The sequence below is a fragment of the Promicromonospora umidemergens genome (assembly GCF_024171995.1).
GTDB classification, from domain to species: Bacteria; Actinomycetota; Actinomycetes; order Actinomycetales; family Cellulomonadaceae; genus Promicromonospora; species Promicromonospora umidemergens.
Window position 1 is genome coordinate 1 of sequence record NZ_JAMTCT010000011.1, and the last position, 57208, is coordinate 57208.

The 57208-nt window shown below is 71.6% G+C and carries 51 protein-coding genes (1 of these 51 cut by a window edge); 29 read left to right on the forward strand and 22 right to left on the reverse strand.

Features of this window, described 5'->3' with window-relative positions:
• On the reverse strand, positions 1-544 hold a 544-nt coding region (locus APR04_RS17010), incomplete at its 3' end, for an MBL fold metallo-hydrolase (RefSeq protein ID WP_253872232.1).
• Positions 545-798: 254 nt separating this feature from the next.
• Here APR04_RS17010 and APR04_RS17015 point away from each other — a divergent pair.
• From APR04_RS17015 to APR04_RS17040, 6 genes are all read left to right on the forward strand, one after another.
• The gene (locus APR04_RS17015; RefSeq protein ID WP_253872233.1) at positions 799-1962 is read left to right on the forward strand and encodes a hypothetical protein; all 1164 of its coding nucleotides are present in this window, start codon (positions 799-801) and stop codon (positions 1960-1962) included.
• Positions 1963-2121: 159 nt separating this feature from the next.
• Entirely contained in the window at positions 2122-3654 is a 1533-nt protein-coding gene (locus APR04_RS17020; RefSeq protein ID WP_253872234.1) for a sensor histidine kinase, read from the forward strand.
• The gene (locus APR04_RS17025; protein ID WP_253872235.1) at positions 3651-4358 is read left to right on the forward strand and encodes a response regulator; all 708 of its coding nucleotides are present in this window, start codon (positions 3651-3653) and stop codon (positions 4356-4358) included. The genes APR04_RS17020 and APR04_RS17025 overlap by 4 nt, the downstream gene beginning before the upstream one ends.
• Positions 4359-4456: 98 nt before the next feature.
• Positions 4457-6157, forward strand: a complete 1701-nt coding sequence (locus APR04_RS17030; protein ID WP_253872237.1) for a carbon starvation CstA family protein — start codon at positions 4457-4459, stop codon at positions 6155-6157.
• A gap of 3 nt (positions 6158-6160) precedes the next feature.
• Positions 6161-6442, forward strand: a complete 282-nt coding sequence (locus APR04_RS17035) for a cory-CC-star protein (RefSeq protein ID WP_253872239.1) — start codon at positions 6161-6163, stop codon at positions 6440-6442.
• Positions 6436-7437: an ArsA family ATPase gene (locus tag APR04_RS17040; protein WP_253872501.1), complete on the forward strand. Its 1002-nt coding sequence runs from the start codon at positions 6436-6438 to the stop codon at positions 7435-7437. The genes APR04_RS17035 and APR04_RS17040 overlap by 7 nt, the downstream gene beginning before the upstream one ends.
• 5 nt (positions 7438-7442) lie before the next feature.
• Here the strand turns inward: APR04_RS17040 and APR04_RS17045 are convergent, their stop codons facing one another.
• Complete coding sequence (locus APR04_RS17045; protein ID WP_253872241.1) at positions 7443-8438, reverse strand: helix-turn-helix transcriptional regulator; 996 nt, start codon at positions 8436-8438, stop codon at positions 7443-7445.
• 90 nt (positions 8439-8528) lie between these two features.
• Here APR04_RS17045 and APR04_RS17050 point away from each other — a divergent pair, with 90 nt between their 5' ends.
• On the forward strand, positions 8529-9767 hold the full coding sequence (locus APR04_RS17050) for an FAD-dependent oxidoreductase (RefSeq protein WP_253872243.1): 1239 nt from the start codon (positions 8529-8531) through the stop codon (positions 9765-9767).
• A gap of 117 nt (positions 9768-9884) precedes the next feature.
• On the opposite strand, the gene APR04_RS17055 is transcribed toward APR04_RS17050, so the two are convergent.
• Positions 9885-10577: a hypothetical protein gene (locus APR04_RS17055; protein WP_253872245.1), complete on the reverse strand. Its 693-nt coding sequence runs from the start codon at positions 10575-10577 to the stop codon at positions 9885-9887.
• A 385-nt stretch (positions 10578-10962) separates the two neighbouring features.
• Here APR04_RS17055 and APR04_RS17060 point away from each other — a divergent pair, with 385 nt between their 5' ends.
• The 10 genes from APR04_RS17060 (at position 10963) to APR04_RS17105 (ending at position 22779) form a co-directional block, all read left to right on the forward strand.
• Entirely contained in the window at positions 10963-11862 is a 900-nt protein-coding gene (locus APR04_RS17060) for an ABC transporter ATP-binding protein (protein WP_253872246.1), read from the forward strand.
• A gap of 17 nt (positions 11863-11879) precedes the next feature.
• Positions 11880-13127: an ABC transporter permease gene (locus APR04_RS17065; RefSeq protein ID WP_253872248.1), complete on the forward strand. Its 1248-nt coding sequence runs from the start codon at positions 11880-11882 to the stop codon at positions 13125-13127.
• On the forward strand, positions 13124-14890 hold the full coding sequence (locus APR04_RS17070; RefSeq protein ID WP_253872250.1) for an outer membrane protein assembly factor BamB family protein: 1767 nt from the start codon (positions 13124-13126) through the stop codon (positions 14888-14890). Before APR04_RS17065 ends, APR04_RS17070 begins: the two co-directional genes overlap by 4 nt.
• A 32-nt stretch (positions 14891-14922) precedes the next feature.
• A complete protein-coding gene (locus APR04_RS17075; protein WP_253872252.1) occupies positions 14923-16653 on the forward strand; it encodes an outer membrane protein assembly factor BamB family protein in 1731 nt (576 codons plus the stop codon).
• Between the two features lie 32 nt (positions 16654-16685).
• Positions 16686-18350 carry an outer membrane protein assembly factor BamB family protein gene (locus APR04_RS17080; protein WP_253872254.1) on the forward strand — a complete coding sequence of 555 codons (1665 nt, stop codon included), beginning with the start codon at positions 16686-16688 and terminating at the stop codon, positions 18348-18350.
• Between the two features lie 76 nt (positions 18351-18426).
• Positions 18427-19212 carry a deoxyribonuclease IV gene (locus tag APR04_RS17085; RefSeq protein WP_253872256.1) on the forward strand — a complete coding sequence of 262 codons (786 nt, stop codon included), beginning with the start codon at positions 18427-18429 and terminating at the stop codon, positions 19210-19212.
• Between the two features lie 69 nt (positions 19213-19281).
• Positions 19282-19788, forward strand: a complete 507-nt coding sequence (locus APR04_RS17090; protein ID WP_253872258.1) for a hypothetical protein — start codon at positions 19282-19284, stop codon at positions 19786-19788.
• Between the two features lie 322 nt (positions 19789-20110).
• The gene (locus APR04_RS17095) at positions 20111-20620 is read left to right on the forward strand and encodes a DUF6879 family protein (protein ID WP_253872260.1); all 510 of its coding nucleotides are present in this window, start codon (positions 20111-20113) and stop codon (positions 20618-20620) included.
• Positions 20621-20643: 23 nt separating this feature from the next.
• A complete protein-coding gene (locus tag APR04_RS17100; RefSeq protein ID WP_301312654.1) occupies positions 20644-21450 on the forward strand; it encodes a helix-turn-helix domain-containing protein in 807 nt (268 codons plus the stop codon).
• A 63-nt stretch (positions 21451-21513) separates the two neighbouring features.
• Positions 21514-22779, forward strand: a complete 1266-nt coding sequence (locus APR04_RS17105; protein WP_253872264.1) for an HAD family hydrolase — start codon at positions 21514-21516, stop codon at positions 22777-22779.
• Here the strand turns inward: APR04_RS17105 and APR04_RS17110 are convergent.
• On the reverse strand, positions 22742-23332 hold the full coding sequence (locus tag APR04_RS17110; protein WP_253872266.1) for a TetR/AcrR family transcriptional regulator: 591 nt from the start codon (positions 23330-23332) through the stop codon (positions 22742-22744). The genes APR04_RS17105 and APR04_RS17110 overlap by 38 nt on opposite strands.
• Positions 23333-23481: 149 nt before the next feature.
• Here APR04_RS17110 and APR04_RS17115 point away from each other — a divergent pair, with 149 nt between their 5' ends.
• Complete coding sequence (locus APR04_RS17115; protein WP_253872268.1) at positions 23482-24042, forward strand: hypothetical protein; 561 nt, start codon at positions 23482-23484, stop codon at positions 24040-24042.
• Position 24043: 1 nt separating this feature from the next.
• The gene (locus APR04_RS17120) at positions 24044-25516 is read left to right on the forward strand and encodes a dihydrolipoyl dehydrogenase family protein (protein WP_253872270.1); all 1473 of its coding nucleotides are present in this window, start codon (positions 24044-24046) and stop codon (positions 25514-25516) included.
• Between the two features lie 75 nt (positions 25517-25591).
• Here APR04_RS17120 and APR04_RS17125 read toward each other — a convergent pair whose 3' ends face one another.
• The gene (locus APR04_RS17125) at positions 25592-26497 is read right to left on the reverse strand and encodes a DNA/RNA non-specific endonuclease (RefSeq protein ID WP_301312646.1); all 906 of its coding nucleotides are present in this window, start codon (positions 26495-26497) and stop codon (positions 25592-25594) included.
• Positions 26498-26520: 23 nt separating this feature from the next.
• Here APR04_RS17125 and APR04_RS17130 point away from each other — a divergent pair, with 23 nt between their 5' ends.
• Together APR04_RS17130 and APR04_RS17135 are read left to right on the forward strand one after the other, a co-directional pair.
• Entirely contained in the window at positions 26521-29247 is a 2727-nt protein-coding gene (locus APR04_RS17130; protein WP_253872274.1) for a phosphoenolpyruvate carboxylase, read from the forward strand.
• Positions 29248-29402: 155 nt separating this feature from the next.
• On the forward strand, positions 29403-30170 hold the full coding sequence (locus tag APR04_RS17135; RefSeq protein WP_253872276.1) for a sirohydrochlorin chelatase: 768 nt from the start codon (positions 29403-29405) through the stop codon (positions 30168-30170).
• A 59-nt stretch (positions 30171-30229) separates the two neighbouring features.
• Here APR04_RS17135 and APR04_RS17140 read toward each other — a convergent pair whose 3' ends face one another.
• The gene (locus tag APR04_RS17140) at positions 30230-31162 is read right to left on the reverse strand and encodes a 5'-3' exonuclease (protein ID WP_253872277.1); all 933 of its coding nucleotides are present in this window, start codon (positions 31160-31162) and stop codon (positions 30230-30232) included.
• A gap of 134 nt (positions 31163-31296) precedes the next feature.
• Between APR04_RS17140 and APR04_RS17145 the strand changes: the two genes are divergently transcribed.
• The gene (locus APR04_RS17145) at positions 31297-31695 is read left to right on the forward strand and encodes a hypothetical protein (protein ID WP_253872278.1); all 399 of its coding nucleotides are present in this window, start codon (positions 31297-31299) and stop codon (positions 31693-31695) included.
• 54 nt (positions 31696-31749) lie between these two features.
• On the opposite strand, the gene APR04_RS17150 is transcribed toward APR04_RS17145, so the two are convergent.
• The 7 genes from APR04_RS17150 to APR04_RS17185 all read right to left on the reverse strand — a co-directional run bounded on the left by APR04_RS17150 (position 31750) and on the right by APR04_RS17185 (position 39941).
• Positions 31750-32160 (reverse strand): fluoride efflux transporter FluC, encoded by a 411-nt coding sequence (locus APR04_RS17150; RefSeq protein WP_253872279.1) that lies wholly within the window; start codon positions 32158-32160, stop codon positions 31750-31752.
• The gene (locus APR04_RS17155; protein WP_253872280.1) at positions 32160-32687 is read right to left on the reverse strand and encodes a fluoride efflux transporter FluC; all 528 of its coding nucleotides are present in this window, start codon (positions 32685-32687) and stop codon (positions 32160-32162) included. The genes APR04_RS17150 and APR04_RS17155 overlap by 1 nt, the downstream gene beginning before the upstream one ends.
• Positions 32684-33145, reverse strand: a complete 462-nt coding sequence (locus APR04_RS17160) for a universal stress protein (protein ID WP_253872281.1) — start codon at positions 33143-33145, stop codon at positions 32684-32686. The genes APR04_RS17155 and APR04_RS17160 overlap by 4 nt, the downstream gene beginning before the upstream one ends.
• Positions 33146-33169: 24 nt before the next feature.
• On the reverse strand, positions 33170-34195 hold the full coding sequence (locus APR04_RS17165; RefSeq protein ID WP_253872283.1) for a sigma-70 family RNA polymerase sigma factor: 1026 nt from the start codon (positions 34193-34195) through the stop codon (positions 33170-33172).
• A gap of 116 nt (positions 34196-34311) precedes the next feature.
• The gene (locus APR04_RS17170) at positions 34312-36510 is read right to left on the reverse strand and encodes a SpoIIE family protein phosphatase (RefSeq protein WP_253872284.1); all 2199 of its coding nucleotides are present in this window, start codon (positions 36508-36510) and stop codon (positions 34312-34314) included.
• 90 nt (positions 36511-36600) lie between these two features.
• Complete coding sequence (locus APR04_RS30615) at positions 36601-39630, reverse strand: helix-turn-helix transcriptional regulator (protein ID WP_308292363.1); 3030 nt, start codon at positions 39628-39630, stop codon at positions 36601-36603.
• Positions 39631-39695: 65 nt separating this feature from the next.
• The gene (locus APR04_RS17185) at positions 39696-39941 is read right to left on the reverse strand and encodes a hypothetical protein (RefSeq protein ID WP_253872286.1); all 246 of its coding nucleotides are present in this window, start codon (positions 39939-39941) and stop codon (positions 39696-39698) included.
• Positions 39942-40237: 296 nt separating this feature from the next.
• Here APR04_RS17185 and APR04_RS17190 point away from each other — a divergent pair, with 296 nt between their 5' ends.
• The 3 genes from APR04_RS17190 (at position 40238) to APR04_RS17200 (ending at position 43542) form a co-directional block, all read left to right on the forward strand.
• Positions 40238-40942, forward strand: a complete 705-nt coding sequence (locus APR04_RS17190) for a hypothetical protein (RefSeq protein WP_253872288.1) — start codon at positions 40238-40240, stop codon at positions 40940-40942.
• Between the two features lie 208 nt (positions 40943-41150).
• Positions 41151-41354 (forward strand): hypothetical protein, encoded by a 204-nt coding sequence (locus APR04_RS17195; protein ID WP_253872289.1) that lies wholly within the window; start codon positions 41151-41153, stop codon positions 41352-41354.
• A 124-nt stretch (positions 41355-41478) separates the two neighbouring features.
• Positions 41479-43542 carry a penicillin-binding transpeptidase domain-containing protein gene (locus APR04_RS17200; protein WP_253872291.1) on the forward strand — a complete coding sequence of 688 codons (2064 nt, stop codon included), beginning with the start codon at positions 41479-41481 and terminating at the stop codon, positions 43540-43542.
• Between the two features lie 73 nt (positions 43543-43615).
• On the opposite strand, the gene APR04_RS17205 is transcribed toward APR04_RS17200, so the two are convergent.
• The 7 genes from APR04_RS17205 to APR04_RS17235 form a co-directional block, all read right to left on the reverse strand.
• Entirely contained in the window at positions 43616-44083 is a 468-nt protein-coding gene (locus APR04_RS17205) for a hypothetical protein (RefSeq protein ID WP_253872293.1), read from the reverse strand.
• Positions 44084-44300: 217 nt separating this feature from the next.
• Entirely contained in the window at positions 44301-44705 is a 405-nt protein-coding gene (locus APR04_RS17210) for an SHOCT domain-containing protein (protein ID WP_253872295.1), read from the reverse strand.
• Positions 44706-44902: 197 nt separating this feature from the next.
• Positions 44903-45589: a response regulator gene (locus tag APR04_RS17215; protein ID WP_253872297.1), complete on the reverse strand. Its 687-nt coding sequence runs from the start codon at positions 45587-45589 to the stop codon at positions 44903-44905.
• On the reverse strand, positions 45586-46980 hold the full coding sequence (locus APR04_RS17220; protein WP_253872299.1) for a sensor histidine kinase: 1395 nt from the start codon (positions 46978-46980) through the stop codon (positions 45586-45588). The genes APR04_RS17215 and APR04_RS17220 overlap by 4 nt, the downstream gene beginning before the upstream one ends.
• 166 nt (positions 46981-47146) lie before the next feature.
• On the reverse strand, positions 47147-48382 hold the full coding sequence (locus APR04_RS17225) for an amidohydrolase (protein WP_253872301.1): 1236 nt from the start codon (positions 48380-48382) through the stop codon (positions 47147-47149).
• A 52-nt stretch (positions 48383-48434) separates the two neighbouring features.
• Entirely contained in the window at positions 48435-48731 is a 297-nt protein-coding gene (locus APR04_RS17230) for a DUF4287 domain-containing protein (protein WP_253872303.1), read from the reverse strand.
• Positions 48732-48844: 113 nt separating this feature from the next.
• On the reverse strand, positions 48845-49276 hold the full coding sequence (locus APR04_RS17235) for an HIT family protein (RefSeq protein WP_253872305.1): 432 nt from the start codon (positions 49274-49276) through the stop codon (positions 48845-48847).
• A gap of 100 nt (positions 49277-49376) precedes the next feature.
• On the opposite strand from APR04_RS17235, the gene APR04_RS17240 reads away from it, so the two are divergent.
• The 3 genes from APR04_RS17240 to APR04_RS17250 all read left to right on the forward strand — a co-directional run bounded on the left by APR04_RS17240 (position 49377) and on the right by APR04_RS17250 (position 52688).
• Positions 49377-49694, forward strand: a complete 318-nt coding sequence (locus APR04_RS17240) for a helix-turn-helix domain-containing protein (RefSeq protein WP_253872306.1) — start codon at positions 49377-49379, stop codon at positions 49692-49694.
• 83 nt (positions 49695-49777) lie between these two features.
• Positions 49778-51850 carry an NAD(+) synthase gene (locus APR04_RS17245; protein ID WP_253872307.1) on the forward strand — a complete coding sequence of 691 codons (2073 nt, stop codon included), beginning with the start codon at positions 49778-49780 and terminating at the stop codon, positions 51848-51850.
• A gap of 91 nt (positions 51851-51941) precedes the next feature.
• Entirely contained in the window at positions 51942-52688 is a 747-nt protein-coding gene (locus APR04_RS17250; protein WP_253872308.1) for a copper resistance CopC family protein, read from the forward strand.
• A gap of 10 nt (positions 52689-52698) precedes the next feature.
• Here APR04_RS17250 and APR04_RS17255 read toward each other — a convergent pair whose 3' ends face one another.
• Positions 52699-54096 (reverse strand): MFS transporter, encoded by a 1398-nt coding sequence (locus APR04_RS17255; RefSeq protein WP_253872309.1) that lies wholly within the window; start codon positions 54094-54096, stop codon positions 52699-52701.
• Positions 54097-54371: 275 nt separating this feature from the next.
• Between APR04_RS17255 and APR04_RS17260 the strand changes: the two genes are divergently transcribed.
• Positions 54372-54653 (forward strand): HU family DNA-binding protein, encoded by a 282-nt coding sequence (locus APR04_RS17260; protein WP_253872310.1) that lies wholly within the window; start codon positions 54372-54374, stop codon positions 54651-54653.
• Between the two features lie 68 nt (positions 54654-54721).
• On the opposite strand, the gene APR04_RS17265 is transcribed toward APR04_RS17260, so the two are convergent.
• Positions 54722-57208, reverse strand: the 3' portion of a protein-coding gene (locus APR04_RS17265) for a lysylphosphatidylglycerol synthase transmembrane domain-containing protein (RefSeq protein ID WP_253872311.1). Its footprint extends 102 nt past the window's final position; 2487 of the gene's 2589 nt are visible here — the last part of the coding sequence; the start codon falls outside the window, past its right edge; its stop codon occupies positions 54722-54724.

Here is a 57208-nt window from a genome sequence, read left to right on the forward strand (position 1 = left end):
CGGACGCCCAGTGCGCCACGCAGGAGCCCGGGAAGTGACCGCCGGGCTGGCTCAGCGTGACACCCGGCAGGATCTCGCGGTCGCCCCGCCACAGCTCGACGGCGTCGTCGGACCGGGCCAGCCAGTGCGCGTCGGCCTCGCTGACCAGGATCGGTACCCCGCCGAGCCGGCGGCTCCACTCGACCTGCACGCCGTACATGTGCGGGTGGCTCGCCACGATGTACGCGAGACCGCCCAGGCCCTGGACCGCAGCCACGGCGGCGTCGTCGACGTAGCCCGGGACGTCGAACATCAGGTTCCCCCGCGCCGTCCGGACGACCTTCGCGACGGGACCGATGCCGACGTCGGGCACCGTGGTGAGCCCGAACAGGTCGGGTTCCAGCTCCCTGACGGCGATGCTCTGCCCCTCGGCCGCGAGCTCTTCCAGCGTCGTCCAGCGCTGCCCGTCGGCGGGCACCCACTGGCGTTCGTCGGCGCAGACGGCGCACACGTCGGGCCGGGACTCATGCTCCACGCCGCACGTGCGGCAGATCCAGAACGTCATTCGACTGCTCCCCTTCGTCGACCTCGTGCTCGGTCACGATGCGCCTCGGCGTGCGCCGTGTCCAGCACATTCGTCCGACCGCGAAGGCCCTGGGCGGTCCCCCGACCGCCAGTCCGTCCGCGCGCCGCACGGCGCGCCGCCGGGTGAATCGTTTCGGATCGCCGCCTGGTCTGGCGCTGGAGCCACGTGGTCCATACGCTCGTGGCCACGTGTCTCTACATCGTTGTAGGGCTGGTTCTCAAGGAGGAGTGACCATGGCACCAACGTCACCACGTCGCCCGCGGCTTCTCGCCGCCGGGGCAGCGGCACTGTCGGTAGTCGTCTCCCTGCTCGCCGCGCCGGGGGTCGCGGCAGCGCCGACCAGCGCGCCGCCCACGACGGCGTCGCCCAACGCCACGACGTCGGACGTCGCACGGGCGGCTGCCTGCGGCGACGGCGCTGACGCTCTCGTCACCGGCAGCCAGTCGTCAGGGTTCACCGCCACCTACCACGGGCAGACCGTCTACCAGGGCGAGTACTACATCACCGCGATCTGGGAGGCGATCGGCGCGCTCGACCCGGGTCGCACCAGCCAGGAGAAGGTGTCGGTCATGGCCAGCGCCTGGATCGGCAACAACACGATCGACCTGCCGAGCCACACGGCGTTCGAGGTCTGCGGAACCCTCGACACCGGATACGTCGCCGGACGGGGCGCGATCCAGGCGATCGGGGTCCAGGACGTCTCCATCCCCACCCTGAACCTGACGGGCGCCCCGTACTTCGGCCTGCGCTTCGCCGACGTCGACGACCTGCACCTCGGCCAGATCGACCTGCGGATGACCGGCGGTATCGGCATCCGTTTCGAGCGTGACCTGCCAGGCAGCTCGAACGTCCGCATCGACTCCGTCTACGCCTCCGGCATGCCGGGCCACGCGATCGAGACCTGGCACATCGACGGCCTGCGGATCGGCACCGTCACCGCGCGGAACGTCGGTGAGTCAGGGCTGCTGATCCAGGGGACGAGCAACGCCACCATCGGGACGGTCGACGGCGAGAACGTCGGTACGGGTACCGGCTACGCCACCTTCCGCATGGCCAACGACAACGGGCCGAACGTCACCGTGGACCGCGTGCGGTCACGCGGCGGCGGCCGAGGCGTGTTCTGCGTGTCCAACTCGCGGGGCGCCCGGATCAACAGCGTCGACCTCGCGAACACCGGCAACAACTCGATCCTCATCGAGAACTGCTCGGACATCACCGTCGCTGGCGGGACCGTCAACGGGGGCGGCGAGGTGCGGCTCGCGGCGCGCTCGGAGTTCCCCAACAACCGGAACATCCACATCGCGCTTCGTGTGGACAACACCTCCGTGCGGGAGTCGCCGTGCGGGGAGAACACCACGTGGAACCTGAGCGGGAACGGTTCCCGCAACATCTGCTGACCCGGCCTCGCAGGCGCGCGTAGGCGACCAGAACGGGGTTGTGCTCCGGATCAGGCTCAGCCGGATCACAACCCCGTTGTCGCCTTCCTGGACGCTCAGGTTCGCCGGCTCCCCCTTCAGGCGGAAGCGGTCGCGTCCCGGAGTTCCTACCCTGGGGGCATGGTCCATGCCCCACCCCGGTCCGAGACACGGCCGCCCGACGGCGATCGACCCGCCGTCGCGGGTCCTGACGTACTCCGACCTGCCGGGCGCCTGGCGGGCCTCCTCGACTGGTTCGGCGTCGACGCCGACTGGGAGCGGGTCCCCGCGGGCCCCGACGCCTACCGCAAGGACCTGCTGCTGGGTGCCGGGTTCGCCGTGCTCGCGGCCATCTCCGTGGAGCTCGGCCGCAGCATGGGGATCTTCGAGGGTGCGCGCGAGCCGCTGTGGCTGATCATCCTGCTCGCGGTGGTGAGCACGGCCCCCTTGGCGTGGCGCCGTCGCTACCCCCTGGTGTCGCTCGCGCTCGTGTACGGGTTGTGGCTCGGGCTCGGCCTGACGATCAGCGCGATCACGGTGCTCATGCCGATGCAGGTCATGTATTTCGTCGCGCTGTTCACGGCCGTGGCCTGGGCGCGGGACCGGCGGGCGATGCTCGTGGTGGTCAGCGTCTGCGTGCTGATGATGTTCACCTGGCTCATCTGGATGTTCGCGGTGCAGCAGGGCATGGAGATGCTCCTCGAGGAGTTCCCGACGCGCGCGGACTGGCCCGGCCTGATCGAGCCGTATCTCGCGAACGCCGTCTACCAGCTCATCACCAACATCGCGTTCTTCGGCGGCGCGGTGGTGGCGGGCCAGATGCAGTGGAACGCGGCGCGACGCCGGCGGCAGCTCTCCGACCAGGCGGACACCATCGAGAGACAGGCCGCAGCCCTCACGGACCAGGCCATCGTGGCCGAGCGGGTGCGGATCGCGCGCGAGCTGCACGACGTCGTCGCCCACCACGTGTCCGTGATCGGCATCCAGGCCGCCGCCGCCCGCCGCGTGCTCGACCGCGACCCGGCCCGGACGGCTGAAGCGCTCGTCACGATCGAGCGTGAGTCGCGCGAGGGGGTCGCGCAGATGCGCAACCTGGTGGGGACGCTCCGCTCCGTGCCCGACGGCGGCGCGCGCGACGATCCGCCGGGCCCGGACGGCGGCGGCTCGCGGGCGCCGGAGCCGGGCCTGGCCGATCTTCCGGCACTGACCGCCGCGGACCACGACGGCCTCGACACGACGTTCCGCCAGGTCGAGGAGCCGCCGGGTACCGCAGCCGACGTCACGGATCCCATGGGGCTCAGCCTCTACCGCACCGCCCAGGAGGCGATGGCGAACGTGCGCAAGCACTCGACGGCCCGGTCCGCGACGGTCACGCTGCGCGTGGTGCGGGCTCCCGAGGCCATAGCGGGTCAGCAGTTCGAGCACGGTTTCGCCGAGGTGGAGGTGCTCGACGACGGGCGGCCGCGCCGCGGGACGTCCGGCTCCGGGCTCGGGCTGCTCGGGATCCGCGAGCGTGCGGCGACCCATCAGGGCGTCGTCGAGATCGGCACCCGGGCGACCGGAGGATTCCGGGTCCGGGTGCGGCTGCCGCTGCCCGCGCCCGATTCCGAGGGCCGCAGCGCCCCCGGCCCCGCCGCCCACACCGCAACCACAGCATCGGGGAGTGACGCGTGATCCGGGTCCTGCTCGTCGACGACCAGGCGCTCGTGCGCTCCGGCTTCTCGCTCATCCTCTCGGTGGAGGACGACTTCGAGGTGGTCGGTGAGGCTCCCGACGGCGCCGCGGCGATCGAGCTGACCCGTGAGGTGCGCCCGGACATCGTGCTCATGGACGTGCAGATGCCAGTCATGGACGGGATCGAGGCCACGCGCCGGATCGTCGCGGAGGACCTCGCGAAGGTGCTGGTGCTGACGACGTTCGACCACGACGAGTACGTGTTCGACGGGCTCGCGGCCGGCGCGTCGGGGTTCCTGCTGAAGAACTCGGACGCGGAGCACCTCGTCGAGGCCGTACGGACCGTGGCAGCCGGGCACGCGCTGCTCGCGCCGCAGATCACCCGCCGTGTGATCGAGCAGATGGTGGCGGGGGAGCGACCGCTGCCGGGTGATACGGGCGCTCTTCGGCAGGCTGGGGGAGCTGCCGCGGGAGCCCGGCCCCGGCCGACGGTCGAGGTGCCGGACGGCCTTGCACTCCTCACCCCGCGGGAGCGTGAGGTGCTGGAGCTGGTGGGCACCGGGCTGTCGAACGCTGAGATCGCCAAGACCCTGTACCTCGGCGAGGCGACGGTCAAGACCCACGTCTCGAACCTGCTGTCCAAGCTGCACGTGCGGGACCGGGTCCAGGCGGTGGTTCTCGCCCACCGCGTCGGGCTGGTGTGATGGCGGGACAGGCCGACCGGTCAACCCTCTGTATAGGTAACCATCGAAACTAGTATGGTGTGCCGGTCCCCCGTCGACGATGACCCTGGAGGCCCCCCGTGAACTCCCTCGTCCTGGCCGTCATCGGTATTGCACTGATGCTCGCCGGATATCTGCTGTACTCCAAGTTTCTCGGTAAGAAGGTTTTCCGACTCGACCCCGCCTTCAAGACCCCTGCGCACGAGCTGAACGACGGTGTGGACTACGTCCCCACCAACAAGTTCGTGCTCTGGGGCCACCACTTCACCTCCGTCGCAGGCGCAGCCCCCATCGTGGGCCCCGCCGTGGCCGTGATCTGGGGCTGGCTGCCCGCGGTCCTGTGGGTAACCATCGGCACCGTCTTCTTCGCAGGCATGCACGACATGGGCGCCCTCTGGGCCTCCCAGCGCCACAAGGGCCAGTCGATGGGCATGCTGTCGGGCAAGTACATCGGCACGCGCGGCCGCGCCCTGTTCCTCGTCGTGATCTTCCTGCTGCTGCTCATGGTCGTTGCCGCGTTCGCCGTGGTCATCAAGAACCTGCTGATCAGCACGCCGTCGTCGGTCATCCCGGTGTGGGGCGCGATCCTCGTGGCCCTCGTGATCGGCCAGATGATCTACCGCTGGAAGATCAGCCTCCTGCTCACCACCATCATCGGAGTCGTGGCGCTGTACGCGCTGATCATCGTCGGCGACGCCAACGCGATAGTCCTGCCCGACCCGATCCTCGGCATGTCGCCGGCGACCTTCTGGATCGTGGCGCTGTTCGTCTACGCGGGCATCGCGTCCCTGCTGCCGGTGTGGGTGCTGCTGCAGCCACGCGACTACATCAACGGCGTCCAGCTCTTCATCGGCCTGGGCATCCTGTTCGGCTCGGTGCTGCTGTCGGCCCCGGCGATCGTCGCCCCGGCGATCAACCAGAACGTCCCGGAGGGCACGCCGCCGCTCGTCCCGCTGCTGTTCGTGACGATCGCCTGCGGCGCCATCTCGGGCTTCCACGGCATGGTGTCCTCCGGCACGTCGTCGAAGCAGCTCGACAAGGAGACCGACTCGCGGTTCGTCGGCTACTTCGGTGCCGTGGGCGAAGGGCTGCTGGCTCTCGGCGCGATCATCGCCGCGACGGCCGGCTACCGGACGCTCGCCGACTGGGAAGCCGTCTACACCGCGTTCAACGAGGGGGGCGTGGCGGCATTCGTCGAGGGCGGCGGCAACATCCTCAATGCCGGCCTCGGCATCCCCCTTGGCCTGTCGGCCACGATCCTTGCCACCATGGCCGTCCTGTTCGCGGCGACCACCATGGATACCGGGGTACGCCTGCTGCGCTTCGTGGTCCAGGAGGCGGGCGAGCTCGCGAAGGTCAAGATCGGCGGCCTGCTCGGCACGGTGATCGCGCTCGTCGTGTCCGTCGGCCTGGTGTTCAGCCTCGGGGCCGACGGCGAGGGCGGCATGCTGATCTGGCCGCTGTTCGGTACCACGAACCAGCTGCTGGCATCCCTGACCCTGTCGGTGATCGCCGTCATCCTGCTGCGGAAGAAGATCAACCCGTTGCCGGTCGTGATCCCGCTCGCCGTGGTCATGGTCATGTCGATCTACGCGCTGGTGCTCCAGATGGGCACGTTCTACGCCGAGCAGAGCTGGATGCTGCTGGTGCTCGACATCATCATCCTCATCGCCTCCCTCTGGGTGGCGCTGGAGGCGTTCATCGCCATGGGCAAGGCCCGCGGCGGTGTCGACGACGAGGACGACGCCGACAACAAGCCCGTCGCGAGCGTCGAGGGCTGACCTGTGCTCAGCCGCCGGTTCGGCACCGCCCGCCGGCGGCTGAGCGCTGTCTCCGAGGGGCTGCGCGAGTTCTACGTGGCGCCCTACCGCCGCACGTTCGCGCGGGCCCAGCGCGACGAGGATGATCTCTTCATGCTGCTCGTCCTGAGCGAGGCCCTCGGGGTGCCCAACCCGGCGTCGTACTACACGGTGGAGCTCCTGCCGCTCGTCTACGAGCGCGTGCACGAGTGGCACACCCGCATGGGCATGGACCGATCACCGCTGGCGGACGTCTCGTGCTGCTGACCGACGTCGTACGCGGTCGGCGCGTCCTGTTCCTTGGCGGGAAGGGTGGCGTCGGCAAGACCACGACGGCGTCCGCGCTCGCGCTCGCGCAGGCGCAGGCGGGGCGCCGGGTCCTGGTCGTCTCGACCGACCCCGCGCACAACCTCGGGCACCTGTGGCAGCGGGACGTGGGGGACGCCGTCGTGCCGCTGTGGCGGGCCGAGGTGCGATCCGACCCTTCGGACGGCACTGGGACGAGCGGCCGTGCGGGGCTCCTCGACGGGGTCGAGATCGATCCACGGCGTACGACCGACGCGCACCTCGCCCAGGTCGGGTCCACGCTGCGCCGCCTGATGCCGGACCACCTGGCCAAGGAGGTCGACCGGCATCTCGACCTCGCCAGGGACGCTCCGGGGACGCACGAGGCAGCGGTGCTCGAGCGGATCGCCGACGCCGTGGAGACGGGCCTGGCCGACTACGACCTCGTCGTGTTCGACACCGCGCCGTCGGGACACACCGCCCGGCTCATGGCGCTGCCCGAGACGATGTCCGCCTGGACCGAGGGTCTCTTGCGGCGGCGGGACCGGGCCGACAAGTTCTCCGGCGCCCTGTCCGGGCTCGGCGTGCGTGACCCGAAGGCGGAGCGGGACAGCGAGATCCGGCGCACTCTGCTGCGCCGCAGGGAGCGCTTCGAACGTCTGCGGTCGGTGCTCACCGACCCGGAGACGACGTCGTTCCTGCTGGTGCTGGCCGCGGAGCGGCTGCCGGTGCTGGAGACCGTCGAGCTGGCCGGGACCCTGCGGAAGCTCGGTGTGCCGGTGGGTGGTCTGGTCGTGAACAAGCGCTCGCCCGACGGCGCGGGCGGGCTGCTCGCGGCCCGGCGCGCGCACGAGGACGAATGGCTCGCCGTGCTGGACGCCGAGCTGGGTGACCTGCCGCGCGTCGAGTGCGAGCTGCTGCCGGGCGAGGTCACGGGCGCTGCGGGGCTGGAGCAGTTCGGCGCGGCGCTACGGTAGGAATGTCAGCGATCGTTGACACCTCTCCACCGCTGCGCGAGACGCCGGCCGGCGTCGACGAGCTCGGGCGGCTCCAGCTCGGAGAGGTCTGCGTCGAACGTGGCGAGGATCCCGGCGACGCCCGCCCAGGACCACGCGCCGATGGTGAGCCGGGAGTGGTGGTCGTCGAGGTGCTCGACGACCGACCCGCCGGGCGCCCACCGGGCGACGGTCTCGGCCGGGAGCTTGATCCGAGCCGTCCCCACGCACTCCCACGCTGCGACGGTGTCGCCTCGGTCGTGCGTGGTCATGACGAAGTGGGCGACGTCGCCGCCCGGCACCTCTCGCGGCGCGAACCGGGTTCCGGTGGCGGTGTGGACATGGAGGCGGTCGACGCGGTGCACCCGCCACGTGTCGTCGGCCAGGTCGTAGCCCACGAGGTACCACCGCCCGGCCCAGACGACCAGATGGTGCGGTTCGAGGCGCCGTGGCGGGGCGAAGTCGGCAGCACGGGGATCCGGACGGGTGCCGTCGGCCCGTAACGCGTCGAAGACGAGCACGTGCTGCTGCCGGACCGCGCTGCCGACGGCCTTCAGCGCACCCGGTGCGATAGGTGGCCCCGGGAACTCCCAGTAGTTCCGCAGCGTGGTCAGGCGGAGCTTCTCCATGGTGGACCGCAGCGCCGGGGGAACCACCTGCTTCAGGGTGTCTGCCGCTCGTGCCGCGTCCTCGCCCAGACCGAGGACGCTGGTAGAGGCGGTCTGCAGGGCGACGGCGACGGCCAGGGCCTGTTCGTCGTCGAACAGCAGCGGCGGCAGCGGATGGCCGGTGCCGAGCTGGTACCCGCCGGCCGGGCCACGAACGGTCGCCACCGGGTAGCCGAGCCGCCGCAGGGTCTCGACGTCCCGCCGGACCGTGCGCTCGCTGACGTCGAGGCGAGATGCGAGCTCGCCGAGCGACCAGCGCCGACGTGCGGCGAACAGGGACAGCAGCTGCAGAGTCCGTCGCGAGGTGTCGGCCACCACCGCAGCATGCAGGTACTGGACACTCCGAGTCCACTACTGGTGGCACGGTCCCGGTGTTCAGTCCTACCAAGGAAGGGTCGTACCGGAATGCGCACCATCATCGTCGGCGGCGGGATCGGTGGCCTGGCGCTCGCTGCCGGGCTGCGCCGGCAGGGGTTCGACGCGGCGGTCTTCGAGCAGGACGTCGACGCGGCGGTGACCGGGGGCTACCACATCACCCTCGACGGCCCCGCGCAGTCAGCGCTGCGGGAGCTGGTCGAGCCGGAGATCTTCGAGCGGGTCCTGGCGTCGGCGTCGGCGCTGCGACTCAGAGAACCGGACGCGTTCTGGGACCGTCGGGGCAGGCTTCTGGGCCACGGGCCAGACCTGAGCGACGATCCCGCCGTGGACATCGACCGGATCACCCTGCGGCTCTTGCTGGCCGAAGCGGCCGGTGACAGCCTCCACCTGGGCCGGACGGTCACCGGGATCGGACGGTCCGGGGACGGCAGACCGGAGGCGACGCTCGCCGACGGGTCCTCCACGACCGGTGACCTGCTGGTGGGCGCGGACGGGGCGCACTCGCTCGTCGCCCGGCACCTGGCCGGCGGCCCCACCAGCCGGCCGGCGGGCATCATCGGCTTCTCCGGCAAGACCTCCGCCCAGGACCTCAGCCCGGGCGAACAGGTGCGGCTCGGCCCGCGATCAGGCATGGCGATCGGTCCGCGGGGGGCGGCGCTCTACGTCGGGTTCCTCGACCCGGTAGGGAACGCGGTCCTGGACGCGCCGGGCCTGCGAGCCGCGGTCACGACCGGTCCCAGCTACATCTGGGGCGCCATGTTCCCCGAGTCCCCGCAGACCAGCCTGCTGCGCGGCACGACGGGAGCCGCGCTGCGCGACGCGCTGCTGACTCGTCTCCGGCAGCACGGCTGGAGCGAACGCCCGCTCGAGGTGATCGCCCGGTCCGACGTGAACAGCGTGGCCGCGTTCAGGTTCAACGCCGCCTCGACCCGCGCTCGCGACCTGGCCCCATGGCCGGCCGGGCCGGTCACCGCGCTCGGAGATGCCGTGCATGCGACGCCGCCGACCGCCGGGATGGGCGCCGGCGCCGCCATCCGCGACGCGGCGAGCCTGGTGAACCACCTCTGCGACGTCCGTGCCGCCACGACCACGCTCTCGGTCGCGGTGAGCCGATTCGAGGCAGACATGCGTCTTCGTGGCGGCGTCATGCTGACGTTGGCGATGAAGACTGTCCGGTTGATCCTGGCTACCGATACCCGATTCGGTGCAGCCGTTACGGGAGCTGGATTACCGGCACTGGCCGCTGTTCGCCGGATAAGGCGCTGAATCGCCGATATGTTCCTTTATCGGTAGCCTCGAGAAATCACAGAGAAGCGCACACCTTATGTATGAGCCTCGCTTCTTTGTGGTCGGCGGCGCGGGATCCTCGCTCGATAGACCGAACTATTCGGTCGGTCCCGTGGACGGCTCTGCCCCCGGTTCTGTCACGGGCTCCTCCGACGGCTCTGTGGTCGGCTCCACGGTCGGCTCGGCCGGCGGGGGCTCGGTCGGCTCCTCTGCCGGCGGGCCGACGGGCTCCTCCGACGGCGGGTCGGTCGGCTCCGGCGTCGGCTCCGGCGTAGGGGTCGGAGTGGGCTCCGGCGTGGGCGTGGGCGTGGGGGTAGGGGTCGGCTCGGGCGACTGCGCCGGCGGTGTGGTCGGTCCCTGTGTCGGCGGCGGCGTCGGCTTCACCGTTGGCCGGTCCGAGGGTGCCTCGGGGATGCTGGGCCAGGTCCCGTTGCCGACATCGACGGCCGGCGGGGGCCTCATCGTGAAGGGGCTGCCCGGCTGGTCCGTGTACGAGTCGGCCATGTGCTTGGGCGTGTACGTCGCCGCGGGCGGTGGCGTGTACGTGAACAGGCTCCCCTGCGGCGCACGGTTCGAGCGCACGTCGACCGTGCTGTTCTTGCCCGGGCGGGACGTGGGATCGCGCTTCACCATCATGGGCGGCAGACCCTGCAGCGCATCGGGCGCGACGGGTGCGGCCGTCGTCTCACGATCCTGGTCCTGCCCGGGCTGCACTGCTACGGCACCCACGATCCCCGCCGTCAGCACCATGGCTGCGGCTGTTCCTGTGACGATCAAACGGTTGCGCACGCTTAGCTCCCCCTGCGGGTCAGATACTGCCTTGTGCCCCTCTGCTGTGACGTTTCGGCGCTGGTGCGCCGAACCGCGAGACATCCTCCGGAGCGCGGTGCTCAATCTCCGGGGATGGACTGTCGAACCGTTCAACGCCGCTGTCGTTCTCACGGCGTTCCGGACGGGACAATACGTGGCAGATTGCCGACGGCAACCGGGGCCTGTAATAAGGCGCACGTAACCGTGGTCGGCAGAAAGTCGCGAGATCGGCAACTCGAAATACCGATCTCCTGGCAATCTGCCGACTACCTGGGCGAATATGCGCAGAGGCCATCCATGAGGGGGAGGGGGAGTCCACCTTCCGGCGGATCCCCTGCCGGCGTCGGGCTCATAGCGTGCTCGCATGAGCGATCTGGAGGTGCGGGACCTGACCCGCGTGTTCTCGACGGGCGGCACGTCCCGGCGAGCGGTGGACGGCGTGAGCTTCACGGCTTCGTCGGGCCTGCTCACGGGGTTCGTGGGCGGTAACGGCGCCGGCAAGACGACGACCATGCGCATGATCATGGGCGTGCTGGCGATCACGAACGGCGAGGTGCGGTTCGGCGGTGTGCCGGTCACCCGGCACGATCGCCGCGAGTTCGGGTACATGCCGGAGGAGCGCGGCCTCTACCCGAAGCAGCCGGTGCTGGAGCAGCTGGTCTATCTGGCACGGCTGCGCGGGATCGCGGCCCCGGTCGCACGGCGCGAGGTGCTGGAGCATCTCGACCGGCTCGGCCTCGCGGACCGGTCGAAGGACCACGTGGAGAAGCTGTCGCTGGGAAACCAGCAGCGCGTGCAGATCGTCGCGGCGATCATGGGACAGCCGAAAGCGCTCGTCCTCGACGAGCCGTTCAGCGGCCTGGACCCCGCGGCCGTCGACACCATGGTGGACCTGCTGCGCGAGCACACCCGGCGCGGGGTACCCGTGCTGTTCAGCTCGCACCAGCTCGACCTCGTGGAGCGGCTGTGCGAGCGGCTCGTGATCCTGGGCGGCGGCAAGGTCCTCGCGAACGGCACCCCCGACGACCTGCGGTCCCAGGGCGTGACGCGGCACCGGCTGGTGCTCTCGGGCGACGCCGGTTTCGTGCGCGGCGTGCCGGGCGTGCTGGCCGTCGACGTGGACGGCCCGTCAGCACTGGTCGAGGTGCACGACGACGCAGCGGCCGGCCGCCTCCTGTCCGCCGCCCTCGAGCGCGGCGCGGTCAAGGAGTTCTCCCCCGTACGGCCGACACTGGCCCAGATCTACCGCGAGGTGACGGCATGAGCCGGAATGGGAACCGCATGAGCCGGAACGAAGCGGCAGGCGCGGGCAGGAGAGGAGATGGGGCGAGCAACGCATGGATGATCGTGGCGACCCGCGAGATCGTGGTCCGGGCGCTCAACAAGGGATTCCTGATCGGTCTCGCGGTGACCGTCGCCATGATCGGCGGGCTGATCGGCTTCACGGCCTACCTGGACGGCCGCACCCAGTCGTTCGACGTAGCGGTCGTCGCGAGCGACGAGTCGGCGTCGACCGCGCTGGAGTCCGCAGCCGCCGAGGCGGCGTCGGACGACCAGAAGATCGAGCTGAGCGTGGTGCGCGTGGACTCAGCTGCCGCGGCTGAGACGGCCCTCGACGAGGAGACCGCCGACGCGTGGCTCAGCTCCGCCGCCGCGGCCGGCGCCGACGGCTGGACCCTGTCCGGCTGGCGGGAGCCCGACGGAGAGCTCACCCAGCTGATCGAGACCACGGTGCGCGACCAGGTGCTCGCCGGCCACGCGGTCGACGCCGGAACCACGATGGATGCCCTCACGGCGGGCAGCGAGGTCGAGACCGAGCGCCTCGACGGCAACCCGGTCGACCCGCAGATCGTCTTCGTGGCCGGGTTCGTGCTCGCGTTCCTGTTCTTCATGGGGACCGTCGGGTCGGGCGCGATGATCGCCGGAAGCGTGATCGAGGAGAAGCAGTCCCGGCTGGTCGAGATCATCGCGACGGCCGTGCCGCTCCGGCAGCTGCTGGCCGGCAAGATCATCGGCAGCTCCGTGATCGCGCTGGGACAGAACCTCCTGCTCGCCGCCGTCGGACTCGTCGGGGCCTCGTTCACCGACCTGTCGGCGATCCTGCCCGCTATGACGACCACCATGCTCTGGTTCGTCGTCTTCTTCACCGTCGGGTTCGTCGCTGTCGCGGCCCTGTACGCGGTGGCCGGCTCGCTCGCGTCGCGCACCGAGGACCTCCAGTACACGACCAGCCCCCTGATGATGCTGCTCATGGGGGTGTACGTGGTGACGTTCTCGGCGGACGGCATGCTGGAGCGCGTCCTGTCCTACATCCCGCCGGCGTCCATCGTGTCGATGCCGGTGCGCGTGCTCAACGGCGACGCGCTCTGGTGGGAACCGCTCGTGTCGCTCCTCGTCCTCGTCGTGACGACGCTCGGGGCGTTGCTCCTGGCCGAACGGGCCTATCGCGGGGCGCTCATGCAGACCGGCGGCCGGGTGACGTGGAAGACGGCACTGGCCGCGGAACGGGGCACTACCCTCGGGGCGTGACCGAACGCACCCCGCACGACGACGCCGCGCCCGGGAGCCGTGAGCCGTCGAAGGTGCACACCTTCGACCTGATCGACGAGGTTCCCGGCGTGTCCGACGGCGCCGACGCCGCCGACCCGGACGCCGCCGACCCGGATCTGAAGCAGCCGGACGCCGGGAAGGACCAGCCCGACGAGCCGGCTCCCCGTGAGCCCGGCCGGGTGGCGATCGCGCTCGCGGGCGCCCGCACCGCCGTCGGGCGGACGGCGCGGCGCGGCGGGGCAGCCGTCCGACGTCGGCTGCCCACCACCCGCCGCGGCAAGATCCTGCTGGTGGGTGGGACGGCGTCGGCGCTCGTGCTCGCGCTGTCGGCCGGGGTGCTGGTGAACGCTCAGCTGCGTGAGCGGGCACTCCTCGCCACTCCGGGCGGTGTGCGGAGCCTGGAGGTGAAGCCCACCGAGCAGTGGTCGGTCGACCTCGAGAACCCGATCGCCGCGACCCTGGTCGAGATGCCGGGGGTGCTGGCCATCGCCGGTGACGCGAAGGTCCGCGGCGTGGACCCGGCGTCGGGAGACGTGCGGTGGACCGTCGACGTCGGAGCGGACCCGCACTGCGGTCCGTCGACGCTCGGGAACGGCGGTCCGGTGGCGCCGGCCGACCCGCTGGTCTGTGTCGCCGCATCAGGTGACGGCGATGGCAACCAGGTCGTGACGGTCATCGACCGGGACGGCGCGGCGCGGACGCGTGAGCTCGACCCGGGCGCCGTGGTGCTGCCGACGGACGACGGCGGCCTCATCCACCTCGAGCCCACAGGCGGTGACCAGGAGCAGCGGCCCGTGGTGGTCGACAAGCTGGGTGCGCCGCACCTTCCGAAGGACTTCGTCGGACCGGACCTGACGGTTCGCGCGGAGGACGCGGCGACGGGCAGGGCACGCTGGAGCGACACCGTGGCCTTCGGCGCCCCGCGCCCCGACAGCTGTGTGACCTACGACGACAACGCCGCCCCGGTGCTGGACGTCGTCGGCGCCCTGGGCTGGGACCTGAACGGAAGTGTCCTGGAGGTCGGCGGCTGTGGCGTCTCGGCGGCGTTCCTGCTCGACGGCACCCGGCTCGACGACCCGGACGACACGGCCGACCCGCCGGCCGGCGGCGTGGACACCGCGTCGTTCGCGCCCCTGCCGGACGGCGGCTGGATCGGTCCCGATGCGGCGGCCGCCGACGTCACGATGCCCAACGACGTGGTGCACCTGCCGCACGGGGCGACCTTCCCGCTCTCCGGTCAGGTCCTGCTGCCCTGGGCCACCGACGGTCGTGACCCCGGCCTGCTCCTGGAGCGCGTCGGCATCCACGTCGAGGCCAGGTCTACCGCCGAGGGCGAAGCGGGGGCGCGGCTCTGGTCGGCGCCCGACCTCCGCGCGAAGCTCCTGCTGGCCAGGGTGTCGGGCACCGCCGTCGTCGTGGACGAGCGAGGCGCGGTGCGCGCCGTCGACCTCGGTACGGGCGCGGACCGCTGGACGCTCGACCCCGAGGTGCTCTCGTTCGGCGACCTGGTCTGGGCCGCGGAGTCGACGATCTTCGGGGCCTTCACGGATGGTGACACCCTGCTGCTCCCGGTGACCGCCGACCCGAGCGGCAGCGCCGCCGGTCTGCGCCTGCTCGCCGTGGATCTCGACGACGGCTCGGTGCGCTGGGAGATCGCCCAGGACACCCCGTACACCCAGCTGATCAGCGTCGACGGGTATCTCGCGCAGATCACGCAGCAGGGCGTGGTTGGCCTGGGCTGAGCTGCGCGATGCCCGGCGCTACGCTCTGCCGCATGGGGCGCGACCCGGACGAGGGTGATGCGTTCGTCTTCGACCTGGTCGACGACGACGCGGCTGCCGGTGCTGTGTCGGCGGACCCGGCCGGATCGCGCGCCGTGGCCGACGGCGTGGCCGGCGTGGTCGGCGTCAGCCTGGCAGACAGCTCGGAAGGTACCGGGCCTGCGGGAGCCGACCCGGCGGCGTCGGGCAGTGCCGGGCGGAGGCGTCGCGCGACCGCGCAGGTCGCGGCGGTCCTGGCGGTGGTGCTCGGGACCGGGCTCGCGGTCGAGGGCCTGCGGGACCACGCGCGGATCGAGCGGATGCGCGACATCCCAGGTGGCGTCGCCGATGTGTCGTCGCCCCTGGAGGAGACGTGGGCGTGGCGAGGGGCCGTCGGCCCCGGTGGTGGCACGACTGACGTCGCGGTGCTGGGCGACGTGCTGGCGTTCGAGTCCGACGGCGAGCTGGTCGCGCTGGACCCGGCCACGGGCGAGGAGGCCTGGACGGTCGAGCTGCGCGAGGACGCGGAGTGCGGGCCGACGGCCTCACCCATCCAGGGCGCTCTGGTGACCTCGTCGCTCGTGTGCCTGCAAGGCACGGGCGCCGAACGCGAGGTGGTCGTGGTGGGGCCGCGCGGAGCCTCCTCGGCCCCGCGAGCCCTCGATGCCACGGACACGCGCCGGCACGGGCCGCCTCGCGTCGGGCCGGAGGGGACGGTGCTGCGCGCGGAGCGGGTGGGGCCGCTGTCCGCGATCGACGTGGCGGGCGCCCGGTGCACCGACGGCGGCGAATGCACCGGTACGGTCGCGTCCGGCCGTGATCTCGTGCTCCGTGCCGAGGACGCGGCGACCGGCACGGAACGCTGGAAGGTGACGGTCCCGTTCCGGCCCGCGGACGCCACACAGTGCGCCCGTACGTTCGGCGGGTCCTGGAGCAGCTCGGAGAACCGCCTCGTGTTCAGCGGCATGCTCGCACCGGACGCCTTCGGCGGTTGGGCCGTGCCCGATCGCATCGACCTGAACGGCTGCGGCATCCAGGCGGGCGTCACCCCGGGCGGGGCGGTGCTCGGCGCGGAGCTCGAGCCGGGCACGGGCGGCGTGACCAGCCTTGGCGCGGGCCGGTACGCCGTGACGCGCTTCGACGGCGTGGTCCGCGCCACCCTGCATGCCGCCGACGGCGACGTGGTCGGCGAGGTCACCGGATACCCGCTCGCATCGCGGGCCACCGACGAGGCCCAGCCGGCGATGCTGCTCGGGGTGGACGAGCCCGGGCGGCGCCTGCGGGCCTACGGGCCGGACGGCACACCGCGGTGGGACATCACGCTGCAGTCGGGCGGCCAGGAGTTCCTTGCCCAGGTAGGTGACACCGCGGTGGTGACGACCGGGGCGGGCAGCGTGCGCGGCCTGGACCTCGCCACGGGCGCGGAGAAGTGGCTCTGGGACGGGCCGGACCCGGCCTCCGGAGGTGATGGCGGGTACTTCGGCGGCGTCTACGTGGCTCAGGCCTTCACCGACGGCGAGTCCGTGCTGCTGCTGGTCGAGAGCGACGCCGGCGGTGCGCTGGGCCTGGTGGCGCTCGACGCGGCCTCCGGTGCCGTGGTCTGGGACCGGCCCGGCGGCGGGGAGGCCGACGCGCTCGACCCGGCGGACGCCGACCCGGCCGGCCAGGGGGTCAGCGGCTCCCTGGTCGCGGTGGACGGTCACCTGCTGGAAATTACCCCCGGCGGCATCCGTGGCCTTGGGTGAAACGGGGAGCCTCCCGGCATACCCTCGACTGCATGGCACGTGATCCGGACCAGGGTGGCGCGTTCGTCTTCGACCTGGTCGACGACGACACGGCTGATCTCGAGGGACCGCTCGCCCGGTTCGGCACGGCCGCAGGGAGCGATCCGGACGGTGCCGAGACCGATACCGGCGGGCCGGCGACGTCGGCCGAGCTGGGCAGGAGGGCGCGGGCGTTCGCACCGGTCGCCGCGGTCCTGGCGATCGTGCTGGGCACTGGGTTCGCCGTCGACGGCCTGCGGGACGACCGGCGGATGGAGCGGATGCGTGACGCGCCTGGGGGCGTCGTCGACGTGTCGTCGCCGCTCGAGGAGACGTGGGCGTGGGACGGTACCGTCGGTTCCCCCCAGGCCACGGCCCAGGGACGAGGGAACGACGTGGCCCTGCTGGGTGACCTGCTCGCGTTCCAGTCCGGTCGTGAGCTGATCGCGCTGGACCCCGCGACGGGCGACGAGGCCTGGGTGATCCCGCTGGGCTCATTTCCGGACTGCGGGCCGACGGGCGCAGCCGGCTGGGACGAGGTCACGACACCGACCCTGGTGTGCTTGGCGGGGCCGCCCGAGGCCCGGGAGGCCATGGTGATCGGGCCGGACGGGGTCCTCGCGGGCGGCCGGCCTCTCGACGCCGCGGACGAACGCCGGTACGGGCACGCCCGCCCCGGCCCGGACGGCCTGGTGCTCCGCGCGAAGCGGGTGGGACCAGAACCGGCGGAGGGCAGCGGTGATGTCGAGTGCACGGAGTCGTGGGAGTGCACGGGTACCGTCGAGTCGGGTCGCGACCTCGAGGTCCGTGCCGAGGACGCCGTCACCGGCGAGGAGCGCTGGACCGCGACCGTCCCGTTCCGGCCGACGCCGGCCGACCAGTGCAACAGCTGGGCCGGCATGCCGTGGGACAGCACCGACAGCACGACGGACCTGGACGAGATGATCGACGCCGACTCGTTCGGCGCGCAGTTCACCGGTGGGCTCGTGCAGCTGCACGGCTGCGGCGTCACGGCCGGCCTGACGTCGGGCGGAGAGGTGCTCGGCCTGGAGATCGAGCCGGGGGCCGGCGGCGTGCTCAGCCTCCGCGCCGGTGGATACGTCGAGTACGAGTACGACGACGACGGCGTCCGCACCACGCTCTACGCGGCCGACGGCGGGGTGGTCGACGAGGTCGACGGCTATGTGAGCGAACCTGGCGCCGTGGACGGCCCCGAATCCACCCTCCTCCTCGCTTTCGGCGGCGAAGAATCGCGGCTGCGGGCCTACAGGACGGACGGCACGACGCTGTGGGACGCCCCGGTGCTGGACGGCGCCCAGGTCGTCATCGCTCAGGTGGCCGGGTCGGCGATCGTCGCCTCCTGGTCCGGGGCGGTGTACGGGCTGGATCTGGCGAACGGCGAGGAGCGGTGGACGTGGAACGCCACGGACCCGAACGACGAGGGGCCTGGCGACCTGTTCGTGACCCGGGGGTTCACCGACGGCCGGTCGGTGCTGCTGGTGACCCATGACGGAGCCGGCGCCACTGGGCTGGTGGCGCTCGACGCGCTCTCGGGTGAGCTGCTCTGGGAGCGGCCGGGATCGACCGATCCTGGCGACGCAGCGTTCATGAACGGGATGGTCGCCGTGGACGGCAACCTGCTGGAGATCACGTCCCACGGTGTGCGCGGGCTCGGCTGACGCGCGAGCTCCCACCGGTACCGCTGGCCGGGGTGCCGTCGCCGCCGTGTCGGTGTGCCGTTCTATGGTGGGGTCCATGGTGAAGATCGGCGCGCACGTGGACCTGACCGACGCGATCGGCGCGGCAAGGACGCTCGGCGCGGACACGGTGCAGGTGTTCCTCAGCGACCCGCAGGCGTGGAAGGTCCCTGACCTCCCGTACGAGGGTGGTGCGGAGGCCCTCCGCGCCGACGCCGCGGCAGCCGGCCTGGATCTGTACGTGCACGCCCCCTACGTGATCAACGTGGCGTCGACCAACAACCGGATCCGTATCCCGAGCCGCAAGCTGTTGCAGCAGATCATGGACGGCGCAGGGGCGATCGGTGCCAAGGGCGTCGTGGTGCACGGCGGGCACGTGACCGCGCAGGACGAGCCGGCCAAGGGCTTCGACAACTGGCGCAAGGCGATCGACTCCCTGGAGACCGACGTCCCGGTGCTCATCGAGAACACGGCGGGCGGGGACTACTCCATCGCGCGCCGCCTGGAGCGGATCGAGGCGCTGTGGGCGGCCGTGACCACGGCGAACGGCGGGGACAACGTCGGGTTCACCCTGGACACCTGCCACGCCTGGGCCGGCGGGATCGACCTCTCGACGGCGGTCGACCAGATCCGGGCCATCACGGGCCGCATCGACCTGGTGCACGCCAACGACTCCCGCGACGTCGCAGGGTCGGGGGCCGACCGGCACATCCACTTCGGCGAGGGCCTGATCCCGGAGGAGCTGCTGGTGGGGGTGATCGCGGCGGCGGGCGCGCCCGTCATCTGCGAGACCAAGGGCGACATGGCACCGGACATCGCCTGGCTGCGTGAGCGCCTGGCCTGACCTCGTTCGTACACCACCAACCACGGCCGGCGGGAGCGGTCCCGGCCGGGCGGGGGTTCAATGGCGGCCATGATGCGTAGGAAGTCGTCCACCGCCGTCGTCGCGGTCGTCCTGCTCGCCGCTCTCACGTCGTGCTCCCCGGGATCTGCGGACGGATCTCCTGCCGAGGACCGGCCCAGCGGGTCCGGCTCGGAATCACCGGCCTCCGCCTCCTCGCCGACTCCCACCGAGACGGCCACGCCGTCACCCTCGCCGACCGGGCCGTGCGCCGACGGGACGTGTGAGCTCGAGGTCGCCGTCGGAGACGTCGTGACAGTGCCGGAGACATACGGCCTCGGGCCGATCGAGGTGACAGCCATCACCAGCGAAGGGGTAGGGCTGGCCGCGCCGCTGACGGGGTCGGGCTATAGCGTCTCCGGCTGTTCCGGTGGCGGCGGCGTGTCGTCGGCCGGCGGTGGTGGCGTCGGGCTGACCTGCAGTGAGGGACCCGCCGCGACCATCAACGACGCCATGAGCCTCGAGGTCGTCGAGATCCGTGGCCCCGCCGCCGTCCTCCGTATCGAACCCGTCGGGTGACGATCGGCCCGGCCTGGGGCGCCTCCACGGAGACCTTTCCTGTTCTGGAAAGTCAGGGATCTTGACGTTGCGATCTCCGGGTCGGAAGCATTGAATGCGACACAGGATGAGGGGGAAGCTGTGAGCGCACCGCTGCGGAAGCTGTCAGGAGACCCGAGCTGCAAGAACGGTCAGTGCCCAACCTTGTGGGGCACTGACGACGACAAGGAGTATGTGGTGCAGGGTTACGTGATCACGGACCGCAAGCGCCTGGCCCAGTTGGATCTTCCTGAGGGCGAGACGGCTGTCGTGGTCCCGGCTGCCGTCCTTGAGGAGTATTTCCGTGCTCGTGGGTGAGGAGTTCGGTCATCTCTTCGAGTCCTTCGAGCGGACCGCGTTCAGGCTGGAGACGTTGGCCGTGTACGACGTGGAGGACGAGCGTGAGGAGATCGCGCGGTTCCTCGCGGGTCAGGACATGGGGCCCGAGTGGGACGACAACCCGTGGATCCGCTCTATGACTGACAAGGGCAAGAGCGTGTCCCGCGTCCATGTCCTTCGCTCGCCTCTGACGGACTACCTGCGCTACGAGCTGTCCGCCTATCCCGGGAACATCAAAGCCGGAGAGTCCATCGGGATCATCGACCTGGCCGAGCAACAGGTGACCGGTCTGCCTGGTCACGACTTCTGGCTGTTCGACGACCGCGAGGTGTACCGCATGCACTACACGCCCGAAGGCAAGTTCGTCGGCGCCGAGCTTCTGCCGGACAACCGGCTTGCGGAGTACCAGGGCTTCCGAGAGGTAGCACGGGCCCACGCCGCACCGTTCGCCTCGTACTGGGAGCGGCGCTCCTGACCACGGACTCCATCGGCAAGGCCCTGCGGGCACTGCGTGAGGCATCGGGACTGACCGGTGACGTGGTGGCCCGCAGGGCTTCTATGTCCGCGGGGAAGCTCTCGAAGGTCGAGAACGGCAGGACGCTGCCCACCGTGCAGGACGTCGACCTGATCCTGTCTGCGCTTGGTCTCTCGGAGGAGGTAAAGGAACAGTTCCTCGCCACCGCCCGAGCAGAGGTCACCGAGGCCATGGCATGGCGTCTCATGCGCCGCATGGGTCCGTGGAAGCACCAGAACACGATCAGGGCTATCGAGGCCAACACGGCCGTGCTCCGGCTGTTCCAAGGACAACTCGTCCCCGGACTGCTTCAGACGTCGGAGTACGCCACAGCGGTGTTCTCGCTGCCTCCCGCTCTACCGGAGGAGACGAGGACCCGGACGGTGGCGGCAAGGATGGAGCGCCAGGCCACTCTCTACGACGCCGGCCGCTCGTTCCACTTCGTGATCTGCGAGCACGTCCTGCGGTGGCTGGTTTGCGAGCCGGTCATCATGGCCGTTCAGCTCGACCGCCTTGTCTCCCTGTCCCGGCTGCCCAACGTGACCATCGGTGTCGTACCCCAGGTGGGCCGGATGCCTGACTTTCCGATGACCTGCTTCAGCATGCACGACGACCGGCTCGTGCTCGTCGAGACGTTTCACTCGGAGGTCACGACGCGGGACCCGCGGGACATACAGACCTACGTGGACACTTTCGAACGGTTCGTCGCAGTGGCGCTCTACGGGGATGACATGCGCGCCCTGGTCGAGACCATCCGGGACGGTTTCTTGCCTCAACAGGAAAGAACCTAGGGTCGCACCCTCGATTCCCGAAAGATGAGTCGTGATGAGACCGACGTCGGGAAGGTGCACGTCATGACCCAGTCGCAGAAGGCCCCGGGCCGCGCGGACGAGGCAGAGCAGATCGCCCGCGTCCTCGGATTGGACTCACCGGTGGACCGCCGGATGTTCGTCCCTGGACACACAAAGCGGCGCATGGTCGCTCTCGACATCGATGGGACGCTTCTCGACCACGATGGGAAGGTGCCCGCGGGCACGGTCGATGCGCTGGATCTGGTACGGGCTGCCGGGCATGAGGTAGTCCTGGCGACCGGCCGGTCGCTCGTCGGGCTGATGCCAGTCGCAACGAGGCTGGGCCTCGTCGACGGGTTCGCGGTCTGCTCGAACGGAACCTTGACCGTGCGTCTGGATCCGAGCATCCCTTCCGGGTACGTGATCGACGACGCCCGCCGGTTCGACCCCGGCCGGGTGATCCGGCGGGCTCTGGAGCTGGTGCCGGGGGTGCGCGTCGGGGTCGAAGAGGTCGGCTGGGGCTGGAGGGTGAACGCCCTGTTCGACGCGGGAATGCTCAACGGACCGCAGAAGCAGACACCCGTCGCCGAGCTGTGCGCCGCACCAGCGACCCGGGTAGCGCTCCACAGCCCTGGGATCACCCAACACCTGCGCACCTTGGCGGCTACCGGTGTCACGGCCACGCCGGCGGGTACCGACTGGGTCGACCTCACCGTGGCCGGGACGAGCAAGGCCACCGCCCTCGAACGACTCCGGCAGCGCCTCCGCATCCCGTCGCGGGCCACGGTCGCGGTCGGAGACGGGCACAACGATCGCGACATGTTCGGCTGGGCGAGGCGCTCGTACGCGATGGGACACGCCGCGCAGGCCGTGCGGGACGCTGCGGACGCGGTCACCGGCACGATCGCCGAGCACGGCGCCGTGACCGTCCTGCATTCCTTGCTCCCCGCTGACGTGGACACCGGTTCGTTGTCGCGGTTGGCTGCCCAGCTTGCCATCGCCGTCCACACCGCATCCAGCCCCGCCGTCGTCCGCGTCTGGCACGGACCGCGGGCCGTCCTTGCCCGCTGCGAAACCTGGACTCGCCAGAACGGCACCTGGGGCAAGCACGCTCCCATCCCCGCCGGTATCGGAGCGACCATGCGGGGCATCGAGACCGCCGCGCGAGAGGCCGGACTGCTCTACCCCCGAGGCGACGAAGGCCGCCGTCGAGCTCACTGGCACACCAGCGTCCCCGACGACGGACCCGCGGGATTCGAGCTGCCGATGGCAGGCCGGGACGACGAGCCGGTTAGTTCGGCAGTGGCTGGCGCTCCGCGCAGCGAATGACCGCCTGGCAGCTGCGGAGGAACGAGGCCGCGATCTTGGTGGGGTCGCCCAGGTAGCCGGCGACCATGACCCCGTCGCGCAGCAGCATCAGGTCGTCGGCCACGGCGGCGGGATCGGCCAGCCCGAGCGGGGCGACGAGCCGCCCGAACGCGCTGGTCCACCAGTCGCGATGCGTGTCGACGACCTTGCGGACGGTGCTGTCCGGATCGGGGTACTCGGCGGCGGCGTTGATGAACGGGCAGCCGCGGAACCCAGGGGCGCACGCGGCCATCCCTGCGTGCTCTGACATCAGGCGCAAGGAGGCGTCGACGTCTCCGTCACCGTGGGCGATGGCGGCGTCCACGCCGTTTCGCTCGAGCTCCGCGCGGGACTCGAGGTACGCGACGATCAGGTCGTCCTTGCTCTGGAAGTGACGGTAGAACGTCACCTTCGTGGTGCCTGCCCGATCGATGACCTTGTCCACGCTCACGGCGCGCAGCCCGTTCGCATAGAACAGCTCGCTCGCCGCCTCGATCAGGCGTTCCCGCATCGACCCTTGCACGGTCGCGATCATACGTGGCTCCTCTCGTCGCTCCCTTGCGCTGGACGGGCGTCGCTGTGTACTGTCCCAGCAGGTGGAGTTACTAGTCATTCTACCTAGAGATATGCGCCCCGGGGAAGAGCACCAAGCCCTGAACCACGGCCCTCACCGAAAGGAACCTCATGTCCACCACCGCGGAAGTCTCCGCCGTAGCCACCGCTACCTCGTTGCGGAACCTGTACTTCGTCCGGTTCGGCTTCGCCATCGTCTGGGCGGTAGGGATGTTCGCCGTCGGCAAGAGCCTCGGCCCGGTCACTATCGCGCTGCTGGTGCTGTACCCGCTGTTCGACGTCGCAGCGGCCGTCGTCGACTTCCGGTCCTCGAAGACCGCACGGCCCACCGTCGGCCTGTACCTCAACATGGCCCTCAGCCTGCTCACGGCGATCGGGCTGGCCGTCGCCGTGACCTCCGGGATCCCCGCGGTACTACGGGTGTGGGGCGTCTGGGCGGTCACGGCGGGCATCGTGCAGCTCGTCGTCGCGATCCGCCGCTACGGGCTCGGCGGCCAGTGGGCCATGATTCTCAGCGGCGCCATCTCCGTCCTGGCCGGCTCGAGCTTCTACCTCTCGGCAGGCGGGCCGAAGGCGATGCTGACCTCGGTCGCCGGGTATGCGGTCCTGGGCGGCGTCTTCTTCCTGGTCTCCGCGCTGCGCCTGCACCGTGTCGCGAAGAAGGAGAGCTGAGATGACCGAGACGACTGGGACGACTGGGGCGACCGAGAACGTCTTCGACGTCGTGGTGATCGGTGCCGGACCGGTCGGCGAGAACGTCGCCGACGGCGTCGTCAAGGGCGGCCTCTCCGTGGCGGTCGTGGAGAGCGAGCTGGTCGGCGGGGAGTGCTCCTACTGGGCCTGCATGCCCACCAAGGCCCTCCTGCGGGACGCCGCCGCGCTGCGCGCCGTCCGGAGCCTGCCCGGGGCGAGGGCCGCCGTGACCGGAGAGCTGGACACGGCCGCCGTCCTGGCGCGCCGCGACGCCTTCGCCTCGCACTGGCACGACGACGGCCAGGTCGCCTGGCTGGACCACGCCGGGATCTCCCTCGTGCGGGGCGTCGGGCGGATCAGCGCCGCCCGCACGGTCGAGGTCACCGACGCGGACGGGCGCACCACGGTGCTGAGGGCACGGCACGCGGTGGTCGTCGCCACCGGCAGCAGCGCCCGCATCCCGCAGATCCCCGGGCTGGCCGACGCTGCGCCGTGGACCAGCCGGGAGGCCGCGGCCGCCCAGACCGTCCCCGGGCGGCTGGCGATCGTCGGCGGCGGCGTCGTGGGGACCGAGATGGCTACCGCGTACGCGGCCCTCGGTGCGCAGGTGACGCTGATCGCCCGTGACGGGCTGCTCCCCACCGTCGAGTCGTTCGCGAGCGACCTGGTGGCCGAGACGCTCAAGGCGCAGGGCGTGGCGCTGCACCTCCTGACCGAGCCCGTCAGCGTCCGTCGCGACGAGGCCGGGACGGTACGCCTCACCCTCGCCGACGGCACGACGCTCGAGGCCGACGAGGTGCTGGTCGCCACCGGCCGCACGCCGAACACCGGCACGGTCGGCCTGGACCAGGTCGGGCTCACCCCGGGGGACTGGCTGCACGTCGACGACTCGCTGCGCGTCCTGGGCAGTGACGGCACACCCGTCGCCGGCGGCTGGCTCTATGCCGCCGGCGACGTCAATCACCGTGCTCCGCTGACGCACCAGGGCAAGTACCAGGCCCGCGCGCTGGGCGAGACCATCGTCGCCCGCGCGAACGGCACCCCCGTCGACACCGCTCCCTGGGGCCGGCACGCGGCGACCGCCGACGAGCGCGCGGTCCCGCAGGTGATCTTCAGCGATCCGGAGATCGCCACCGTCGGCCACACCGCCGCCTCCGCCGAGGCCGCGGGGATCCGCGTACGGGCCGTCGAGCACGACCTCGGCGCGGTGGCCGGCGCCGCGCTGCACGCCGACGGGTACACCGGCCGCGCCGGCATGATCGTCGACGAGGACCGGAAGGTGCTGGTCGGCTTCACCGTCGTCGGCCCCGACGTCGCGGAGCTGCTCCACGCCGCCACGATCGCCGTCGCCGCGGAGGTACCGATCGACCGGCTGTGGCACGCCGTCCCTGCCTATCCCACCCTCAGCGAGGTCTGGCTCCGCCTCCTGGAGACCTACGGAAGGCGCGCCTAGGGACTCTTGGCGTGGGCGCGATCATTGCGCCTGAGACGGATCGGTATCCGCAACGATCGCGCTCACGACCAAGGGTCAGCGGGGCGTGGGGAGGGCGATCTGGTCCGGGGTCCTGATCTCCGACCAAGCACGTGCTCGCGGGAGGCGGTGGATGGTGATGCCCGTCGGCCGGCTGCCCGACGGCGTCGGGGGCGGCACCGCGAGCACGTCCGCCGCCGGCAGCGGGCCGAGGCCGAGCCGGGTCAACGCCGCGACGTCGGCCACCGGCACCTGGTAGGTCCTGAACGGGCCGAGCGGCGGGATGTCGTCCCGGGCCAGGGCCTGGGCGGTGATCTCGTGGAGCTTGGCGTCGTCGAGCTGGGGGGTCTGGTCCAGCACGAAGCCCGTGGACCGCAGCACCTCGCCCGGCCCGACCCACGCGACGATCTTCCAGAACAGGCGCGGGATGCGGACGCCGCGGTAGGGCGGGTCGTCGGCGGCGAAGACGGGCCCGGTCTGCACGGCGATGCGGTGGTCGTGGGCGGCGGCGTACGCGAGCACATGGTCCTCGAGCCCGTTCCACAGCTCCTTGGACTGGTTGAACCTGTTCACCTGCGGCGCGGCGTTCGGGTAGGTGAACGTGTCGTGGTTGGCTCGCGTGGCGGTCTCGGCGTCGCCCCAGACCGGGTCGAGGCGCCGGACGAGGTGGCCGCGGTCGAGCGGGTTGCCCGAGTAGAGCTCGTTGCCCGACTGCTCGCCGGCAGGGACCCGGCCGTCCAGGCGCCACCGCCCGGTGCGGCGCAGCGCGAGGAGAGTCGCGCCGTCGACGACGCAGGCGGTGGCTGCCGCGAGGCGCCGGTGCGGGTCGAGCAGGACCGAGAAGTGGGTGTAGTCCAGGACACGTACCTTCACGGGCGAGACCGGGAGAGGGACCGAGAAACCGAGGAACTCTGCGTCGTAGCCGGTCACAGACAGACAGCCAACCAGAGTCGGACAGGTCATGACCAGACCAACAACCGGACACGATGAACGTTCATTGGCAATCTCGTCCTAGGCTCTGGCCCGTGAGTGAATCAACTCAGACCGTTCGCGGCAACGCCCGGCACGAGGTACCCGACCCGCTGCGCGAGGATGTACGCCTTCTCGGCGGACTTCTCGGCAGGATCCTCCGCGAGGACGGGGGCCAGGATCTGCTGGACGACGTAGAACGTCTCCGCGAGCTGACCATCCGCGCCTACGGCGACCCGTCGCCGCACGCCCTGGACGAGGCGGCGGACCTGGTGGCCTCCTTCTCTGTCGAGCGCGCCGAACAGGTCGCCCGCGCCTTCACCTGCTACTTCCATCTCGCGAACCTCGCCGAGGAGTACCACCGCGTCCGCGTGCTGCGTTCCCGGGAGGCCGCGACGACCACCGGACCGGCCGTTCTCGGGGACACGATCCCCGCCGCGTTCGCCCAGCTCACCGAGGAGGTGGGACGGGACGAGGCGCTGCGCAGGCTCGGTGAGCTGGAGTTCCGGCCGGTGCTGACGGCCCACCCGACAGAGGCCCGCCGCCGGGCGATCAGCGGCACGATCCGCCGTCTCTCGGACCTCCTGGCCGAGCGGGACACCCGCCACCCCGGTGGGGTGACCCTCGCCGAGAACGAGCGGCGCGTCCTTGCCGAGATCGACACCATGTGGCGCACCGCACCGGTGCGGACCAGCAAGCCCTCGGTGATCGACGAGGTCAAGACGGTCATGGGTGTGTTCGACGCCGTCCTCGTGGACGTCTTCGGCGACGTGTACCGCCGCCTCGACGACTGGCTCCTGGCCGACGACGCCGGCCGCGCCACCCCCGTCGCGAAGCCGTTCGTGAAGCTCGGGACCTGGATCGGCGGCGACCGCGACGGCAACCCGAACGTCACCGCCGAGGTCACGCGCCAGGCGGCGACCCTGGCGGCGGACCACGCGCTGGCGGCCCTGGAGCGCCTGGCGGTCGAGACCGGGCGCAAGCTGACGCTCGACGCAGAGGGCACCACGCCGTCGTCCGACCTCAACGCGCTGTGGCAGCGGATCCGGCAGCTGTCCGACGACGTCGCCCGGCGAGCCGAGGCCGCGTCACCCAACGAACCGCACCGTGCCGTCATGCTCGCGCTCGCCGAGCGGATCGCCGCCACCCGGTCGCGCGACGCCGACCTCGCGTACGCGAACGCCGAGCAGTTCGAGGCGGACCTGCTGGTGGTGCAGGACTCGCTCGTGGCGGCGGGCGCCGCCCGCGCCGCGTACGGAGACCTGCAGCGGCTCGTCTGGCAGGTGCAGACCTTCGGTTTCCACCTGGCGGAGCTCGAGATGCGGCAGCACTCGCAGGTGCACGCCGCGGCGCTCGCCGAGATCCGCGAGCGGGGGGTCAGCGGCGCACTGAGCGACAAGACCCGCGAGGTACTGGACACCTACCGCGCCCTCGGCGCCATCCAGCGCCGGTTCGGTGAGCGTGCCGCGCGCCGCTACATCGTGTCCTTCACGCAGGCGCCCGAGCACCTCGCCGCCGTCTACGAGCTGGCGGCGTACGCCTTCGCGGACGACCCTGAGGCCGGCCCCGTGATCGACGCCGTCCCGCTGTTCGAGACCTTCGCGGACCTGCAGAACTCCGTGCCGATCCTGGACTCGATGCTGGAGCTGCCCGTCGTGCAGAAGCGGCTGACCGAGAACGGCCGGCGGGTCGAGGTGATGCTCGGCTACTCGGACTCGTCCAAGGACGTCGGTCCCGTGGCGGCGACGCTCGCTCTGCACGACGCCCAGTCGCGCATCGCCGAGTGGGCGCGCAACAACGACCTGAAGCTCACCCTGTTCCACGGCCGCGGCGGTGCGCTCGGCCGCGGTGGCGGCCCGGCCAACCGCGCAGTGCTGGCCCAGCCACCGCACTCGGTGGACGGCCGGTTCAAGCTGACCGAGCAGGGCGAGGTCATCCTCGCCAGGTACGGCGACCCGGTCATCGCCTCTCGGCACATCGAGCAGGTCGCCGCGGCCACGCTGCTGGCCTCCGCGCCGTCCGTCGAGGCAGTGAACAAGAACGCGACCGCGAAGTTCGCCCCCCTCGCCGAGGCGCTCGACGCGACGTCCCGCGCGCGGTTCCACGAGCTCGTGAAGGCGGACGGCTTTCCGCAGTGGTTCGCCCAGGTCACGCCCCTGGAGGAGGTGGGGCTGCTGCCGATCGGTTCGCGTCCCGCCAAGCGTGGGCTCTCGGTCAACTCCCTCGACGACCTGCGTGCGATCCCCTGGGTCTTCTCCTGGTCCCAGGCTCGCATCAACCTGGCCGGCTGGTTCGGCCTCGGCACGGCGCTCGCCGCGTGCGGCGACGTGGAGCTGCTGCGGGCGGCGCGCAACGAGTGGCCGCTGTTCGAGACGCTGCTCGACAACGTCGAGATGTCGCTCGCCAAGACCGACGAGCGGATCGCCGCGCAGTACCTCGCGCTGGGTTCGCGCGACGACCTCGCGACGATGGTGCTCGACGAGCTGCGCCTGACCCGTGAGTGGGTGCTGAAGATCAGCGGCAACGAGTGGCCGCTGGCCTCCAAGCGCGTGCTCGGCCGGGCCGTGCAGCTGCGGTCGCCGTACGTCGACGCCCTGTCGCTGCTGCAGGTCCGGGCACTGCGCGGCCTGCGTACCGGGTCCGACGGCGGCTCAGCGGTCGACGGCGACTACGCCGGCCGGCTGCAGCACCTGCTGCTGCTCACGGTCAACGGCGTCTCGGCGGGCCTGCAGAACACGGGGTGAGCGGGGCAGCCGACGAGCTCGGTCGGTTGCTCGCGCTCGTGCTCGCCTGCCAATTCGGTCCCTTGACCTGAGATCGGTCCGTCACCGGACCGATCTCAGGTCAACGGACCGATCTCACGTCAACCGATCAGGTCAACCGAACGAGGGGAAGACGGATGAGCGCGGTACTGGTCGGCACGTCCCACGGGACGGACGATCCCGCAGGGCAGGCAGCCGTACGGGCACTGCTCGACGGCGTCCGCGTGGCTCGGCCCGAGCTCGACGTGCGCGAGGCATTCGTTGACGTGCAGCAGCCGGAGGTCGGCGAGGTGCTGGCGGGTGCGGTGCGCGATGCGGGCAACGCCGTCGTCGTACCGCTGCTGCTCTCGACCGGATACCACGTGCGGCACGACATCGCGCAGGCCGTCGCGGAAGTCAACGCCGCAGGCCGCCCGGGTGACGGCGCCGCAGGCCCGGGCGGCGCGGTCGCCGCCGAGCCGCTCGGGCCGCACCCGCTGCTCGTCGACATCCTCGCCGACCGGTACGCCGCCGCCGTGGCGGCGCACGGCCCCTTCCGGTCCGACGACGTCGTGGTGCTCGCTGCCGCCGGATCCTCGGTGGCGGCCGCCGCGACGGCCGTCGAGGAGGTCACGAGCGCCCTGGCCCAGCGGCTGGGACGCGTCGTGACGCCGTCGTACGGGGCGGGCGCGGAGCCGCGCGTGCCTGCGGCGGTGGCCGCGGCGCGAGCAGCCGCCGGGACGTCGGCGGCGCGCGTGATCGTCGTGTCCTACCTGCTGGCGCCGGGGTACTTCCTGGACCGGGTGCTGGAGGCGGGCGCCGACGTCGTGACCGACCCGGTCGCCGGCCCGGCCCGAGCCAAGAAGGCTGACCCCCGGCTGGTCCAGGTGGTGCTGGACCGCTACGACGCGGCGGTCAGTCCCTGACCCACGGGTCAGACGCCCAGGTCACTCGAGTGGCCCGGCGGCTGACCCGCCCGGGGCGCTCAGGCCCAGCCGAACGCGGTCCGTACCCGGCCCACGCTGGACCTCAGTCCCCACTGCTCGGTCAGCGCTTCCAGTGCCTCGGGATCGGCGGGTGCCGTGGGCACTGCCGGATCGAATGCCGGTAGCGGCACGTCCCGCGCCACCTGCACCACGACCGGCGCGACGCGCAGATAGGCGTCGGCCTCCTGGAGGCGACGACGCTGCGTGGTCGTCAGGCCCTTGTCGCCGGTGTCGCGCGCCGCGAGGATCTCGGCCAGGGTGCCGTACTGGGCGAGCAGCTTGGCAGCGGTCTTCTCGCCGACTCCCGGCACACCCGGCAGGCCGTCGCTCGGGTCGCCCCGCAGCGTCGCCATGTCGGCGTAGGCCTGCCCCGACGCGACGCCGTACCTCTCGGCCAGCCGCTTCTCGTTCACCACGTCGGGGTCGCGGATGCCGCGCGCGGGGTACAGCACTCGCACCCCCGCGGCGTCGTCGACCAGCTGGAACAGGTCGCGGTCACCGGTGACGATGTCCACCGGCCCGGTCCGCTGCTCGACGGCGAGGGTCGTCAGGGTGCCGATGACGTCGTCGGCCTCGTAGCCGGGCACGCCCACCCGCGCTATGCCGAGCGCCGCGAGCAGGTCCGCGATGACCGGGACCTGCACGCGCAGCGCCTCCGGTACCTCCTCGATGCCGGTGGTGCCGGGCACCTCCTGCGCGACGCGGTGCGCCTTGTAGCTCGGGATCGCCTCGACCCGGAAGGCGGGACGCCAGTCGTCGTCCCAGCACGCGACCATGCGGTCGGGACCGTGGGTCGTGGCCAGCCAGGCAATGGTGTCCAGCAGGCCGCGGACCGCGTTCACCGGCATGCCGCTGGGCGCCCGCAGCGAGTCGGGAACGCCGAAGAACGCGCGGAAGTACAGCGAGGCGGTGTCGAGGAGCATCAGGCTCATGGGGCGAAGCCTGCCACGCGCCACCGACACACGGGAGCTCGGAGTGCTGGGTCTGTTGGGACTTTGGTGGGACGAATCTAGGATAAATGCCCTCCGAAGGCCTGTTCCGGGCGGGTGTGCCCTAGTGTCCCAATATGGGAAGCAAAGAACAGCAGGTGACCGAGGTCATCGAGGGCCTCGGCCTTGGCATGGCTGCGATCGGCGAGACGCGAGTCACGTCGTCGAAGGCGGATCTCGAGCGTGCGTTGAGCCACGCGTGGTCGAGCTGGGAGCACAAGAGCGACTACCCGTTGATCGAGCGCGCACAGAAGCCGGACAACGAGCTCTGGTCAGGGATCAGCAGGTCCAGCCGGCGGACGAACGCGGCGGTCGTCTGGCGCGAGGGCGACGGCCGCTTCGTCGTCGACATCGCCCTGGTGAACCGCACCCCGGAGGAGGCGGCGCGCTTCGTCGGGGATCGGCCGCTCAAGGAGTGGACCTCGCTGGCGGAGCTCTTCCTCGGCGTCTTCGACTCCGGTGAGGTACCGGTGTAGGCACAGCGACCAGGACGTGCCGACGAGAGGTCCAGCGCTGGTGCCTCGGGCTCGTCAGCCGAACAGCCCGCCCACCGCCACTCCGCCCACCGCCACACCGAGCCCTGCGGCCGTGACGGTGGTCGCCAGCGTGCCGAGGGAGTTCGCCAGCGCGAGGCGCATCCGGCCGGACTGGGCGAGGCGTACCGATTCCACAGTGGCTGTGGAAAAGGTGGTGAACCCGCCGCACAGGCCCACGGTGAGAGCGAGCTGCAGCAGGAGGGCCACGTCGCCCGGTACGCCAAGGAAGGTGAGCGTGTAGAGCAGCGTCGAGAACACTCCGATGAGGAACGAGCCCGTCACGTTCACCACGAACGTTCCCCACGGGAACCCACCGGTGTGGCGGGCTCGGATCTCGCCGTCGACCATGAAGCGGGCGGCGGCGCCCAGGCCACCCCCTACGGCCACCACGAGCAGCTCGATCATCAGGGTGACCTGCGCTTCCGACGTCGTTCGGCGCGCGCCGCGATGGCGATCCCGCCGAGGCATGCCGCCGTGCCGCCGGCGAGGGTGAGCACGACGTAGAGCAGGGCGAGCCAGGCCGGCCCCTGGGCGAGCAGGTGCTGCGTCTCCAGCGCCAGGGCCGAGTAGGTGGTGAAGCCGCCGAGCACCCCGGTGCCGATCCCGAGGCGGATCTTCCGGCGTCGGACCGTCTCGCGACCGCGCCGGGAAAGGCCTTCCAGGAGGTAGCCAAGGGCGAACGCACCCACGACGTTCACCACGAACGTGCTGACGGGGAACAGGAGCAGCGCTGGGACGGTGCCAGTGGGTGGGACCGGCACCAGGTTCAGTGGAGCCGTCGCCCAGATGCCGAGGAGATACCGGGCGGCCGAGCCGCAGGCGCCGCCGAGCGCTACTAGCCCGACGTATCGCCAGTCGCGGTGCGGCGTGCGAGTCACCCGGTGTGCCCCCTCGTGGACGTCCGACAGGTTGTGGAAGAACCTATCGCTCACGGGGCCGTCGCCGGCTCTGGCAGCACCACGACGGGGCGGGGCTGGCTGTGGACGAGCCGCCCGGCGACGGTTCCGCCCACGAGGTTCGTCGCCCAGCTGCGGAGGCCGGGCCGTCGCGAGCCGACGACGATCATCGCCGCCCCCACCTCGTCGGCCACGCGCACCAGCTCTGCGGCCGGATCACCGGCGCCGCGCAGGGCGCACCACGGCAGGCCGACGTCGGCCATCGCCCTGTTCAGTCCCGCCAGGACATCGGCCCCGTAGGCGTCAGAGGACACCGCGATGTCCGGGTCCACCGACACGGTGAACCCCCGTGAGTCCGAGACGGCTGTCTCGTCGACCCACACACATACGAGCTCGATCAGGCTTCCACCCAGGGACTGGACGAGCGACGCTGCCCGCCGAGCCAGGTCCGGGTGCTTGTGGTCAACGCCGACCACCACGGATCGCACAGTCACCCTTGTGAGGGTATGGGCAAACGACTAGTCGAGGTGATTCGGCAGGCCGAAACGGGGAAACCATTTCTCCGTGTCGATGAAGGTGGTGATGCCGGTGACGTGCGTGCCGTCGTTCTCCAGCACCACGATCCCCCACGCGAAGTGGCCACCCTTCGGGTCCGGCCGGTACTGAGCGAAGCCCGGCGTGCCGTTGACGTGGACGGGCATGCAGCGCGATCCCTCGCACCCGTGGCCGGGTCCGGTCATCCACGCCTGGATGTTCTCGATGCCTTCCAGCCACATCGCGTACGGCGGCATGTTCATGACCGCGTCCTCGCGGAGCAGGTTGGCCAGCGCCTTCATGTCGTACCGCTCGAACGCCGCCACGTACCGCTCCAGCAGTTCGGACTCGTTCGCCGACGGTGGCGCCGCAGGCGACTCCGAGGCACTTGACCGGTCCGGTGCCTTGTCGGCGAGCGTGGCGCGTGCCCGTTGCAGCGCGCTGTTCACGGAGGCCACCGAGGTGTCGAGCAGCGTAGCCACCTCCGTCGCCGGCCAGCGCAGCACCTCGCGCAGGATGAGCACCGCACGCTGCTTGGCCGGCAGGTGCTGCAGTGCCGCGACGAACGCGAGCCGCACCGACTCTCGCGCCACGGCCGTGTCGGCTGGATCGCCCGCGCTGGGCAGCACGTGCTCGGTCGGGACCGGCTCCACCCACGCGTACTCGGGCAGCACCGTCGCGAGGCTCTCCTCGACCGGTTCGACCGCGGCGCCGAGGCCCATGGGCCGTTCACGCTTGGCGCGGCTGGAACCCAGCTGGTCGAAGCACACGTTGGTGGCGATCCGGTACAGCCAGGTGCGCAGCGAGGAGCGGCCCTCGAACCGCTCGTACGACCGCCACGCGCGCAGGAGGGTCTCCTGCACCGCGTCGTCGGCGTCGAACGCGCCGCCCAGCAGGCGGTAGCAGTATCCGGTGAGCTCGCGGCGGTAGACCTCGAGCTGAGCGGAGAGCTCGTCCGCGGCCAGGCCCGTACCGGTGCTCTGCGTAGGGTGTGACGCTGTCTGTGCCATGGATCACACGTTACGCGGCACCACTGACACGCTCGAAGAGGATTCGACCTTGGCCGAAGTCGTCGGCCAAGGTTCACCCCGGCAGGATCCGGCCGGTCCTGGTTGTTCTGTCCGGTTCAGCTCAGGTCGAGCTCGAACCAGACGGTCTTGCCGGTCCGGCGGCTTTCCCGTCGGCCGGCGCGCGGCGGCGTCGTCGTCGCGGGCTCGCCGTGCCGGTCCACGCCCCAGCGGGACGCGAGCCGCTCGAGGAACTGGACGCCACGCCCGCCGAAGTCGGTGACCGTGGGGTCGCGCAGCTCGGGCTGCGCGGTGGACGAGTCCCGCACCCCCACGCGCAGGCGCTCCATGTCCACCTCGACGGTGGCGGTGAACGGCGCCTGACCGTGGTCGACGGCGTTCGTCAGCGCCTCCGACGTCAGCAGCATGACCGTGCGACGCAGCGGCATCGGCACGCCGCAGCTCTCCAGCACGTCGTCGACCCAGATGCGGGCGGGGCCGACGTCGCACAGCGACGGGGCGAGCTTGCGTTCCGCCGTGGCGGGACGGCCGGGCGACGGCGGCCCGGACGGGGACGCGGCCCGCACCCGGACGGCGAGCACGGCGACGTCGTCCCGCTGCTCGTCGGACGCGAGGCGGCGCACGAGGGTGACGGGCAGTGCCGCCGTGGCCGTGTCGCCCAGCACGCCGAGCGTCTTCTGCAGCCGGTTCAGCCACTGGTCGGGCGTGGTCCCGCGCTGCTCGGCGAGCCCGTCGGTGTAGAGCAGGAGCGTGTCACCGGGGTGCAGCGTCGTGACATGGTCGGTGCGTTTCGCCGTCGGACGCACACCCAGCATCATGTCCGGCAGCACCGAGAGGCGCTCCACCGTCCCGTCCTCCCGGAGCACGAGGGGCGGCGGGTGGCCGGCGGTGGACCACGTGAGCTGATAGGCCCCTGCGACCCGCTCCAGCCGGGCCACCACGGCGGTCCCGCTGGCGAGCAGCCCCAGGCCCGAGTTGGCCTTGTCGAGCAGGGACAACAGGGCCGACGGCGACTCGTCGTGGCTCCACGCGAACGCCCGCAGCAAGGACCTGAGCTGGCCCATCTTCGCGGCGGCGCGCATGTCGTGGCCGGTCACGTCGCCGATCATGAACATGGTCGCGTCGTCGTCCACCGCCACCGCGTCGTACCAGTCGCCGCCGATCTGGTCGGAGCGGGTGGCGGGCGAGTACGTGGCCGCCATGTCGAGGTGCGCCACCTCGGGCAGGCGGCTGAGCATCGCCCGCTGCAGCGTCTTCGCCGACTCGCGCCGCTCCTCCAGGAGACGGGCTCGTTCGAGAGCGTGTCCCGTGTAGTGCGCGAGGCCGGTCTGGAGCGCGTAGGAGTCCTTGTCCGGCCCGCGGTCACGTTCCCACGCCAGCACGATGACAGCGACGACGGCGCCGGCCGTCACCACCGGGAGGAACGCCCGGGCGCCGACCCCCGGATCGCAGTGGTCCTGTATCCCGGGGAACATCGAGAACAGCTCGTCGCCCGACCGGAAGAAGAGGGGCCGTCCGGTACGGGCCGCCTCCGACAGCGGCCGGTGGTCGTCCAGCTTGGCCTGCCGCAGCCGCTGCGGAAACCGGGGCTCCGCGTGGACCAGCGACCGGTAGGTGATGCCCCGCCCGTCGGCGTCGGCCACGGCGAACCCGCAGTAGCGCGCGCCGATCCCGGCGGTGCCCACCTCGACGATGACCGCTTCGACCTGGTCCATGGTGTTGGCGTTCGCGAACGCCTCGCTCAGGGAGAGCAGGAACCGGCTGCGGCGGTTGGCCCGGACCGCCGTCTGCTGGATCCGGCGTGCGCGCTCCCGCTCGGCGCGCAGGCGCAGCTCGGCGGTGCAGGCGGCGGCGAGGTCGGCGAGAGAGGCCAGGTCGTCCTCCGACCACACGCGTGGCTCCCCGACCACCGCGCAGAGCGCGCCGACGGCGCGGCCGCGCAGGTCGAAGACCGGATAGCCGGCGAGCGCGACCAGGCCCATCTCGCGGACCAGGTAGCCGTCGCGCAGCGCGGGGTCCAGGCGGGCGTCCGACGAGACGACCGGTTCCGCACGCGTGGCGATCATGTTCGTGAGCGTGCCGGGGTGCTGCAGCAGACGCTTCGACTGGAGGGGCTCCGGCATCCCCGAAGCACCCGCGAGGACCTGTCCCTCGGGGACCACGAAGTACACGACCGCGGCCGGCACGTTCAGATGCCGCCGAACGAGACGGGCGAACCGGTCAAAGGCCTCGTCCGCAGTGGGTGCACCGAGACCGACGTGCTCTAGGTCCCGCAGCGCCTGGAGGTCCGTCGGCATCCCCTCAGTATTGCGAGAGAAGGGCGTGTGCGCGACAGATGTACCGGATGTGTCGCTTTTGCGCCAGGCGGGTAATCTGCGGCCTCGCGGTCAGGTCACATTGAGCAGGCCGTGCTGGTGCGCGAGGCTGACCGCCTCAGCGCGTCCCGAGGCTCCGAGCTTGGCCAGCAGGTTGGACACGTGCACGCTCACCGTCTTGGTGGAGATGAACAGGCGCTCGCCGATCTGCCGGTTGGACAGGCCCTGCGCGACGAGGCCGAGCACCTCTTCCTCCCGGTCGGTCAGGGTCGACGCGGTAGCGCGGCGTACCCCCGGCAGGTCGAGCCGTGCTCGCCTGGCCAGCGCGCGGACGGCGTCGGCCAACGGGTTGGCGCCCATGTCCTGCGCCTCCGAGAGAGCCTCGGCCGCTTCGACCTCCGCAGCCTGGCGTTCGCCGGTGCCGAGCAGGGCCTCGGCCCAGCGGTAGCGTGCGCGAGCCACCTCATAGCGGTACCCGAAGTCGAAGGCGTTCACTGTCTCCTGCCACGCGGTGGCGGCTTCTCGCCACAGGGCGCCGGGCGAGGTGTCGCCGCCGCCGTCCGCCGCACCGGGCGGGCGTCCCACCGCGGCGTGCAGGCGGGCGTTCTCGGCGGTCGCCCGCTGGAGCCAGGCCCGACCTTCCGGCCCGAGGACCCCGCCGCGCGGCCGCCCGCGCTGTGCGGTCTCCCTGGCGATGGCGAGCAGGGCGTCGCCGCGGTCCAGGCGTTCGGTGGCGCGCATCTCGACCGCGTTGGCGGCGGCGGAGCCCGGAGCCCCAGCGCGTCCGGTGGAGCGGTCCGCCTCCGCGGCCCCGGCCAGGGCGGCGATCGCCAGCGCGGACAGCCAGATCCGGCCGAGGAACACCTCGGTCCACACCTCGCCGAGGTGGTCGGTGATCCGCACGGCCAGCGCTGCGGCGTCGTCGTACCGGCCTGCCCACGTCAACGCGTCGACAAGACTGCCGCCGCCGAGCAGAGCGATCATGCCGTCGCTGCGCCAGTGCTCGAAGAGGGCCTCGCCACGGGCGATCACGTCGCTGTCACCCCTGGCGACGGCCGCGTACATGCGGGTGGCGTCCATGACCTGCTTGGCCGTGGCCGGGACTCCCTCGCTGCTGCGCTCCGCCAGGTCGCCGCGGAAGTAGAGCATGACCTCCTGCAGGACCCGGAGGCTGACCGTTGGCGTGCTCCAGGCCAGACCGAGCTCCTCGGCCCGGGCGAGCGCATGCAGCACCCGCTGGTCGGCGGTCTCGAGCTCTCCCGCGTAGAACCGGTTGGCCGTCGCGTTGTAGAGCGCGCGCATCTCGGTGAGCACGTCCCCGGCCTCGACGGCGGCCGCGCGGGCCTCGTCGAGCCGGGCTGCGGCCTGGTCGGGGTCGGCGACGTCGAGCACGGCGAGGGTGGACAGGGCGTCGGCGAGGGCGCCGGGGTGGTCGATGGCGCGCGCCTCCTCGATGGCGCACGCGGCGTGCACGCGGGCGGCGTCGTCCTCGTCGATGATCATCGTGACCCGAGCCAGCAGGGCGTTCGTCCAGATCCGCTCGGGGCTGCGTTGCGGCAGCATCTCGAGGGCGGCCCGCAGGTCCGCGACCGCCGCTTCCACCTGCCCGGGTTCCTCGTCCCAGGTGCGGAGGTCGAGGTACCGGCGCACGAGCACGTGCTCGAGGCCGGCTCGCCGTACGGGGTCCTCGACGCTGTCGGCCGCGCGCTGGGTCAGCTTGACCGCACGCACCGGGTCGCCCACCCGTGCGGCCGCCTCGCCGGCGAAGAGCGCGACGGCGACCCGGTCGCTGCCGATCCGCTCCTCGGCGTCCGGGACGGACTCCCACAGCGCCAGCACCTGCTCCCAGTGCTTCAGCTCCTCCTCGGGCGCGAGCAGCCGGCGGGCCCGCAGGGCGGCGTCCCGCGACGCGCTCAGCGCGGCGGGCAGGTCGTGCCCCTCGAAGGCGTGGTGCGCGCGCTCGGCCGCGCTGCCGATCGGCGTGCCGTCCGGCCCGTCCTGCTCGATCACCGCGAGGTACGCACGGTGTACTGCCGAGCGTTCACCCGGTAGGAGGTCGGCGTACAGGGCCTCGGCCAGCAGTGCGTGCCGGAACTCCAGATGTACCCCTGACACCACGAGGACCTGCTGGGTGACGGCCTCACGCAGTGCGACGTCGACGTCCAGCTCGCCCCACCGGGCGGTGGCGGCCCGCAGCAGCTCCTCCCGCACGCGGCGTCCGGCGACCGACGCGATGCGCAGCACCTGCTGCACGTCGGGGTCCAGCCGTTCGAGCCGGGTGCGGAGCACCTCGGTGAGCGTCCAGGGCAGGCTGGCCGAGTCGGGCCCGGCGTCCAGGAGCTCCTCCGCGAAGAAGGCGTTGCCCTCGGACCGCTCCAGCACCTCGGCGAAGCCCGTGGCGCCCAGCGGCCGACCGGCCAGGGCAGTCGTGAACTCGCGCAGCTCGCTCTCGTCGAACGGCCGCAGGTCTATCCGCTCGACGTGCTCCAGCCGGGACAGCTCGGCGAGCAGCGGGCGCAGCGGGTGGCGCCGGTCGACGTCGTCCGACCGGTAGGACACCACGATCAGGACATGCTCCGACCTGGCGCGGGCCGCGAGGAAACGCAGTACGTCGCGTGTCGAGGCGTCGGCCCAGTGGACGTCCTCGACCACCAGGACCAGCGGCCGCTCGGGCGCGCCGGCTACCGCGAGGCTGCGCGCGATGCCCTCGAAGAGCTGGAGCCGCTCGTCGTGGTCGGCGCCACCGTTCCCGCCGGGCTCCAGGAGCCGCCACAGTGCAGGCCGCTCCGCCACGAGCTCGGCCACCCGCGCGGCGGCCTCCGGCCCTGCGGCTCCGGCCTGCAGCTGAGTCAGTGCGTCCGTGAACGGGAGGTACGGGATGCCGACCTGCCCCAGGTCCACACAGTGCACGACGACGGAGCTCGCACCGGCCTGCTCCGCCGCCTGGGCGACGTGGCTGAGCAGACGGGTCTTGCCCACCCCGGCGTCGCCGCCGACGAGCACCAGGCCGGGCCGGCCCGCCGAGGCGCGCCCCACTGCCAGCAGAAGGGAGGCAACCTGCTCCTGCCGGGAGACCAGGGGAATCGTCGTAGACCGTCGCACCTGCCCATCGTGCCACCGGCCACCGACAGTCCCCCCAGCCTTTTGCGCCTCGGCCTCCACCTCCATCACGCGAACAGGCCGCGACGGGTGGCGGTGGCCACCGGACGCATACCAGCGATGCCTTCCCTGATCTGCTCGACGCGGTCGCGCCGCGCCTGGTGCTCCGGCCGGCGTCCCGACCGCCGCTCGGAGCGGCGCCGCGACCGGAGGTACCGGTCCGCGCCGCTCTCCCGCCGGCCGCCCCAGGCCTTCCTGACCTCGGCCTGCCGGTACTCGATCTCCGCCTCGACGGCGGGTCCCCACATCGACATGATTCCTCCGGATGTCCCCGGCGGGCCGTGTGCCCGTCCGGCTGATGAGGAAGACACTCGTCCTGAGGCCGGTACCTCCGGATCGGTCGATCGGGCAGTCCTGGCCGGACGGACACCTCAGGTCGCCGTCTGAGGTGCCCCTGAGGTGGCCCGATGTGGTCTGAGGTGCCAGGCTCGGGCTCTGGTCGACCGCGACGGAAGACGAGATCCAGGCAGTTCACAGGCTCGCTATTGCGATCCACGTCACACCGGACGCACACTGGAACAAGAAGCGGACCCAATTCGGGGGTGGAATCGTGACCGGAACCGAAGCTGGAACGTACGACATCTTGCCCATGCTGGGTCGTGGGAAGCACCGCAATCCGAAGAAGGGCGCGTGCTTCATGGAGCTCGCATCCTTCCTCGCAGGCGAGAAGTGGAGTGATCACCCCGCCTGCACGCACCCGCTGATCGCGATGCTGGCCCGCGCGGTGAACGACCTCACGGCAGACCACGCGCGCCCGCAGCTCGCGCCCCTCATCCCGTCCGTGATCGGCCTGAACAGCACCGATCCCCGCTGGGACGTGCGCATCGCGCTGCGCGCAGCGCAGACTGCGCTACCGGTGTCACCTGCCGACCGGCAGCAGACGCTCGCCGTGGCGATCCTCGGGTCGGAGCGCATGCTCGACGTCCTGGAGGATCGACCGTCGGGCACCCTCGCGCCGGAGAGCAAGGACGCGCTCGCGGCCGTGCCGAAGACGGCGGCCTGGGCCGAACGGTTCTGTGCGGGCACCAGCGTGCGGCCCAAGCGGTTCGTGCGCGACGCCGCGCCGAGCGTGGTCTCCACCGCGGTGCAGGGCATCTCCGAGGCCTTCGTCCCCGACGTCGACGCCCGGCTGCGAGGCCTGCTCTCGGCCACGATCGCCGATGCACGCCTCTGGGCAGGGAACGCGGACGACGACGGCCGCTCTCTCGACCCGCTGGCGTGGGGCCCGGTGGTGAAGGCGGCGCCGACCGCCTGACCTGCCCGCCGAGCACGGGAACGGGTCGGGGCGCACCGAGGAGTCGCCCCGACCCGAGTCCTGTCCGAAGAGTTCTGCGTCCGGGTGAAGTTTGTCGCCGCGGTCACAGATCGCGACGTCGTCGCTCCCTACCAACGAAACGAGCTCCCGGTACGTCCTGATCAACTGAGGGCGTCCACTCGAGGGGCCAGGGAGACAGGGATCGACGATGACGACCATGACGACCATGACGACCAGCACAGCAGCGCTCACCGGCAACAACGTGGCCGCGATCGAGCGTGACCTGCGGCGCATGGAGCTGCTCAACCGCCGGGAGCACCGGATGCGTGCCACCGGTCGTACGGCGCCGACGATCTCGTACCTCAAGCTCGCCACGCGCCCTCGTGACCGCTGGCGGTACCCGGACGCGTGACGTCGACGGGCGGGGCCGCAGATCCAGGGGGTTCGGCGGCTCCGCCCCATTTCACCCGCGCCCGCGCCATTTCTCCCAAGAGAGAACACGTGACGAGCATGACCGTCCCCTTAGGCTCCAGGGCATGAGTGGACACCCTTCACCCCATGTGCCCGCGGACGGTCATGCGCCGGTACCGCCTCCGCCAGGTGGGTACGACACGGTGCCGCCGGCCGGAGGGCCGCCACCCGCCGCTCCTGCTCCACCGGGCAAGGGCCGCCGTGCGCTGATCACCGGCATCGTCGTCCTGGTCCTTCTCGCGGTGGGCGTAGGGGCCTGGTTCGTGTTCCGTGAGCCGCCCGTCCCCGACGCGGAGACCGCCGCAGAGGAGCTGGCGGCCGCGCTCGAGGCCGGCACGCCGGCGGACGTCCCGCTCGCGCTGGAGACGTCGGCATCGCCGGACGAGCAGTACGCCCGGGTGTTCGAGCAGATGCTCGCCGCCGTGGGCGAGGACTCCGGGACCGTCACGGTCAAGAGCGTCACGCCGATGCAGGAGGGCGACGACGGCACCGCGACCGCCACCGCGACGTTTGCCTGGACCTGGCCCGTCGCGACGGAGGCGGCCTGGGAGTACGAGACGGTCGCCGAGCTGACCTACCCCGGCCCGACGGATGGTGAGGCCGGCGCGTGGGAGGCCGCCTGGAACACGGGCATCATGGTTCCCGGCCTGGAGCCGGGCGAGAGCCTGGCCGTCGAGCGCACAGAGCCGGTGCGTGGCGAGATCGTCACGACCGGTGGCGAGACGCTCGTGGGCATGACGCCGGTGCACCACGTGGGCATCGACAAGACCCGGCCGGGCTGGGACACCGCCGCCACGAAGCTCGGCGACGTGCTGGGCTTCGACAAGGCGACCACCGACGGCATCGCCGCACAGGTCGACTCGGCCGGGGCGAAGGCGTTCGTCGAGGTCATCACGATCCGGGAGAACGACCCGGAGTACGACTTCGACGCTGCCATGGCGATCGACGGCGTCGTCGGCATCCCGGACGAGCTGCCGCTCGCGAAGGAGCGCGACTTCGCGCGAGCCCTTCTCGGGTCGGTCGGTGAAGCCACCGCTGAGATCGTCGAGGAGTCGGAGGGCACCGTCAAGCCGGGCGACATGGTCGGCATCTCCGGCCTGCAGGCTGCCCACGACGAGCAGCTGCGCGGTGTGCCAGGCCTCGCCGTGACCATCGAACCCGCAGAGGGCGAGGGTCGCGAGGCGTTCACCATCGAGAAGGCGGACGGCGAGCCGGTAGCGATCACGCTCGACCCGAAGACCCAGCTCCGCGCCGAGGCCGCACTGGCCGACCTCGACGACCTGGCGAGTGCCATCGTCGCGATCAAGCCGTCGACCGGCGAGGTGCTCGCGGCGGCGTCGGGTCCGGGTTCCGAGGGGTACAACACGGCGACGCTGGGACAGTACCCGCCCGGGTCGACGTTCAAGATCGCGACGTCCCTCGCGATGCTCCGCTCAGGGATCACGCCGGAGACCCCGCTGCCCTGCACGGCGACGATCGACGTAGAGGGCCGCCAGTTCCAGAACGTACCGGGGTATCCCGAGTCCGCGATGGGCGACGCCGTGCCGTTCCGGACGGTGTTCGCGAACTCGTGCAACACGGGCTTCATCTCGCAGCACCAGGAGATCTCGCAGCAGCAGCTGCACGACGCCGCGGCGTCGCTCGGTCTGGGCGTCGAGCCCGCGGCCTTCGGGGCGGCTGCCGCACTGGGCGACGTCCCGACGGAGGCGCCGGGCACCGAGCACGCTGCGTCGATGATCGGGCAGGGTCAGGTGCTGGCGACACCGCTCGCCATGGCTACCGTCGCGGCGAGCGTCTCCGCCGGCCACACCGTGTCGCCGTGGGTGGCGAAGACGCCGGGCGAGAAGGAGGCCGAGGCGCCGTCGGGCGATCTGACCGCTGACGAGGCGGCCACCCTGCGTGACCTGATGGGCGGTGTGGTCCAGGAGGGATCGGCCACGCTGCTGCAGGACGTGCCCGGGATCGTCGGCGCGAAGACCGGTACCGCGCAGTTCGGTGACGGGAGCAAGGCGCACGTCTGGATGCTCGCTATCGCGAACGACCTGGCGGCTGTCGTGTTCATCGAGGAGGGAGAGCTCGGTTCGACGACGGCCGGCCCGGTGATGCACGAGTTCCTCAAGGGCAGCTGACCCGTCGGGCGGCCGGCGGTCGAGCTCGTCCTCGTCGGGCGAGCTCGCCGCTCGGCCGACCTGACCAGGGAGATCAGCCCTTGAAGCCGGCCTCCGTGCACGTGGCCTTGTAGTACTCGATGGCCTTCGTGACCGCCGTGGGGCGGGCGATGGAGCCGTCGAGCGCCTGGTCGAACGGCGCGCGCACTGCCTCGAGGTGGGCGATGCTGACCTCGTCGGACTTGCCGATCAGCAGACCGAGGCTGCTGCTGATGGAGCTGACGGTGCCGGTCAGGTCCTCGTCGAGCGGAGCCTGGACGGCCTTGGCGGCTTCCGAGACCGTCGAGACGATCGGGCCGTTGAAGAACGCGTTGCACGACTCGACGAGGTCGTACTCGCCGGTGCTGATGGGAGCTTCGGCGATGGGCGAGGGGGCGTCTTGCGCGACCTCTTCGCCCGACGGGCTGAAGTCGCTGGCCATGTCTTCGAGGGCGGCGCATCCGGACAGCAGTAGCGCACAGGTGACCAGTGCGGCCGTTGCCCAGTTCTTGCTGGTGCTCACGATCTACTTCCCTCACGTCATCGGGTCAGAAAAGTGCGTTCCGTCGCACTCGCCCGCGAGTCTAGCGGCACCGCCGCAACAGAGGGCCAATCGTTGCCGGGTGACGCGAGGGCCCGGCCGCCAGGCGCTACCGGGCCTGCTGGACGCGCGCCGGGCGCCCGGGCCACCGGAATGGCTCGGGCGTCCGGTATCTGCGCAGGCTGCCGCCGAGCGACCGTCAGCGGTCGCCGTCAGCCGGCGGCTGGTCCTGCGGCGTGGGAGCCGCGGGGGGTGCGCCGGCCGCCGTCGGGCCGACGTTCGGGCCCGCGCTCGGGTGGGCCGTCGGGTAGGGGTCCGCCGAGCGGAGCACGGCGAGGCGTGAGCGGTACTCGGCCTCGTCGATCTCCCCGCGGGCGAACCGGTTGCCGAGCAGCGTCACCGGGTCGGCACCGGCCGCCGCGTGCGCGGCCCAGGGGCCGCCCCATCCGCCGCGAGCTCCCCGCCGGGCGCGCCGGGCGATCAGGACGATCACCGTCGCGAACAGCAGGAACCAGAGCAGCGGGATGATGAAGAAGAACGGGCCGGGTCCGTCCCAGCCGTTGTGGGGCCCGTTGGCGAGGACCTCCGTCGTCGCGGTGAGCATGTCGACCTCCAGCATTCGGATCGGCCGGTCGTTCCGGCCACAGCACCAGGCTCTCGCCGCCGGACGCCTGGGTCGTCGCCCCCGCGTACCTGCTCCCCTACCCCCGTGGTGCCGTACTCCCGGCGGAGGGTCAGCAGGCCCAGCTCTGCGTGTACCGGCTGGGCCTGCGGTTCCGCTCCGGGCGGGTGCCTCGTTCCTCAGCCCCCACCCTGCACTGCACCTCCGGCCCAGCCGGGGCGGACGAGGCCCGCCTCGTACGCCAGCACCACGAGCTGCGCGCGGTCCCGCGAACCGGTCTTCATGAGCACCCGCGAGACGTGGGTCTTCACCGTCGACTCCGAGAGGTACAGCTTGCCCGCGATCTCGTCGTTCGCGAGCCCGCCCGCCACCTCGATGAGCACCTCGCGCTCGCGCGGCGTGAGGTCGGCCAGCGCTGGTACCGGCCGCACCGTCCGGGTCGCCTCCGCGACCTTGGCGAGCAGCCGCCGTGTCACCGTCGGCGACAGGAGCGCGTTGCCCGACGCCGCCACACGCACCGCCCGCACCAGCTCCGCCGGCTCGGTGTCCTTGACCAGGAACCCGGAGGCCCCGGCGCGGATCGCCTCCGTCACGTACTCGTCCAGCTCGAACGTCGTCACCACCACGACGTGCACGCCCGCCGCCCGTGGTTCGGCGATGATCCGCCGCGTCGCCTCGAGCCCGTCCAGGCCCGGCATCCGGATGTCCATGAGCACCACCTGGGGCAGGTGGTCGAGGGTGAGGGCGACTGCGTCGTCGCCGGTCGCGGCCTGGGCCACGACCCGCATGTCGTCCTCGGAGTCGATCAGTGCGCGGAAACCGCCGCGGACCAGCGCCTGGTCGTCGGCGAGCAGGACGTCGATCATGTGGTTTCTCCGGGCTCGGGTGGGGCATCCGTCTGTTCGGCAGAGTCCGGGCGGGTTGGCTCGGCCGGCGCTGCGACCGGGAGCGTGGCCCGAACTTCCCAGCCCGCCCCGTCCGGGCGAGGGCCTGCACGGAGGGTGCCGCCGGAACCCTCCACACGTTCGCGCATCCCGAGGAGCCCGTAGCCGGGTTCGGCGGGTTCGCCGGCGGTCACTGGCTGGACACCGTCGTCGGCCACCACCACCTCGACGCTCTCGCCCTGGGTGACCCGCAGCGTCACCCGGCGGGCCGACGGCGCGTGCCTGCGCACGTTGGTCAGCGACTCCTGGACCACACGGTGCACGACGCCGGCGACGTGGTCGGGCAGATCGCCGATACCGGGGGCGAGCTCGACGGTGACGTCGAGCCCGTCGGCGCGAGCCTGGTCGGCCAGGTGACGTAGACCGCTGAGGTCCCAGGTGGGGGCGAGGGGCGCGGCGTCGGCAGGCAGCGCGCCCGGGGGCGGCGTCGTACCCTCGCGGACTATGCCCAGCACGGTGCGGACCTCGGCGAGCGCGTCCTTGCTGGTGTCGCGGATGTTGGACAGGGCCTCACGGGCCTGCCCGGGATTCTTCTCGAGCAGGTGCAGGCCCACACCGGCCTGGACGTTGATGGCGGACAGGGAGTGGGCGAGGACGTCGTGCAGCTCGCGCGCTATCCGCAGGCGCTCCGAGGCGACGGCGGTGCGCTCGCGCTCGGCCGCGGTCGCCCTGGCCGCGGCTCGCGCTGCCGTCCGGCGTGCGATCCGGTCCCGCGCGGCGCTCGCGATCAGCAGCACGACGGCGAGCCACGCTGCCCCGGCGATCATCGCCTCGATGTTCAGGAACCAGGCGCCGCCCCCGTGTCCCCAGCCGGAGCCCGGCCCCCATCTTCCGTCCGGGCGGGGCGGCAGGTCGGCCACGATCCGCTCGATGCGCGGGGCGACCAACGTGGCGACGGTGCCGACGGCCCCGGCGAACAGGGCGGCGCCGGACCACGCGATCCGGCGGGCGCGACGCACCTCCCCGCTGAGCATGACGCCCGCGAGCACCGCGACCGGACCAAGGAAGACCGGCCCCCACGGGTGACCGAGCAGCAGAAAGGTGACGGTGGCCGCGACAGACAGGACCGTGGCGAGCGCAGGGCGGCGGGGCAGGAGGAGCAGCAGTGCCGCGGGCGCGACGAGCAGCAGGAGTACCCCGGCCAGGCCGGGCTCCGTCGCCCAGGCCTGGCCGCGTGCCGCGCCGATCGAGCCCAGGTTGGAGGCGACCGCCACGGCCACGGCGACGAACGCACGTGGACGGGTGCGGTCGAACGGCCCGGGGGCGTGCGGCTCCGCGGGGGCGTCGCCCGGAGGTTGGGAAGTGCCCAGCATGCTCGCACGCTACGCCCCGGCGGCGGCCCGCCACGTCGAACCGCGGTGCCGGTCCGTGTCATACCGGGGTGCCGGCCGAGACCGACGTAATCGGCAGAACGTCAGGTGATCGGCATTTCGAGCTACCGATCTCCTGACGTTCTGCCGACTACCTGATCTTTCCGAGTCAGGCGAAGCGGGCCCCGCGCTCCACCACGCGGCCCGTGCCACGCCCGCCGTCGGCGGCCGGGTCCCAGGTGTAGACCTCCGTGCCGGTGATGAAGACACGCTCGGCGCGCGCATTGGTGTCGAGCGGGTCGCCCGACCAGAGCACGACGTCGCCGTCGAGCCCTTCCTTGATCGCACCCACCCGTGCGTCCAGGCCGAGGAACGACGCCGGGTTGGTGGTGATGGCGGCCAGGGCGGTGGCCCAGGGCAGCCCGTCGCGGAGGGCGAACGTCGCCTGGTGCACCAGGAAGTTGATGGGGATGACGGGGTGGTCGGTGGTGATGGCGACGCGGACGCCGGCGTCGGCCATCTTGACCAGGTTGAGGATCGAGCGGTCGCGCAGCTCGACCTTCGAGCGGGACGTGAACATCGGGCCGTAGATGACCGGGATGTCCTTCTCGGCGAGGACGTCGGCGATCTTGTGGCCCTCGGTGCCGTGGTTGATCACGAGCCGGTAGCCGAACTCCTCCGACAGACGGATCGCCGTGGCGATGTCGTCGGCGCGGTGCGTGTGCTGGTCCCAGGCGAGCTCGCCCGCCAGCACGCGGGCCAGGGTCTCCTTCGCGAGGTCACGCTCGAACGGCTTGCCCTCGGCCGCTGCGGCGTCGCGCTGCGCGACGTAGTTCTGCGCGTCGACGAAGGCCTTGCGGATGACGTTGGCGACGCCCAGGCGGGTAGAAGGGAGCTGGCCCTTGTCCCCGTAGACCCGCTTCGGGTTCTCGCCGAGGGCGGACTTCACCGACACGCTGTCGCTGACGAGCTGTTCGTCGACGGTGCGGCCGCCCCACGTCTTGATCGCGACGGTCTGCCCGCCGATCGGGTTGCCCGAGCCCGGCTTGATGACGGCAGTCGTCACACCGCCGGCGAGGGCGTCGCGGAAGCCCTCCTCGTCCACCTGGATGGCGTCGAGCGCGCGCAGCGCGGACCCGTCGGGGCCGGTCATCTCGTTGGTGTCGTTCCCGGACCAGCCCTCGCCCTCCTCGTGCACACCGAGGTGGCCGTGGGCCTCGACGAACCCCGGGAGGAGCCACTTGCCCTGGGCGTCGATGGTGGCGGTGCCCTCGGGGACGGCGACGTCCTGCCCGACGGCGGTGATCACACCGTCCGTGATGAGGACCGTCCCGTGCTCGATGGGCTCGGCGGCGACGGGAACCACGTGGGCGTTGATGATGGCGATGGTGGAGCGGGTTGTCATGGGCTCATCATTACCCAGGCTAACGAGATTCCAGCAATGCGGCCCGGCCCGCTCAGCCGGGAGTTGCCGGGTTGGTCGACTTGCCGTCGATCCACAGGGTGTCGGTCGCGTCCGCGTGCGAGCCGGACGAGCCGACGTGCTTGGTGCTGATCTGTGGCCCCTTGGTGATGACGTGGACCATGGCCATGCCGTGCCCACGACCCAGGCCGTAGTCCGTCTTGAGCCACTCGAGGATCGGGCCGGCCTTGGTGGACGCGTCGAACCCGCGTTCCTCCGCGAGCGTGATGAGCTCGCGCGGCGTGTGTCCGGTCTTGGTCTCGACGGCGTCGAGGTAGGCCTGGAACGACATGGAAGGTCCCTTCACGTGGCGGTGCAGTGCCGGTCAACACTGCGTTATACCAGGTCAGACGTCGGCAGCCTACGGAACTCATCGCTGCGTCCGACTGGCACCACGTCCTCCGCTCAGGTGGTTGCGCGCAGGAGCTCCGCCGCGGCCGTGATGCGCGCGGGATCGCCAGGCGTCGACGTCCACGGGAGGCGGAGCGAGTCGCGGTCCGGGCTGTCGCGGAACCGGGGCACCACGTGCAGGTGGAAGTGGAAGACGGTCTGCCAGGCGTCCGCGCCGGCGCAGTTCAGGAGATTCACGCCGTCGGCACCGAGCTGCTTCACGGCCCGGGCCGCGACTCGCTGCGCGGTGACGGAGCAGGCGGCCAGGTCCTCGGGCGTGATGTCGTGCAGGTCGCGGGCGTGCGCCTTCGGGATCACGAGCGAGTGCCCGTCGGACGCCGGGTTGATGTCCATGAAGGTGAGCGTGCGGTCGTCCTCGTCGATCCGGGTCGAGGGCAGCTCTCCGCGCACGATGCGACAGAAGAGGCAGTCGGGGTCTTGAACCATGGAGGGACAGTAGCGAGAAGGCGTGACAGGTATTCGTTCGCCGTGCGAAGATGTATACCGATCGCTATACTCGCAGTATGGCGGACGAGGAAGGTGTGTCATGACCGGTTATGTGCGATGGCAGGATATTCGCGCCGAGCATGTGGCGCGGGCCGGTGGTGAGGAAGCCGTCGAGCGCGGCAAGCAGGAGCTCCTGGCCGAGGTGACCGGATACCGGCTCGCTGAGCTGCGCAAGAAGCGGCGCATGACACAGCAGGAGGTCGCCGACCGGATGGGCGTCACCAAGGGGCGGGTGTCGCAGATCGAGAAGGGCAAGATCTCCGGCCAGGAGGTACTTGCCCGCTACGCGAGAGCTCTGGGCGGCGAGCTGCAGCAGGCGATCGTCTTCGACGACGGGGACATCGCTGGCATCGCGTGAGGTGAACGTGCCTCAGTCGTGCAGGCCCTCCCGGCCCAGCCCGCCGTCGGGCACCTCCCGCACGCATCCATAGACTCGAACCCGTGGACTTCTACAACGCCTACGCCCAAGGGTTCGCCCGGGTCGCGGCCTGCACCATCCCCGTCGCCGTCGCCGACCCCGCCGCCAATGCCGCAGCGATCCTGGAACAGGCGCGGCAGCTGCACGACGACGGCGTGGCCGTCGCGGTGTTCCCGGAGCTCTGCCTGAGCGGCTACGCGATCGACGACCTCCTCATGCAGGACGTCCTGCTGGAGTCCGTGCTCGAGGCGCTCGCAGAGGTCCGGCAGGCCAGCCTCGAGCTCACCACGATGCTCGTCGTCGGCGCGCCGCTGCGGGTCGGCAGCCGCCTGCTGAACACCGCCGTCGTCGTGCACCGCGGGCGGATCCTCGGGGTGGCACCCAAGTCCTACCTGCCGAACTACCGCGAGTTCTACGAGAAGCGGCAGTTCGCTCCCGGCGACGAGCACCGCGGCACCCTCAGCCTGCTCGGCGAGGAGGTGCCGATCGGCCCCGACCTGATCTTCCGGGCCGACGACGTCCCCGGCCTCGACATCCACGTCGAGGTCTGCGAGGACATGTGGGTGCCCGTGCCGCCGAGCGCGCTGGCGGCGCTCGCGGGCGCGACGGTGCTGCTGAACCTGTCGGCGAGCCCGGTCACCGTGGCGCGCGCCGAGGACCGTCGCCTGATCGTGCGTAGCGGGAGCTACCGCTGCAGCGCCGCCTACGTCTACACGGCGGCGGGCCAGGGCGAGTCCAGCACCGACCTGTCCTGGGACGGGCAGACCATGGTCTACGAGGCCGGTGACCTGCTCGGCGAGACCGAGCGGTTCCCCGACGGCGCCCGCGCGACCGTGGTCGACGTCGACCTGGACCGCCTGCGCCAGGAGCGGCTGCGGCAGGGCACCTTCGACGACAACCGGCGCGGGCTGGGGATGGTCCCGGCAGGCTCGACCGGCGACGACGGAGGGTTCCGGGAGATCGCGTTCAGCGTCCAGCCCCCGCAGGGCGACATCGGCCTGCGCCGCAAGGTGGACCGCTTCCCCTTCGTGCCCGACGACGCCGAGCGCCTGGCCCAGGACTGCTACGAGGCGTACAACATCCAGGTCACCGGGCTCGAGCAGCGACTGCGCGCCATCGGGCAGCCGAAGATCGTGATCGGCGTCAGCGGTGGTCTCGACTCGACCCACGCGCTGATCGTCGCGGTCAAGGCGATGGACAGGCTGGGCCGGCCGCGCACCGACGTCCACGCGTTCACCATGCCGGGCTTCGCGACGGGCGCCGAGACGAAGGACCGGGCGGTCCGGCTCGCCGAGGCACTGGGCGTAACGTTCCAGGAGCTCGACATCCGGCCCGCCGCCGAGCAGATGCTGCGCGACCTGGACCACCCGTTCTCCGACGGCGTCAAGCAGTACGACGTGACCTTCGAGAACGTCCAGGCCGGGCTGCGCTACGACTACCTGTTCCGGCTCGCGAACCACCGCGGCGGCATCGTGCTCGGCACGGGCGACCTCTCGGAGCTGGCGCTGGGCTGGTGCACGTACGGTGTGGGCGACCAGATGTCGCACTACGCGGTGAACACGGGCGTGCCGAAGACGCTGATCCAGCACCTCATCCGCTGGTCGATCGACAGCGGGCAGCTCGCAGCGGAGGCGAGCAGCCCGGTCAACGCCGTCCTGACGGAGATCCTCGAGCAGGAGATCACGCCGGAGCTGATCCCCACCGAGGAGGGCGAGACGCCGCAGTCCACCGAGGCGACGGTCGGCCCCTACGCGCTGCAGGACTTCACGCTGTTCCACGTGCTGCGCCGCGGCTACCGGCCGTCCAAGATCGCGTTCCTCGCGTGGCACGCGTGGCACGCGGTGGACGACGGCGAGTGGCCGCCCGGGTTCCCGTCGTCGGGCCGCACGGAATACGACCTGGCGACGATCCGGCGCTGGCTCGACGTGTTCGTGCGCCGGTTCTTCGCCTCGCAGTTCAAGCGGTCGGCCCTGCCGAACGGCCCGAAGGTGTCCCCTGGCGGCACGATGTCGCCGCGCGGCGACTGGCGCATGCCGTCGGACGCGCAGGCGACGGCCTGGCTGAAGGAGCTGAACACCAACACCCCGACCCCCTGACCCCCTTGGCCGTGGGCGCGATCGTTACGCCTGGAACGGACAGGTACTCGCAACGGTCACGCTCACAACAAGGGCGGGTAGGGTGCCTCGTATGCCTGCTGCCTCCGTAGCCCTGGCTCGGCCCGGGAACCGTCGCCTCGTCCGCGTGATCACCGTGTTCGCCGGGGTCCTGACTTTCGCGGCGCTGCTGCTGGTGGCCGGCCCGGCGAGCGCGCACGACCAGCTCCTGTCGTCCGACCCCAAGGACGGCGCGACGCTCGACGAGCCCCCGGCGAGCATCACGCTCACCTTCAGCTCGGCGCCGCTCGACACCGGCATCGAGATCGTCCTCGCCGGCCCCGACGGCACCACCGCGCGGGGCGAGGACATCCAGGTCGACGACGAGGTGGTCACCGCACAGCTCGCCGACGACCTGCCGGCGGGCACGTACGACGTCGCGTGGCACGTGGTCTCCTCCGACGGTCACCCGATCGACGGCGAGTTCAGCTACGTGGTGGAGGCCGCCGCCGAGCCGGTCGACGAGCCCACCGACGGATCGACGGCCGCGGCCACCGAGGTGCCCGAGATGTCGACGCAGGAGGCGGCGCCCGTCGAGGAGCCCACCGACGGCGCGGCCGAGGCGACCACCCCGTCCGAGCTGGCCGGCGACGGGGACGGCGCGGGCGTCAGCGGCCTGGCCGTGACCGGCGGCATCCTCGCGGCGGTCCTCGTGGTGCTGGGCGTCGTGGTGATGATGCGTCGCAAGATCCTCGAGAACGACAAGCTGCGCCAGGCCAACGAGGCCGACCCCGAGGACCCGGACGGCGACAAGCCCAACGAGAACCAGCCCAAGGGCTGAGCCGGACGGGTCAGCGCGCCCGGACCGCCAGGATCGCCGTCACCACGGCCGGCACGAGCAGGATGGCGCCCGCCGTGTTGACCGCCTGGAACCCGCCCCACGCGAGGAGCGGCCCGGCGAGCGCGGCGGACCCCGCGCCGAAGTAGTTCATCAGTGCGTCCGTAGCACCCTGCAGCGGTAGCTTGACCTGCGGCTCGGCCACGGACGCCAGCACCGCCGACGACGCGATCACGCACGCCGACCAGCCCAGCCCGAGCAGCACGAGCGCCGCCGCAGTGAGCACCTCCGTATCGAGGACCGGACCGGGTCCGCCGTGCCCGGCGTGCCCTCCGGCGTCGGGCACCAGGGCCGCCGCCGTGAAGCCGACGGCGACCGCCGCCCCCTGCAGCGCCATCCCGCCGACGGCGACGCGCAGCGGCCCGAAGCGGTCGGCCAGCCAGCCGAACACCGGGCTGAAGGCGAACATCCCCAGCACGTGCAGGCTGATCACGATGCCCACCAGCCGGAGCGACATGCCGCCGTGCTGCATGTGCACCGGTGTCATCACCATCACCATGATCATCACGCCGTGCGCCACGGCGGTGGTCACCACGGCGAACCGCGCCTGTGGGTGCGCCAAGGCCCAGCGCAGCGCGGCGACGGCGCCGGTCCGCTTCGGCTCGGCAGTCCGCGCGCTATCGTCCCGCCCACCAGGCTGCCCGACGGCGGTGCGCGCGCCCGACACCGCCAGGCTGCCCGCTGGATCCCGGTACAGCGCCGCGAGCAGGAGCCCGGCGAGCAGGTACGCGACGATCGAGAAGAGGTACGGCCCGCCCAGGTCGGGCACGCCGAACCCGCTGCCCAGCGCCGCACCGGGCGCCGCGAGGTTGGGGCCCACCACCGAGCCGACCGTCGTCGACCACAGGACTATCGACATCGTCCTCGCGCGCGTGCCCGAACCCACGTTGTCGGCGGCCGCGTACCGGGACTGCAGGTTGGTCGCGTTCGCCACGCCGTAGAGCGTGAGGCCCACCAGGAGCACGACGAGCTGCCCGAGCACCGCGGCCGTGACGATGAGCAGCGCACCGACCGTGGACAGCCCGTACCCGAGGGACAGCGCCCAGCGGCGGCCGCGAACCTGGGCGAGAGTAGCGAGCGGGATCGAGGCGACCGCGGCGGCGAGCACGCCGACGGCTTGCGCGAGACCGGCCACGGACGTGCCGCCGAGGCTCTCCGCGAGCAGCGCACCGACGGCGGCACCGGACGCGACGCCGACCCCGGCCAGCAGGTTGCTGAACACCAGCACGACCAGGTTGCGGCGCGCGTGCGGCACCGTCTCGGGGGTCGGCTCGACGGGCTCAGCAACCACCTCGGTGGTGTCGACGGGGCCCTCGACGGTGGCTGGGACCTCGGACGGCGGTTTCTCCACGATTTCCTCTCATTGGTGTAGCACCTACCGGAACGGTAGACCGCTATGGGTTGCGGAAGTCATCGGATAGTGCGCGGTGACACTGCCTCAAGAGCCTCTGCACCGTCGTCGTCCACAGGCTCGTACACAGGTTCGCGTCCTCTCAGAGCGGAAAGTTAGCCACGACTCGCCGTCGAAGTGCCCGTTCTCCGCGAATTCCTGCCGATCTGCTGGCAGTATGGGGCCTCGTCGTCGGGCGGGTACCGCCGCACGACGTGACCGAAGAAGGGAACCGCATGTCGCTCAACAAGTCCGAGCTCGTCTCGGCCATCGCCAACAAGGCTGAGATCAACAAGACCGAGGCCGAGGCCGCGCTCAACGCCTTCCAGGAGGTGCTGATCGAGTCGCTCGCCAAGGGCGAGGCCGTCAAGGTGACGGGCTTCCTCTCGGCCGAGCGTGTCGAGCGTGCCGCCCGCACGGGTCGTAACCCGCGCACCGGCGAGGAGATCCAGATCCCCGCGAACTTCGGTGTGAAGATCAGCGCCGGCTCGCTGCTGAAGAAGGCCGTCGCGAAGTGACGCTTCGCCGCTGATTTCCAGCGACGCGAAGGCCCGGCTCCCCAACGGGGGCCGGGCCTTCGCATGTGCTACAGGTCGCCCTTGCGCTCCAGGTACCGCATCGCTACCCAGCCGATCGGGACCCGGCCCCAGTAGGTGCACAGGCGGTACAGGATGGTCACGGAGAACGCGATGGTGGCAGGCACCCCCGCGGCCGACAGCCCGGCCGTCAGGGCGCCCTCGACGCCACCCAGGCCGCCGGGCGTCGGGATGAGCGCGCCGAGCGCGTTGCCCACGAGGTTGACGAGAGCGATGTCGACCAGCGAGAGCGACTCCCCGAACGCCGCGAGGCAGCACCACAGGGCGACGATGTAGCCGAGCGTCATGATGAGGTTCCCCGCGACGCCGAGCGCGAGCCGGCCCGGGTGGCTCAGCATCTGGGCCAGCCGGGGCCACACCTGCCGCAGCCGCGGCCGGATGTATCCCATGCCCCACCGCCGCACGGGCGGCACGAGCAGCGTCGCGACGACGGCGAGCGCGACGCCCGCCAGCGTGATCAGCACCGCCGGGGACGGCAGCTCGACGAGCGCCCCCGACCCCGTGAAGATCGACAGGAACACGAGCAGCAGCACGGTGACGACGAACTGCGACACCTGCACCAGCGCGACGGTGGCGACCGCCATCGACATCGAGACCCCGCGCTGGGTCAGCAGCCGCAGGTTGAGCGCGGCCGGGCCGATCCCCGCGGGCGCAGCCAGGGCCACGAACGAGCCGGCGGCCGCCGTGAGCGTGGCTCGTCCGATCGGCACACGGGCCGGGGAGAACGCGACGAGCGTGAGGCCGGCCCCGAGCCAGGTGAGGATCGCGAGCCCGAAGGCCAGCGCGATCCACCACGGGTTCGCGTCGCGCACGGCCTGGGCGATCTCGTCGAAGTTGATGGTGGTCACGATCACGGCGACCGCGATGATCATCAGCGTCGTGGTGAGCACGGTGCGCGCGCTGAACCTGGAGATGCGCTGCGGCTGCACGCTGGCCTCGGGCAGCCGTTCGACGAGGGCGTCGCGCAGCTCCCCCAGGAGGCCCTTCGCGCGCCGCACCTCCTCACGCGTGGTGCGGGGGAGGGCTATCGACTGGATCAGTGGTCCGATGGCGGCGATGTCGGCGTCGGGCAGGGCGCGGACCGCCGAGGCGACGGCGCGGCGCGGCCCGACCCGCAGCCCGAGGAGCGCGAGCATCTGCACGAGGTCGAGGCGCCTGGACAGCGGCGACGAGGCGATGTCGCCCTGCTCCCAGCCGGTGATCCACACGTGGGTGCCGTCGTCCTCGTCCGGCGCCGGGCCACGGTGCGTGAGCAGGACGTCCTGGGTGAGCGCGCGGTGCGTGAGGCCGGCGGCGTGCGCCCGGCCGAGCTGCTCCCAGGCTTCGGCGAGGACGTCGTCGTGCACCTCGGCGTCGGGCAGGTCGCGGAGGGAGACGGCGGGTGAGGCGTGCTCGAGGACGAGCGCGATCGAGTCGCCGAGCTCGCCGATCCCGAGGAGTCGCGGGGTGCGGACGCCGGCGGCGGTCGCGGCGTAGGACAGCAGGGCGGTGCGCTCGGCGACGGCCTTGAGCGAGATGGCGGCCCGGCCCTCGATGCCCCGCAGGCGCAGGGCCCGCCACAGGCGGGTGATGAGGCCGACGACCTGGCGGTCGCCGTCGAGCACCACGACGTCCCGGCGCACGCCGTCGTCGCAGCTCAGTGCGTACACGCGATGGTCGCCGGCGCGGCTCAGGGCGACCGCCACCGGGTCGTCGGAGGCATTCTCGGCGGGCCGGGCCCCGGCGGGCTGGTCAGCGGGCGTGGCCGGCTCGCCCAGGTGCTCGTCCCACTCATCTCCCGTGGGCGTGGCCGGGGCGTGCACGCGGGTGAGCGACGTCGGCACGTAGCCGGCGCGGCGCACGGCGGCCACCAGCTCCGACCCGTAGGCGCGCTCGCTGCGGGTGCCCGACACGTACTGCACGGACGAGCCGGCGAGCCGCCCCAGCAGGAGCGCGACGAGCACGCCGGGCAGCGACACCTGGCCGGTGATCAGCACGACCAGCAGCGCCGTGAACATGAGGTTCCACGAGATGCGGACGGTGCGGCGCCGCGTCGCGGGCCCCGCGACGGTGAGCATCGCGGTCACGGCGACGGCGTACTCCGGGATGGTCAGCACGTACCCGGCGCCGCGCTCCCAGACCGACAGGCCTCGTACGAGCTCGTCCGAGCCCAGGTGCTGTACCAGGACCGTCGTGAGGACGCCGAGCAGCAGGCCGAGAACTGCCGCGACGATGGACTCGATGATCTGCCGGCCCAGGCGGCGGACCCCCAGCTCGATCAGCACGGCGACCGGGGCGAACAGGCTGACCAGGCCCTGGAGCACCGCGACGGGGATGAACAGGATCGTCGCCAGCAGGTCGTTGAAGCCGCGGACGTCCTCGGTGACGCCCTCCGTGGTGCCGTGGGCGACGACCGACAGGAACATGACGCCTGCGATGCCGAGCGCGCACCCGACCAGCCAGACCAGCGCGCGCGGGTGCCGCACGCGCTCCTCCGG

Excerpts from the sequence above, each read along its gene's own strand:
- APR04_RS17020 (WP_253872234.1), top strand. The coding sequence starts at position 2,122 with ATGGTCCATGCCCCACCCCGGTCCGAGACACGGCCGCCCGACGGCGAT.
- APR04_RS17150 (WP_253872279.1), bottom strand. The coding sequence starts at position 32,160 with ATGATCGAGCTGCTCGTGGTGGCCGTAGGGGGTGGCCTGGGCGCCGCC.
- APR04_RS17220 (WP_253872299.1), bottom strand. The coding sequence starts at position 46,980 with ATGCTGGGCACTTCCCAACCTCCGGGCGACGCCCCCGCGGAGCCGCAC.
- APR04_RS17075 (WP_253872252.1), top strand. The coding sequence starts at position 14,923 with ATGGGGCGCGACCCGGACGAGGGTGATGCGTTCGTCTTCGACCTGGTC.
- APR04_RS17200 (WP_253872291.1), top strand. The coding sequence starts at position 41,479 with ATGAGTGGACACCCTTCACCCCATGTGCCCGCGGACGGTCATGCGCCG.
- APR04_RS17230 (WP_253872303.1), bottom strand. The coding sequence starts at position 48,731 with ATGTCGTTCCAGGCCTACCTCGACGCCGTCGAGACCAAGACCGGACAC.
- APR04_RS17050 (WP_253872243.1), top strand. The coding sequence starts at position 8,529 with ATGCGCACCATCATCGTCGGCGGCGGGATCGGTGGCCTGGCGCTCGCT.
- APR04_RS17140 (WP_253872277.1), bottom strand. The coding sequence starts at position 31,162 with ATGAGCCTGATGCTCCTCGACACCGCCTCGCTGTACTTCCGCGCGTTC.
- APR04_RS17105 (WP_253872264.1), top strand. The coding sequence starts at position 21,514 with ATGACCCAGTCGCAGAAGGCCCCGGGCCGCGCGGACGAGGCAGAGCAG.
- APR04_RS17085 (WP_253872256.1), top strand. The coding sequence starts at position 18,427 with ATGGTGAAGATCGGCGCGCACGTGGACCTGACCGACGCGATCGGCGCG.
- APR04_RS17185 (WP_253872286.1), bottom strand. The coding sequence starts at position 39,941 with ATGTCGATGTGGGGACCCGCCGTCGAGGCGGAGATCGAGTACCGGCAG.
- APR04_RS17130 (WP_253872274.1), top strand. The coding sequence starts at position 26,521 with ATGAACGTTCATTGGCAATCTCGTCCTAGGCTCTGGCCCGTGAGTGAA.
- APR04_RS17260 (WP_253872310.1), top strand. The coding sequence starts at position 54,372 with ATGTCGCTCAACAAGTCCGAGCTCGTCTCGGCCATCGCCAACAAGGCT.
- APR04_RS17015 (WP_253872233.1), top strand. The coding sequence starts at position 799 with ATGGCACCAACGTCACCACGTCGCCCGCGGCTTCTCGCCGCCGGGGCA.
- APR04_RS17120 (WP_253872270.1), top strand. The coding sequence starts at position 24,044 with ATGACCGAGACGACTGGGACGACTGGGGCGACCGAGAACGTCTTCGAC.
- APR04_RS17240 (WP_253872306.1), top strand. The coding sequence starts at position 49,377 with ATGACCGGTTATGTGCGATGGCAGGATATTCGCGCCGAGCATGTGGCG.
- APR04_RS17090 (WP_253872258.1), top strand. The coding sequence starts at position 19,282 with ATGATGCGTAGGAAGTCGTCCACCGCCGTCGTCGCGGTCGTCCTGCTC.
- APR04_RS17165 (WP_253872283.1), bottom strand. The coding sequence starts at position 34,195 with ATGGCACAGACAGCGTCACACCCTACGCAGAGCACCGGTACGGGCCTG.
- APR04_RS17135 (WP_253872276.1), top strand. The coding sequence starts at position 29,403 with ATGAGCGCGGTACTGGTCGGCACGTCCCACGGGACGGACGATCCCGCA.
- APR04_RS17170 (WP_253872284.1), bottom strand. The coding sequence starts at position 36,510 with ATGCCGACGGACCTCCAGGCGCTGCGGGACCTAGAGCACGTCGGTCTC.
- APR04_RS17215 (WP_253872297.1), bottom strand. The coding sequence starts at position 45,589 with ATGATCGACGTCCTGCTCGCCGACGACCAGGCGCTGGTCCGCGGCGGT.
- APR04_RS17250 (WP_253872308.1), top strand. The coding sequence starts at position 51,942 with ATGCCTGCTGCCTCCGTAGCCCTGGCTCGGCCCGGGAACCGTCGCCTC.
- APR04_RS17225 (WP_253872301.1), bottom strand. The coding sequence starts at position 48,382 with ATGACAACCCGCTCCACCATCGCCATCATCAACGCCCACGTGGTTCCC.
- APR04_RS17065 (WP_253872248.1), top strand. The coding sequence starts at position 11,880 with ATGAGCCGGAACGAAGCGGCAGGCGCGGGCAGGAGAGGAGATGGGGCG.
- APR04_RS17080 (WP_253872254.1), top strand. The coding sequence starts at position 16,686 with ATGGCACGTGATCCGGACCAGGGTGGCGCGTTCGTCTTCGACCTGGTC.
- APR04_RS17110 (WP_253872266.1), bottom strand. The coding sequence starts at position 23,332 with ATGATCGCGACCGTGCAAGGGTCGATGCGGGAACGCCTGATCGAGGCG.
- APR04_RS17210 (WP_253872295.1), bottom strand. The coding sequence starts at position 44,705 with ATGCTCACCGCGACGACGGAGGTCCTCGCCAACGGGCCCCACAACGGC.
- APR04_RS17195 (WP_253872289.1), top strand. The coding sequence starts at position 41,151 with ATGACGACCATGACGACCATGACGACCAGCACAGCAGCGCTCACCGGC.
- APR04_RS17115 (WP_253872268.1), top strand. The coding sequence starts at position 23,482 with ATGTCCACCACCGCGGAAGTCTCCGCCGTAGCCACCGCTACCTCGTTG.
- APR04_RS17145 (WP_253872278.1), top strand. The coding sequence starts at position 31,297 with ATGGGAAGCAAAGAACAGCAGGTGACCGAGGTCATCGAGGGCCTCGGC.
- APR04_RS17125 (WP_301312646.1), bottom strand. The coding sequence starts at position 26,497 with ATGACCTGTCCGACTCTGGTTGGCTGTCTGTCTGTGACCGGCTACGAC.
- APR04_RS17060 (WP_253872246.1), top strand. The coding sequence starts at position 10,963 with ATGAGCGATCTGGAGGTGCGGGACCTGACCCGCGTGTTCTCGACGGGC.
- APR04_RS17235 (WP_253872305.1), bottom strand. The coding sequence starts at position 49,276 with ATGGTTCAAGACCCCGACTGCCTCTTCTGTCGCATCGTGCGCGGAGAG.